Annotated in this window: 48 protein-coding genes (2 of these 48 cut by a window edge); 17 read left to right on the forward strand and 31 right to left on the reverse strand. The window is 45.6% G+C overall.

Annotated elements, in window-relative coordinates:
• Positions 1-666, reverse strand: the 5' portion of a protein-coding gene (locus AC0VYE_RS30300) for a helix-turn-helix transcriptional regulator (RefSeq protein ID WP_475444453.1). It extends 282 nt beyond the left edge of the window; 666 of the gene's 948 nt are visible here — the first part of the coding sequence; the start codon lies at positions 664-666; its stop codon lies beyond the left edge, outside the window.
• 120 nt (positions 667-786) lie between these two features.
• Here AC0VYE_RS30300 and AC0VYE_RS30305 point away from each other — a divergent pair, with 120 nt between their 5' ends.
• Positions 787-1,278, forward strand: coding sequence for a DinB family protein (locus AC0VYE_RS30305; RefSeq protein ID WP_475444454.1), 492 nt, complete (start codon positions 787-789; stop codon positions 1,276-1,278).
• Between the two features lie 113 nt (positions 1,279-1,391).
• On the opposite strand, the gene AC0VYE_RS30310 is transcribed toward AC0VYE_RS30305, so the two are convergent.
• The gene (locus AC0VYE_RS30310) at positions 1,392-4,310 is read right to left on the reverse strand and encodes a family 78 glycoside hydrolase catalytic domain (RefSeq protein ID WP_475444456.1); all 2,919 of its coding nucleotides are present in this window, start codon (positions 4,308-4,310) and stop codon (positions 1,392-1,394) included.
• Between the two features lie 144 nt (positions 4,311-4,454).
• Between AC0VYE_RS30310 and AC0VYE_RS30315 the strand changes: the two genes are divergently transcribed.
• Positions 4,455-5,339 carry a helix-turn-helix domain-containing protein gene (locus AC0VYE_RS30315; RefSeq protein WP_475444458.1) on the forward strand — a complete coding sequence of 295 codons (885 nt, stop codon included), beginning with the start codon at positions 4,455-4,457 and terminating at the stop codon, positions 5,337-5,339.
• A 14-nt stretch (positions 5,340-5,353) separates the two neighbouring features.
• Here the strand turns inward: AC0VYE_RS30315 and AC0VYE_RS30320 are convergent, their stop codons facing one another.
• From AC0VYE_RS30320 to AC0VYE_RS30335, 4 genes are read right to left on the reverse strand one after another with little or no spacing between them, the layout of a single operon-like run.
• On the reverse strand, positions 5,354-6,121 hold the full coding sequence (locus AC0VYE_RS30320) for a spermidine synthase (protein WP_475449776.1): 768 nt from the start codon (positions 6,119-6,121) through the stop codon (positions 5,354-5,356).
• A 17-nt stretch (positions 6,122-6,138) separates the two neighbouring features.
• Positions 6,139-6,594 (reverse strand): GNAT family N-acetyltransferase, encoded by a 456-nt coding sequence (locus AC0VYE_RS30325; protein ID WP_475444460.1) that lies wholly within the window; start codon positions 6,592-6,594, stop codon positions 6,139-6,141.
• Positions 6,595-6,631: 37 nt separating this feature from the next.
• Entirely contained in the window at positions 6,632-7,531 is a 900-nt protein-coding gene (locus AC0VYE_RS30330) for a copper amine oxidase N-terminal domain-containing protein (RefSeq protein ID WP_475444462.1), read from the reverse strand.
• 21 nt (positions 7,532-7,552) lie between these two features.
• A complete protein-coding gene (locus tag AC0VYE_RS30335) occupies positions 7,553-8,593 on the reverse strand; it encodes a YhfM domain-containing protein (RefSeq protein ID WP_475444464.1) in 1,041 nt (346 codons plus the stop codon).
• Positions 8,594-8,728: 135 nt separating this feature from the next.
• On the opposite strand from AC0VYE_RS30335, the gene AC0VYE_RS30340 reads away from it, so the two are divergent.
• Positions 8,729-9,397: an AlkZ-related protein gene (locus AC0VYE_RS30340; RefSeq protein WP_475444466.1), complete on the forward strand. Its 669-nt coding sequence runs from the start codon at positions 8,729-8,731 to the stop codon at positions 9,395-9,397.
• Positions 9,398-10,302: 905 nt separating this feature from the next.
• Here AC0VYE_RS30340 and AC0VYE_RS30345 read toward each other — a convergent pair.
• Entirely contained in the window at positions 10,303-10,503 is a 201-nt protein-coding gene (locus AC0VYE_RS30345; RefSeq protein WP_475444468.1) for a DUF2197 domain-containing protein, read from the reverse strand.
• Positions 10,504-10,757: 254 nt separating this feature from the next.
• On the opposite strand from AC0VYE_RS30345, the gene AC0VYE_RS30350 reads away from it, so the two are divergent.
• Positions 10,758-11,534: a class I SAM-dependent methyltransferase gene (locus tag AC0VYE_RS30350; RefSeq protein WP_076270411.1), complete on the forward strand. Its 777-nt coding sequence runs from the start codon at positions 10,758-10,760 to the stop codon at positions 11,532-11,534.
• Positions 11,535-11,598: 64 nt separating this feature from the next.
• Here AC0VYE_RS30350 and AC0VYE_RS30355 read toward each other — a convergent pair whose 3' ends face one another.
• The 3 genes from AC0VYE_RS30355 to AC0VYE_RS30365 all read right to left on the reverse strand — a co-directional run bounded on the left by AC0VYE_RS30355 (position 11,599) and on the right by AC0VYE_RS30365 (position 15,038).
• Positions 11,599-13,356 (reverse strand): methyl-accepting chemotaxis protein, encoded by a 1,758-nt coding sequence (locus AC0VYE_RS30355; protein ID WP_475444470.1) that lies wholly within the window; start codon positions 13,354-13,356, stop codon positions 11,599-11,601.
• 129 nt (positions 13,357-13,485) lie between these two features.
• Positions 13,486-14,292: an AAC(3) family N-acetyltransferase gene (locus AC0VYE_RS30360; RefSeq protein WP_475444472.1), complete on the reverse strand. Its 807-nt coding sequence runs from the start codon at positions 14,290-14,292 to the stop codon at positions 13,486-13,488.
• A 68-nt stretch (positions 14,293-14,360) separates the two neighbouring features.
• Positions 14,361-15,038, reverse strand: coding sequence for a hypothetical protein (locus tag AC0VYE_RS30365; RefSeq protein WP_475444474.1), 678 nt, complete (start codon positions 15,036-15,038; stop codon positions 14,361-14,363).
• Positions 15,039-15,222: 184 nt separating this feature from the next.
• On the opposite strand from AC0VYE_RS30365, the gene AC0VYE_RS30370 reads away from it, so the two are divergent.
• From AC0VYE_RS30370 to AC0VYE_RS30385, 4 genes are all read left to right on the forward strand, one after another.
• Positions 15,223-16,179: a carbohydrate ABC transporter permease gene (locus AC0VYE_RS30370; protein ID WP_475444476.1), complete on the forward strand. Its 957-nt coding sequence runs from the start codon at positions 15,223-15,225 to the stop codon at positions 16,177-16,179.
• Positions 16,176-17,006 carry a carbohydrate ABC transporter permease gene (locus AC0VYE_RS30375; protein WP_076270407.1) on the forward strand — a complete coding sequence of 277 codons (831 nt, stop codon included), beginning with the start codon at positions 16,176-16,178 and terminating at the stop codon, positions 17,004-17,006. Before AC0VYE_RS30370 ends, AC0VYE_RS30375 begins: the two co-directional genes overlap by 4 nt.
• Positions 17,007-17,088: 82 nt before the next feature.
• Positions 17,089-18,483 carry an ABC transporter substrate-binding protein gene (locus AC0VYE_RS30380; protein WP_475444479.1) on the forward strand — a complete coding sequence of 465 codons (1,395 nt, stop codon included), beginning with the start codon at positions 17,089-17,091 and terminating at the stop codon, positions 18,481-18,483.
• A 588-nt stretch (positions 18,484-19,071) separates the two neighbouring features.
• Positions 19,072-20,136 (forward strand): ParB/RepB/Spo0J family partition protein, encoded by a 1,065-nt coding sequence (locus AC0VYE_RS30385; protein WP_475444481.1) that lies wholly within the window; start codon positions 19,072-19,074, stop codon positions 20,134-20,136.
• Between the two features lie 95 nt (positions 20,137-20,231).
• Here AC0VYE_RS30385 and AC0VYE_RS30390 read toward each other — a convergent pair whose 3' ends face one another.
• From AC0VYE_RS30390 to AC0VYE_RS30430, 9 genes are all read right to left on the reverse strand, one after another.
• Entirely contained in the window at positions 20,232-20,852 is a 621-nt protein-coding gene (locus tag AC0VYE_RS30390; RefSeq protein ID WP_475444483.1) for an FMN-binding negative transcriptional regulator, read from the reverse strand.
• Between the two features lie 147 nt (positions 20,853-20,999).
• Positions 21,000-23,153, reverse strand: coding sequence for an MMPL family transporter (locus AC0VYE_RS30395; RefSeq protein ID WP_475444485.1), 2,154 nt, complete (start codon positions 23,151-23,153; stop codon positions 21,000-21,002).
• A 54-nt stretch (positions 23,154-23,207) separates the two neighbouring features.
• A complete protein-coding gene (locus tag AC0VYE_RS30400; RefSeq protein WP_475444487.1) occupies positions 23,208-24,353 on the reverse strand; it encodes an NAD(P)/FAD-dependent oxidoreductase in 1,146 nt (381 codons plus the stop codon).
• 1 nt (position 24,354) lies between these two features.
• Positions 24,355-25,089, reverse strand: coding sequence for a methyltransferase domain-containing protein (locus AC0VYE_RS30405; protein ID WP_475444489.1), 735 nt, complete (start codon positions 25,087-25,089; stop codon positions 24,355-24,357).
• The gene (locus AC0VYE_RS30410) at positions 25,082-26,236 is read right to left on the reverse strand and encodes a type III polyketide synthase (RefSeq protein WP_475444491.1); all 1,155 of its coding nucleotides are present in this window, start codon (positions 26,234-26,236) and stop codon (positions 25,082-25,084) included. Before AC0VYE_RS30410 ends, AC0VYE_RS30405 begins: the two co-directional genes overlap by 8 nt.
• A gap of 315 nt (positions 26,237-26,551) precedes the next feature.
• A complete protein-coding gene (locus tag AC0VYE_RS30415; RefSeq protein ID WP_475449778.1) occupies positions 26,552-28,750 on the reverse strand; it encodes a 5'-nucleotidase C-terminal domain-containing protein in 2,199 nt (732 codons plus the stop codon).
• Positions 28,751-29,021: 271 nt separating this feature from the next.
• Positions 29,022-29,882: a metallophosphoesterase gene (locus AC0VYE_RS30420; RefSeq protein ID WP_475444493.1), complete on the reverse strand. Its 861-nt coding sequence runs from the start codon at positions 29,880-29,882 to the stop codon at positions 29,022-29,024.
• 21 nt (positions 29,883-29,903) lie between these two features.
• Complete coding sequence (locus AC0VYE_RS30425) at positions 29,904-30,866, reverse strand: alpha/beta fold hydrolase (RefSeq protein WP_475444495.1); 963 nt, start codon at positions 30,864-30,866, stop codon at positions 29,904-29,906.
• Positions 30,867-30,890: 24 nt separating this feature from the next.
• Positions 30,891-32,396, reverse strand: coding sequence for a DUF4153 domain-containing protein (locus AC0VYE_RS30430; protein ID WP_475444497.1), 1,506 nt, complete (start codon positions 32,394-32,396; stop codon positions 30,891-30,893).
• 127 nt (positions 32,397-32,523) lie between these two features.
• Between AC0VYE_RS30430 and AC0VYE_RS30435 the strand changes: the two genes are divergently transcribed.
• The 3 genes from AC0VYE_RS30435 (at position 32,524) to AC0VYE_RS30445 (ending at position 35,622) form a co-directional block, all read left to right on the forward strand.
• A complete protein-coding gene (locus tag AC0VYE_RS30435) occupies positions 32,524-34,308 on the forward strand; it encodes an ABC transporter substrate-binding protein (RefSeq protein WP_076270398.1) in 1,785 nt (594 codons plus the stop codon).
• A 95-nt stretch (positions 34,309-34,403) separates the two neighbouring features.
• Positions 34,404-34,952 carry an RNA 2',3'-cyclic phosphodiesterase gene (thpR, locus tag AC0VYE_RS30440; RefSeq protein ID WP_475444499.1) on the forward strand — a complete coding sequence of 183 codons (549 nt, stop codon included), beginning with the start codon at positions 34,404-34,406 and terminating at the stop codon, positions 34,950-34,952.
• A 295-nt stretch (positions 34,953-35,247) separates the two neighbouring features.
• The gene (locus tag AC0VYE_RS30445) at positions 35,248-35,622 is read left to right on the forward strand and encodes a DUF2500 domain-containing protein (RefSeq protein WP_475444501.1); all 375 of its coding nucleotides are present in this window, start codon (positions 35,248-35,250) and stop codon (positions 35,620-35,622) included.
• 64 nt (positions 35,623-35,686) lie between these two features.
• Here AC0VYE_RS30445 and AC0VYE_RS30450 read toward each other — a convergent pair whose 3' ends face one another.
• Genes AC0VYE_RS30450 through AC0VYE_RS30465 form a run of 4 tightly spaced genes read right to left on the reverse strand, consistent with a single transcriptional unit; the run spans position 35,687 to position 40,338 of the window.
• A complete protein-coding gene (locus AC0VYE_RS30450; protein ID WP_475444503.1) occupies positions 35,687-36,349 on the reverse strand; it encodes a metallophosphoesterase in 663 nt (220 codons plus the stop codon).
• A gap of 9 nt (positions 36,350-36,358) precedes the next feature.
• A complete protein-coding gene (locus AC0VYE_RS30455) occupies positions 36,359-37,543 on the reverse strand; it encodes an ABC transporter ATP-binding protein (protein ID WP_475444505.1) in 1,185 nt (394 codons plus the stop codon).
• Entirely contained in the window at positions 37,540-39,210 is a 1,671-nt protein-coding gene (locus tag AC0VYE_RS30460; RefSeq protein ID WP_475444507.1) for an ABC transporter permease, read from the reverse strand. Before AC0VYE_RS30460 ends, AC0VYE_RS30455 begins: the two co-directional genes overlap by 4 nt.
• A 15-nt stretch (positions 39,211-39,225) precedes the next feature.
• Entirely contained in the window at positions 39,226-40,338 is a 1,113-nt protein-coding gene (locus AC0VYE_RS30465) for an extracellular solute-binding protein (RefSeq protein WP_475444509.1), read from the reverse strand.
• Positions 40,339-40,509: 171 nt separating this feature from the next.
• Between AC0VYE_RS30465 and AC0VYE_RS30470 the strand changes: the two genes are divergently transcribed.
• Both AC0VYE_RS30470 and AC0VYE_RS30475 read left to right on the forward strand, forming a co-directional pair.
• Complete coding sequence (locus AC0VYE_RS30470; protein ID WP_076270393.1) at positions 40,510-41,412, forward strand: LysR family transcriptional regulator; 903 nt, start codon at positions 40,510-40,512, stop codon at positions 41,410-41,412.
• Positions 41,413-41,447: 35 nt separating this feature from the next.
• On the forward strand, positions 41,448-42,290 hold the full coding sequence (locus AC0VYE_RS30475) for an SDR family oxidoreductase (RefSeq protein WP_475449780.1): 843 nt from the start codon (positions 41,448-41,450) through the stop codon (positions 42,288-42,290).
• 1,102 nt (positions 42,291-43,392) lie between these two features.
• On the opposite strand, the gene AC0VYE_RS30480 is transcribed toward AC0VYE_RS30475, so the two are convergent.
• Together AC0VYE_RS30480 and AC0VYE_RS30485 are read right to left on the reverse strand one after the other, a co-directional pair.
• A complete protein-coding gene (locus tag AC0VYE_RS30480; RefSeq protein ID WP_475444512.1) occupies positions 43,393-44,178 on the reverse strand; it encodes an IucA/IucC family C-terminal-domain containing protein in 786 nt (261 codons plus the stop codon).
• A 1-nt stretch (position 44,179) separates the two neighbouring features.
• Positions 44,180-46,138 carry an ABC transporter substrate-binding protein gene (locus AC0VYE_RS30485; protein ID WP_475444514.1) on the reverse strand — a complete coding sequence of 653 codons (1,959 nt, stop codon included), beginning with the start codon at positions 46,136-46,138 and terminating at the stop codon, positions 44,180-44,182.
• A gap of 157 nt (positions 46,139-46,295) precedes the next feature.
• On the opposite strand from AC0VYE_RS30485, the gene AC0VYE_RS30490 reads away from it, so the two are divergent.
• Entirely contained in the window at positions 46,296-46,640 is a 345-nt protein-coding gene (locus tag AC0VYE_RS30490) for a hypothetical protein (protein ID WP_475444516.1), read from the forward strand.
• Positions 46,641-46,751: 111 nt separating this feature from the next.
• Here AC0VYE_RS30490 and AC0VYE_RS30495 read toward each other — a convergent pair whose 3' ends face one another.
• Both AC0VYE_RS30495 and AC0VYE_RS30500 read right to left on the reverse strand, forming a co-directional pair.
• A complete protein-coding gene (locus AC0VYE_RS30495) occupies positions 46,752-47,102 on the reverse strand; it encodes a hypothetical protein (RefSeq protein WP_475444518.1) in 351 nt (116 codons plus the stop codon).
• A 182-nt stretch (positions 47,103-47,284) separates the two neighbouring features.
• Complete coding sequence (locus AC0VYE_RS30500; RefSeq protein ID WP_475444520.1) at positions 47,285-48,259, reverse strand: aldo/keto reductase; 975 nt, start codon at positions 48,257-48,259, stop codon at positions 47,285-47,287.
• A gap of 257 nt (positions 48,260-48,516) precedes the next feature.
• On the opposite strand from AC0VYE_RS30500, the gene AC0VYE_RS30505 reads away from it, so the two are divergent.
• The gene (locus tag AC0VYE_RS30505) at positions 48,517-51,852 is read left to right on the forward strand and encodes a DEAD/DEAH box helicase (RefSeq protein WP_475444522.1); all 3,336 of its coding nucleotides are present in this window, start codon (positions 48,517-48,519) and stop codon (positions 51,850-51,852) included.
• A 390-nt stretch (positions 51,853-52,242) separates the two neighbouring features.
• Positions 52,243-53,574, forward strand: a complete 1,332-nt coding sequence (locus tag AC0VYE_RS30510) for an ArsB/NhaD family transporter (protein WP_076270376.1) — start codon at positions 52,243-52,245, stop codon at positions 53,572-53,574.
• Positions 53,575-53,644: 70 nt separating this feature from the next.
• On the opposite strand, the gene AC0VYE_RS30515 is transcribed toward AC0VYE_RS30510, so the two are convergent.
• The gene (locus AC0VYE_RS30515; protein ID WP_441912896.1) at positions 53,645-54,202 is read right to left on the reverse strand and encodes an NUDIX domain-containing protein; all 558 of its coding nucleotides are present in this window, start codon (positions 54,200-54,202) and stop codon (positions 53,645-53,647) included.
• A 161-nt stretch (positions 54,203-54,363) separates the two neighbouring features.
• Here AC0VYE_RS30515 and AC0VYE_RS30520 point away from each other — a divergent pair, with 161 nt between their 5' ends.
• On the forward strand, positions 54,364-55,356 hold the full coding sequence (locus AC0VYE_RS30520) for a lipoate--protein ligase (RefSeq protein WP_076270374.1): 993 nt from the start codon (positions 54,364-54,366) through the stop codon (positions 55,354-55,356).
• Positions 55,357-55,447: 91 nt separating this feature from the next.
• Here the strand turns inward: AC0VYE_RS30520 and AC0VYE_RS30525 are convergent, their stop codons facing one another.
• From AC0VYE_RS30525 to AC0VYE_RS30535, 3 genes are all read right to left on the reverse strand, one after another.
• Complete coding sequence (locus AC0VYE_RS30525; RefSeq protein WP_076270373.1) at positions 55,448-55,636, reverse strand: hypothetical protein; 189 nt, start codon at positions 55,634-55,636, stop codon at positions 55,448-55,450.
• 74 nt (positions 55,637-55,710) lie between these two features.
• Positions 55,711-55,857, reverse strand: coding sequence for a hypothetical protein (locus AC0VYE_RS30530; protein WP_179089894.1), 147 nt, complete (start codon positions 55,855-55,857; stop codon positions 55,711-55,713).
• Positions 55,858-56,000: 143 nt separating this feature from the next.
• Positions 56,001-57,671 carry the 3' portion of a methyl-accepting chemotaxis protein gene (locus AC0VYE_RS30535; protein ID WP_475444526.1) on the reverse strand. It continues 36 nt past the right edge of the window, so the window shows 1,671 of its 1,707 coding nt (coding positions 37-1,707); its start codon lies beyond the right edge, outside the window — the gene reads right to left on this strand; its stop codon occupies positions 56,001-56,003.

Consider the following 57,671-nt stretch of genomic DNA (forward strand, 5'->3'; position numbering starts at 1 on the left):
ATTCCCAAGGTTTACATGTCGCAAATCCAGCGCTTCCAAATCAGATGTATCCTCTACAGCGGAGTGAATTCGATCACAACGGAACAACCGCAATTCAGCACGCAAAAAACAGTAAGCGGAACAGTACCATAATCCGTTGCTTGCATATATGCCAATCGGTTGTATTTGACGGCTTGACCGACCTTCTCGTGATTCATATTCGATAACCAACACTTTTTGATGAATAGCCCCTTCAAGCAAGATCGATAAATAAGGGGATTTCATTTGCCGAGCAGGCGTGAAAAAATCAACACGATTTTTCATTTGATCAATACGATCCCGCACATCACCCGGCATGTAATAATAGAATTTGCTGAGTGCCGAGGATGATTCAGGTTCAAAGGGAAGATATAAATAGTGCCTCAAAGCATGGCTGGCAAAAAATATCGCAACAGCCTCTTCTTCCGTAAAAGCGATTGGAGGCAATATCCTTTCTTTTAATACCTGATACCCGCCATGCGGTCCTACCTCCGAATACAACGGAACGCCCAGCTCACTCAGCTCCTGCAAATCCCTCAATATCGTTCTTGTCGACACTTCAAACTCACCCGCGAGTTCTTTGACGGTGAACTTACGTTTTCTATTAACAGTCATCATCAATTCAATGAGCCGTTTCGATTTTGACATATTGATTCTCCATCCATTTCTTAATTATGACAACTACTGTCACTATTATAAGCTACAATCAGTATTAAGCCCACTAAGGGTGACCACAATACTACAATTAAGAAGAATGGAGTGAAGGTAATGCAATCTCAACCTATTAATGAAGTAAAAGGATTACTGCTGGAGGAATTGGATCATATTGCGAAAACCTCTTCCAATTTGATTCGCAAAATCTCAATCGATCATTGGTCATACAGACCGCATGACAATATGAGGACGCTGCTGGAGCTTGTCCAACATATCGTATCTATTCCTTCGGTTGATCTGCTCATTCTTCAGGAGAACGATGAAACCGTCATCCGCAAGCTTGAAGCGGATATAGCTGCCGATCAAGACCACGAGAAACTAATTGCTTGGCTCACGACTGGTTTGCATGAAGTCAGAGCTTACATGGAAAGCCTTCCGGATGAGGATTTCCTGCACAAGAAAACAAAACCATTTTATCTAGAACACGGCTCAGTACAGGCAAAATGGCTAATTGAAATTACGACCCATATTCAGCATCATCGGGCTCAGATGTTTACATATTTGAAGATACAAGGCTATGAAGTCAACATGTTCGATCTATACTAAAATAATTCAAATGCAGTTCACCACTCCTATAAAAAAAGCTCTCAACTGTCTACTGGCAGCGAGAGCTTTTTTGCATCTTCATTCCACTGAGCGTAATTCAAGCGATATTTCTTCTAAAAGATTTTTTTCTCCCGAACGATACCTTCGTATCCTTCTGGTATTATAACATTCACTTTTACCGATGCAGGGGATTGAATGGAAACCTCAATAATTTTCTCATCGATCACTTTCCACGATACATCGATTTGCCCTGCATCGGAGAGAGGAACGCTCCCCTTCGCCCAAGTGAGACCGCAAGGATTAGGACTAATCTCGACCTCAGTCCAGCCCATTGCTGTACTGCGAATGCCAAGCACCTCGCGTCCAAGGAAATAAGCTGGCGCTGCCGACCAAGCATGACAATGACTTCTAGTCAGCATATTGGGATTCGCTCTATTTTCCGAAAAGTTCGGATACATCTCCCAGCAAGTTGTCGCGTCATGCTCGATCATTTGCCCATAATTGCGACGGATGTCTTCAACAATCGTAGAATACTGTCCCGATGCCGACAATGCTTCATAATAGAAGAAAGACATGAATGGACTGCCGATTTGAACAAAATGGGAAGGCGATTCCAGCAAATACTTCTCCATAATGCTTCTACGTTCTCCTTGCGCAACACCTGTCAAATAAGCGACCACCTGTGTTTGCACGGAGAAGATGTCTGATCTGCGTCCATCCACATGGATACAATCCAAGTAGGCAGACTGTTCCTCGGACCACAAGTGCTGATTAATTGCCGCTTGAAGATCATCGGCTGCTGCAGCAAAACGTACGCGCCCTTCCTCATCACCGGAAAAACCAGCCATCTCAGAGGCAACTCGCAGCGTCTTCACTAAGAAGCAGTTCTGATGAGTGACAATGCCATCATTAGGCTGATCAATCGGCGACCAGTCGAGTAGGTTCCAGCCCTTAATTGCTAGCAAGCCATCCTCATTGATTTCCTTCAAATAATGCTCTAGCGTAAAACGGATATGCGGATACATCTCTTGGGCAAAATGAAGATCCGCTGTTTGCTCTACATATTCACGGCATGCAATAGCCCAGAAAAAGGTCCAGTTCGGAATAACGCTGCTCCAGCCGCTCGGAACCTGATTTACGTATAAAGGCGTTTGATCCTTCGATCCCGGTACAAGACGCAAGCATCGTTTAACCATATCATTTACGCCGAATAAGTAGTTGCTAACCAGTGCTTCATTGCGGCTATCCCCCACCCAGAAAACTTGCTCATAAGCTGGGCAATCCACAAAAGTATCTTCCATGCATAGCTTCGTCGTATGGCGGCTAATCTCCCATATGTCGTTCAATAAAGGATCTGAGCTTTGGAATCTGCCAATCTCTGCTACTGGATAATGGCTTGCTATATAATGAACATTTTGTATTTTGACCGGCGTATTCGCATTTCGGACAGTCAGCATCAAGTATCGCAAGCCTCTGCGAATTGGAGAGACATGAGTCTGTCTCCCTTCTTTACATACATAGCGCACAGTATTGTCCAGTCCAAACGTATCTTGGCGATAATCCTCTGTCATATACTCAAATCCGTAAAAGTCTAAAATAGCACCCGCTTCTGCCTCAACCTCAAATGACAGATAACCCGTAAGCTCCTTGCCGAAATCAATAATAATTTCTGTATCTAGACCTGGATACATCGGAATAACTCCCGGCGATGCGTTCGGAATAACAAGATTTTGCAAAGCCACCGGAATAACATGCGGAGTGCTTTCCTTCTTCCACACAGAGAGACCGAATACATCTACTTCACTTACGAGACTCTCATTAATAGAACGAATATATGGAGAATAGGCATCCAAATCTTGAATGGAAGATACCTTATCTATTACTTGCTTATAATACGCATCCTCAAAATCAATCTGTCTCGATTCCTGATGATCCAAATATACGGTACTGTCAAAGGGACCAATACTAATAAAAGCAGATGCACCTACTGACTGTTGCTCAGAAGCTAACGGTGATCGAACCTCAATCGGAACTTCACTGTAGATGCCCAGGTGCAGCTGACCTGTATGCATGCTTCCACTCACATCAATTAAGAGTAAATGTTCGCCTTTTTGAATTGTCACTTCTGCATAGCGTTCAGGGAGCACTCCCGTGAACTGATCCGAATCCAGCTTCACCCCATTAATTGAGACAACTCTTACGCACTCACTCGCAAATGGGAACCCGAGTATAATATCCGCGTCTTCTTGGACAGAGAGAATGGTAGCCGCATAACCCGTGAAGCCGACAACATTTGCATGGTCCTCACTGCCTTCAACCATTTGATTGCGTATATCAATTGACGTAGAGAAGCTGAAGGACTTAACGCTGCTCAGAGATAATATGCGGGATGGATACACAGGGTACTCTGCTAACAGCGGAATGTCCCGCTCTATTAGCGTCTTCCACGGTCCAGTGCCAACAACGCCTAGTAACGCTGCTTTCTCCCAAGCATCACCACTACCCGTGGCTGTAGTCCAATCGCTGTCCCATGAACCAGCATCAACATACTCAGAATAGCCTTGCTGACAAGACATTCGAGGCGTACGTGTATGATAGCCTTCATGAATAGCTGTGCTCCAAGTATCATCTGATTCAAGCAGCGTTTGCGTTCCCTCTTCACTGCTCCTATCCAACTGCACAAGCAGCCCGCCGCGGCCTCTTAAATAGTAAAAGGTCGTTACGCCAAAATGATGCACGAGCACCGCAATCGTATTCGACTGCCCAGGTACCAGCAGATGGCCAATATCGTACACATCATAAAATTGCTCAACGGTCCATGAACGTACAGGGCCGCGTCCTACCTGCTTGCCATTAATATAAAGAACATAACGAGAATCCGCACTAATTCGCAGTGTTGTTTGAGTATTTTGGTCAAAATCATCCGATGATGGTGCAACATCAAAGCTCTTTTTGAAGCAGCGCCATTCATTGCGAGGGCTTTCAGCTTCTCCGCCCCAAATCCAATTCGCCTTCCAATCCCAATCCATCATGTTATTCCGCCCCTTCTAAGCGAGTAATCGTAGGTTTGCACGTGCATTCTACCTCTAATTATAGTAAAATCATGCTACTCAATTACCCCTGTTTCGGACATTTATTCCCTGAAAAACGACATCGGATGAAAGGAATGAAAGCTGATGACAAGCAAGCATACGCTGCTTTACGAGAGCGAGCAATATTTTCAAAAGAGTAAATTCATCTTCGTAAACCGCGCCGAGGAAGACTTTGATCTGCCGCTGCACAATCATGTTTTCATTGAGCTTGCTTATGTAGCTGAAGGCAAGGGCTTTCATCATATAGGGGATGACGTCGTCCCCGTTTATAAAGGGATGTTATTCATTTTGCCGCCTGGCATTCCGCATGTCTTTCGGCCTTCAACACCTTCACGCAACAGCTCGCCATTAATTGTATATAATTGCGTCTTCATGCCCTCGCTCCTTCAATCTCAGAAAGACTGGATTGGTGATCAGGAGATTGTTGATTTTCTGGACACCTGTTTTAATGATGCATCCACTTTCCACTCCTTGTTCGACTCGGATAGTGTTATCGAAGATTTATTTCGCAGCCTGCTTCGTGAATATGAGCTCCCGCGGAGTGGATCATCGGCTTATTTACTAACGCTGCTAGTGCAGCTGTTTCTATCCGTCTATCGATTAATGAAGGACGCTAAGGAGCTGTTATTAGAAGAGAATTCTTCCGCCCGCTTCCATCATGTGCTGAACTACCTTGAGCAGCACGCTCATGAGAATGTAACCATCAGCCAGCTTGCAAATCGCTGCGAGTGGAGCGAACGGCATTTCAGCCGCGTGTTCAAGCAGCATACCGGACAAACTTTCCTGCATTACTTGCAGCATCTGCGCATAAAAAAAAGCTGCGAGCTCCTTAGGAACTCCCAGCTAAAAATTAGCAGCATTGCGGAAGAGGTCGGCTGCAAAAATATCGATGCATTCCTCACCCATTTCAAACGAATTGTCGGCATGACGCCGCGCGAATATCGAAAAATCATACGTGACAACAAATGATCCGTATAGTCGGTTCATCCTTTTCGTTTGTCCGCCATACGATGCCCTTCTTCTAATTCTATTTCGAGGAAACCAGCCATTTCCCGTGATTGAAAGCTGAGCGTTTTGTTACTGCCGACGATGATCATATTACGAGTATCGGCTAGATCTTCTGCAGGCAGAGAGAAGGCTTTCGTATACGGATAGATCTCTTTCAATGTTGAATAAATTGAATTAATTAATTTATCGTTTTTGACTTTTCCGAAGAGATTCATAATAATCGAACCACTTGCGTTCAGCTTCTCTTTCGTTAACTCAAAAAATTCCAATGTCGTTAAATGATACGGTGTCCCCTCTTTCGTGAAGGCGTCCAAAATAATATAATCAAAACCGCCGGACGCCTGATTTTCAAGAATTTGCCGCCCATCTCCAATTACAACATTGTCCTCGCTATAGCTAAAATAAGTTCTGCTCAGCTCAACTACCTTCTCATTGATTTCCGCTATCACAAATCGTTTATCGGAATAGTGTCCGGCGATAGTTCCAATTCCATGACCAATCATAAAAACATTTTCAAACGATTGATCGTTATTTACCATCAGATGCATGATCGCACGCGGATATTCCATGACGACTCGATTCGGTTCCTTCAAATCTATCGCTCCTTGAATCGCATGATTAGAGAACTGCAAGAAGCGATATTTTCCGATCTCCCCAAATAATTGATTGGCTTCATAAACGGTAATCTCTTGAGAGCCGCTAAGCTCCTTGGTTAACTGATACAAATCATCAAACTCCTTCAGTACGTGCGAGAGCAGAGTTAATTTAATGTTTTTTGGAAGGAGGTGAGCGATAGCCGTTCTTCCACTTCAATAACCCCCGTTTCAACATATCCGCTTTGCTTGTAAAGGTTAACCGCAGGAGCGTTTTTAGATCCCGTTGATACGACGATCACATTTCCGCTGACTCCAACGCTTTCGATGTGTTGAAGCAGCTGCTTCGCGATTCCTTTTCTAAAATGGTCAGGGTGGATAATGAGCCGATGAATGTCTATGATGTTATTATCAATCATGATGGCGATGGCTCCGCACAGTTCATTATTAATATAATAACCATAGAAGGTCTCCCCGCAATTACGCAGCGTATCTACGGTGTCTTTTAATGGCGGTATCTCATAAAAATCAATGAGCTCTGCTTCCACCCTATAGGATGGAAGCTGTATACGCAATACTTCCTCTGCTATGGCAGCATCTGTGATGTCTATTTTTCTAATCAATGTTAATTCCTCTCTAATTCCCTATAGAATCTTTTACTTATTTAATATCTGTTCGTACTTCTCCTTCGATCGGCATAATGATAATTTTAGGAAGCTCTTTATTCTTATTGCGATCAATAAAGCCCAACTCCGTCTGCTTGCCCTTGCTGTCAACCGTCCCATACGCCAGCCAATCTGCCATAATTCGATCTGAAAAATAGACAGAATCACCAAACGGCTTTGGTTCCTTGCCCGCTTCTCCGTTTTTCCCGTATAAGTCCTTTTCCCATATTACTTCCTTAATGCCGTTTTCGTTGATTTCATAATAGGTGATTAACCCTCTATATTCCATGGTATAACGGAGTGCTTCCCCTTGAGGGAAAATATATTCAAAAGTCATGCCTTCACCATAAGGCGTAATATTAATACCATTATCTATTCCAAATGTATCTAGCGCAACCTTGCGAGCCTCTGTTAAGTCGCCATTTCTCAGCGTTTTGAACCGTTCTTCACCCGACGGTGTTCTTACAATAATCTGTTTCCCTGTACTGTCGGTTCCTACTGTTCCGCCAAGCGTTTCCGTAACAAAACGAACTGGAACATAAGTACGTCCTTTCTTTACGGTAACTGGGGCATCCAGAGGAACTTTTTTCCCATTTACATCAGCTGATTTTAGTCCGTCCTTTAATCGAACAGTCAATTTCCGAGCTGGATTTTGGATCACAATTGTCTTGGTAGCCGTTTCGTAGGAATATTTGAGTTTTTCAGGATCATTAAAGGCTGTGAGCTGCACCATCGTTCTGCCGTTCACGTTCAGCACATCTTCTTGAAGCCTGCCGTCGATGAACATTTTAATGGGTGCCTTGGGTGCAGACGCCGCCATCGTTGCAGAACCCGCACTAAGCACACCCGCTATTGTTAGTGCAGCTGTCGTTGCTTTTATCCATTTTTTCATCATTAAAACCTCCTGCGAATTTTATTATTGTTGCGATTCCACTTCGCCAACTTTAAAAGCGCCATCCTCCCATTTGTAAACAAAAGTGAGCAGCGGTAAACCGTGTTTCGAGACCACTTCTTCGATGGTATCTCCGTCTAGATCCACTTCTTCCGCATGACCAGTATCTACGAGCAGGAATGGAATGGGTTTATCATCTTTCATTTCAAAATAATTGTGTATCGGTGCATTTGCCCCAAAGACACCGTCGATTCGAATAAGCAACTTGCCATAAAGCTCTAGCTCTTTAATCGACAGCAGCTCATCATTGTTTTGTGGATGCATGCCTCCAACTGCCCCAAGCTCATAAAGACCAGCTTCATATTCGAAAGCACCATACACCAGCTCATCGTCACCCGACTTCGAATAAATGCTAATTTTTCCGCCATTAATGATCTGTTCTTTAATAAGCTGCTCCATTTGAATGTGATCTACCTTCACAACCTTCTGAGTATTTTCAACCTTCTCATAGGTAAGCGGCATAACGAACTCACTCTGCTCAGTGAGCTGTGAGTCCTCTTGAATGATTTCGAGTAATTCATTCGTCGCTTCCTTTGTTAATACATAACCCTTATGTGTATCTTTCACGTCCATAATAACGCCCTGTTTAGAACTCTCGTTTATCCAAAGGTTGAAGGTGTTTTTCACGATTGGCTGTTTCACCGTAATCGTAAAGATCGGTTTCGACATATTTAAAATTCCTTGCATTTGTACTGCCGTATTTATCGCGCTGACAAAAACCTCTAGCCTCCTTTGATCCGTATACACCGACTCTTTGGATTTGGCTCCTGTTACTCTGGAAATAGATATTTCTTTCGCATCTGTGATATTAAATGATGGACTAATCTTCTTATCCAATAACCCTGTTAGTTTAGCTTGAACCAGCTGCTGCTCCTGTACATTAGTTGCCTTTGGGTCAACACTTTCGGCTGCACAACCAGCAAGAAGCAGCACTGTAATGACAGCTGAAACGAATGTTCCTTTCACTTTTTCGCCAGTCCTTTCATGAGCAAAAAGCTGTTCCATTTTAACCTCATGTATAGTGACGCCAGTTACTGTAAAAAAGTTACTTTTTTTGATCTAATTTAATAAGTCGCTGTATGGAAGGATTAGACAGGTGAAAACTAGAATAAAGGAGTAAACGATATAAGGAGTGTATATATGAGCATTACCACTTATCCAGAGTTCGTAAAGCTGGTCGAGCAATATAAGATTTTTCCATTCTCTGACCTTATCCCTGAGCATCCGTCCCTCACTGCCGTGGTTCCTAGTGACAGCTGGCATACAGAAACTGAGTTTGATCCGTGGATATGGCGGGTTAAAATCGTAAAGGATGAGCATGCGGCATATGGCAAGTTTTTTGGCAGCAAACTAACCTTTATTCACGTTGATTTGTTTCCTCATATCCCGTTCTTGTTATCCCAAGGAAAAAGCGTTGAGGAACGTTATAACAGCGGTCTTATGTCCCAAGAAGCCAGAAATATTTATCATATTATCAAGGAAGCAGGCAATATCGACTCACGCAATTTACGTAAGGAAAGCCGGCTGACCGCTAAAGAGCAGAAGAAGGACTACGATCGGGCACTTGTAGATCTTCAAAACTTTGCTGACATTGTGATTACCGGGGCGCAGGAAGCTGACTTCGATGGCGGTTGGAGCAGTATGTGCTTTGAAAGCTCAGATCACTGGCTTCAAACCACACTTGGTAAAGAGGCTGTTGCTCACGATAATCTAGCAGAGACCCGAGCTATCGTCAAAGCAGAGCTGAGCGATGTTTGCACGGAGAAAGCTCTTAAATATTTGGACAAAAAGCTTCATCTCAATAAATAAAAACGATGTGGCTCGTTGATTACCTCGACTGTGCTTAGCTTCCGATCTTACGGACATAGAAGCCTTTATTTCTCAAAATAAAGGCTTATTTGCTTTCTAACGGACATAGGATCCTCTATTTGCTCAAAATGACCCCGAATTTCTTCGAATATTACGAAATAAGAGATCCTATGTCCGTTAGAGCGAGAAAAAGGACGATTTACGGCAAATAAGGTCTCTCATGTCCGTTACTGAGTGCCGTGTGTAGGTTTCATTTGTTGGTTGTGTGGTTAGGTTTTGTGATTTGGTTTTGTGATTGGTTTTTTAGGTTGGGTTCTGTGGTTGGCTTTTGTGGTTGGGGTTTGTGGTTGGGTTCTGTGGTTGGCTTTTGTGATTGGGGTTTATGGTTCGGGTTTGTGGTTCGGGTTTGTGGTTCGGGTTTGTGGTTCGGGTTTGTGGTTCGGGTTTGTGGTTCGGGTTTGTGGTTGGGTTTCGTCTTAGGTTGTGTGTTTAGGCAGTGCGTTTAGGATATGTGGTTAGATTTTAGTCTCGTCTTCGGTTTAAGTTTAGGTTTCACGTTTAGACTTAGGTTTAACTTCCGTCCTTACGGACATAAAAGCCGTTATTTCTCAAAGTAAAGGCTAGTTTTCTTTTTAACGGACATAGGATCCTCTATTTGCTCAAAATGACCCCAAATTCTCTCGAATATCATGAAATAAGAGATCCTATGTCCGTTAGAGCGAGAAAAAGGACGATTTACGGCAAATAAGGTCTCTCATGTCCGTTAAGTTGAAGGAAGAGATCAAAATTCGTCTTTGAAATGATGGCTAGCACTCCCCATCATAAAAACTGTACATCGGTCATCATAGATACATAGCACTAGTTATCAAAAAAACATAGCACTCGTCATCATAATGCATAGACAATTAAGTTATTAATTTGTCATACCCTTTGGGATCTAGGCTTTCTGGCTTAATCTCGCTCATAGCACTTGCTTCTTTTGTTGTTTTGGAATGACATGACTGACAAATATAATATTTCGTTTGTTTTTCAATGAGCTTTCGATATTGAGGATCGCTGTGATTAATATCATATGGTTTTCTGCACAACATACAGTTTACATGCATTCCATAATCACCCTCTCATAGACCAGCATTCATTAATAGTATAAATGAACCCGTTGTAAATGAGAATTCAGAAATCCCTTTTTCTTGGAAATATTGACCTATATTTACCTATTGCCTATACTTATAATAACTTTATAAGAAAGCGAGTGGTTATCATGCAAAAACTACATTCCGGTACGTTCATTATTAAGGTGCGTAAGGGATAAGCATTACAATCCCTTCCGTAAACATCTAATTATTGGAGGGAATTACGTATGTCGTTTAGTTATTACGGAGAACTTTGCACAGTGGTCTATGATTTATCCAAGAAAACAGGTCAATCTATCGGTGGCGATTTAGAATTTTACCAAGATCGACTGAAAGATTGCAAGGGTCGTATTCTCGAAGCAATGGCCGGTTCTGGTCGTGTTCTCGTTCCGCTTCTAGAAGCAGGCCTGCAAGTCGATGGTGTTGATTATTCAGCGGAAATGCTCGCATCCTGCCGTCAACGCTGTGAGGAACGCGGGCTCGTTACTGAGCTGTATGAGTCAAATTTACAACAGCTTGATTTGCCTCATCGCTATGAAGCCATCATTATCCCAGGCGGTTCATTCTTATTAATAGAGAACCGAGACGAATCACTTCTGGCTCTAAAAAATTTGTATACCCATCTTGAGCCAGGCGGACGTATCATACTTGACCTGTTCCTGCCTGACAACAATTTCAGTTGTGGGCAATATAGCGGTACGTCGACATTCAACCTGCCGGATGGAGACATCATTACCATGGAAGACAAACTTGTTGAAGCCGACTTATACAATCAATATAAGATTTCATATATTAAATATGAAAAATGGCACAACGGCGCTCTTATCCAAACTGAGCTGCAGCGCTTTGCCTTACGTTGGTACGGTGTCGAAGAGTTTAAACTTATTTTAGAAAACATTGGTTTTTCCGATGTGGTTGTGTCAGCTGATTACAACTATGGCCAAGCCCCATCAAACGGCAAACAAAATTACGTATATGAAGCGATTAAGCCCATAGAAGCTTAAGTAATAAGTAAATATGCAAATAAAAAATAGGCTGCCAGCATTGGCAGCCTATTTCTTGCTTAAATCAAACATTTACCTGAGCAATAGCTTGTCTCATATCATTCGTATTAGAGCTTAACACCACAGACACTTCATGTACTTGCTTCATCATATCCAGCTGCTGTACAGTCAGCATTTGAATTTGCTCCGTTTGATCCGATACATCTCTTGCGATATGCGCAATACTGCTCACTGTAGCGGCTACCTCCTCAGAACCAGCTGTTAGCTGCTCCGTCGTCACCGATACCTCCATAATTTGCTCGCTTACAAGTCGGAACGATTCAACAGCATGCAAGAACGATTCGGCTGCTTCACCCGATAAAGAAACTCCGTCTTCAATATCTCTTGAGGCTTTCTCCATCTCTTCGCTAATTTTCCCTGATTCTATTTCTATATTGCCAAGCAGCAATGAAATTTGCTGTACGGAGGAAGCAGAAGCTTCCGCTAGTTTACTTACTTCTTTTGCTACAACCATAAAGCCTGTTCCATGTTCCCCAGCCCTCGCTGCCTCAATCGATGCATTTAGTGCTAGGAGCTTGGTTTGGGAAGCAAAATCGCGAACGGAACCAATGACATGACCGATTTCACCTGTATAGCTCTGCAATTGCCTTGCAATATGCAGTGTCTGACCGGCAGAAGCCGAAATATTTTTGATTTGTGTGTTCAGTTGTATCATCGCTTGTTCGCCCGATTGTGCGATTTCTAGTGACTGTACCGCTGCGCTCGAAACGGTGGATGAAGATTCCGCAATCTTAACGATTCCCTGCGCAATTTCCTCCATCGCAAGTGCGCTGTCATCTGCACTTTTTTTCTGGGCATGTGCACCCTCGAAAATATGCTGAACTGAACCATTCATCGCCTCGCCCATTTGCAGCATATGATCAGCACTGCTTGCAAAGGATTGTGTTGATGAAACGAGCTGCTCAGACGTCTTTTCTACATTAACAACTACTCCGCGAACTCGCTCATTCAAATGCTCAGACATCGTAAGCATCGCTTTGTATACCGTACCTATTTCATCAACAGATTTGACTGGCTTTGCTCGCAAAATCGCATTCGCTTCCACCAGATCGCCTAAAGCCATTTTCTCAGCGCTGGCAGTTACGGTCTCCAAAGGCTGAAGCGATCGGCGGACAAACCAGATGATCGCCCCGATTAAAACAAGCGTAATGACTAGCATCATGATATAGAGTGGGATGCTTTCCTTTATGACACTCTTAGCCAGCTGTTGAAATACAGCTGCATCCGTATCAATGCCAATTGCTCCAACCACTGCGCCACTGTCATCTTTCAAAGGCACATAGGCAGACAAGTAAGAACCATATACCGGGTTTTCAATTAGTGGAGAGCTTGCGTTTCTTCCAGCAAAAATATGTTCAACCGCCGAAGCCGGCATATCGGTTACTTCATTAATAGGGGAAGCTGAGCTATCATCTTTAGGCAAACCGTCGATCATAATTCGTGGTTCACGATTTTCATCGAAACGAACAAAATAGACGTACCTTGCGCCTATTTGCGAGCGGAAATAACTAAGTTCCTCACGAATAGACCAGTATAGCTCTGTTTCCTCAGGCTGCTTGAGAAATTCCGTAAATTCCCCCGACTCAAGCGTGGCCGCATAGCTCTCTGCAATTCGAATATTGTAGCTGTTAATCGCCTCTTCAACTGCAGAATTGGTTTGCACTACTTGTGTTCCTATGTAGCCTCCCGCGATCAATATCATAACTACGGTCATAGCGCATAAAACACGGACAATCAGATGCTTTTTCAAGAGCGTTATCATTCGTTCGCTTCCCCTCTGTTCGCTCACTAGCAAGTTATTGCTCTTGAAAGCTTTGCCTGATGAATATGGTTATATTTCTCATCATACCACCGTATTTCGACATTGGGGAAAAATATTACAAAAGGGAAACTAGCGGCCTCTATTAGCTTCCATCCATTTTACTCCGTAATCAACTAAAGCTTTAACTGGCATGAGCAGCGAGTCCGCATTGCCGACCTTTCCTCTGCGAACATAATCCGTTTCTTTCTCAAAACACTCGCCTAAATGATTAAAATCATCCGTATCAAAATCAACGTCGCGCAGCGCAACCCATTTTTTCTCTCCGTCTACAAGCATCGGTGCTTTATTAATCGTTTCTGCTTTATTTGCATACTCAGCTCGATACTCCGCTAGATGAAGAGTAGTGTTTTTATGATGACCAACGCCCAGCAGCAGCACCCAGCCTTCCAAATCATAAAGCCTCGCTAACGGAGACTGTTCACTCAGACTGTATTCCAAGCTATGATTTGCAAGTATCCTATCCTTCTGGGAGCCCCACGCTGCAAAAGAAACCTGTGGATGATTGCTTCGAACGACGCCATTTTGTTTTCTAAAACATTCATTTATGACCCCCATGTCTAAGCAAGGAGTCAGGTCTATTTCAAAAGCAGGCATTGTATCTCTTATCGGCTGCCACCATGATTCCTTCACTGGCGGGTATCGCCAAATTTCAGGATCAGACAAATCTGGCGTATGCGTTGGCATGACAAGTGTACCTTCGCTTGTCAGACATGACTCTATCGCCAAAATCACCGCAGTCGGCCCGCCGGATACAAAACCGCCAAGCGCCTTCATCGAGGTATGCATCATAACCGTCATTCCAGGTTGTACGCCGAGCTTAATCAAATCCGATTTCAACGTTTCCGATGTTAATAAATCCCCTTGTATTTCTTCCATTTTGAGCCCCACCTTAATATGCTTTCTCTTTTATTTCATTAAATAAAATCTCTGGCTGCTTCGCAACTCTATTTAGCTTTCAAAAAAGTTACTGCATCCTCCAGACGATCTGTTTTTAGCGCTAGCTTCTCCGTATTGAATACTAAAATGACTGGAAATTGCTCGATATTAAACATCTTCTTTATATCTAGCACGTCGTTTGGATTGTACGCCATCATGCTGTAGCCGCCCTTAAGCATGATGCTTGCTTCTTTCTCGATGTCATTAATATCAAAAGGCTCTTCCTTACCATCCTCGTATATAACTGTCGTTCGGTAGCTGCCTTTTTTGCTTGCCAACAAGCCTGCTCTCTTAAAAAGCTGCTCGTCGGACATCGATAAAACTATGAGCTCATCCGGCGTATCCGTAATCTTCTCCGTACGCGATGGATTGATCTGAACCATCTGTCCTTGCTTCAAGTCCTCCCACTTCAGCTTATCGCCTGTTTCATTATTTATTTTGGTGCTTGGAAGCACGAGGGCTTCATATACTACGCCCCAATCTTCTATAGCTGGACCCGGCTCATCGCGCTTCGTCCACTCGGAAATATCGAATTCGATTTTTTTCTCCTGATCGTTCAAACCGTTAATAAAACCAATCATTTGGTCATCACGGTAATGGCCATACGGCTTACTGCTGCAGCCAGCCAGAAGCATCCCTACTGTCAAAAATAAGATGAGGCCTGCACTCGTCCATCGTTTCATCATAACCCCCCTTTCAATTAATAACGAGCATTACGATTTAAATGTTCCGGTATTTTACAATTCACTTACAGTGCATGCCTATCCTTTAATGCTAGCGATCTACAATTTATTATTAATTTCAAAACATTCCTCGAACATTCTAAATCTACACTATATGGAGAACATGGATGTGAAAGGATGGTAGGGAATGAACATGCAAGAAGGCAAGCTTACTCTAGCCGCTAAGCGTACACATAGCTCTCGCGCTGCTAGTCGACTACTGGCTAAAACGAATCGATTGAGGGAGAACGCACTTGGTTATTTGTTTTTGGCTCCTTCACTTTTGCTATTTACAGTATTTTTATTTTATCCATTGCTGAAATCAGTCTATTTAAGCTTCCAATTAACAGATCCCAGAGGAAGAGTCGCTGAGTATGTCGGGTTCGATAACTATACGCAGCTGTTTTCATCGGAAATGTTCTGGAATAGCCTGACGGTGACAGGCCTATTCACACTATACACCGTTCCTGTCGGCATTGTACTTGGCATCGTTACAGCCGCGCTCACGCATATCAAGCTGCCAGCTATGCGTATTTTTCAATTCATGTTCGCAATGCCGCTCGCATTGTCCGTGAGTACTGCAGCCGTCATTTGGATGATCCTCTTTCACCCCAGCCTCGGAATGCTGAATTATATCCTTTCATCACTAGGAATTGCCCCCATCCAATGGCTTACCAATCCCTCTACAGCTTTATTATCGATATCCATGATGACCATTTGGATGCAATCGGGCTTTAACTATATTATCGTGCTGAGCGGGCTCCAGAGTATTCCGGATGACATGATCGAAAGCGCAAAGATTGACGGCGCAGGCCCATTCCGTGCATTTTTGCAAATCGTACTCCCGCTGCTGTCGCCTACTCTATTTTTTCTAGCTGTTATCTCGATCATCGGTTCCTTTCAATCCTTTGGACAAATCCATCTTCTAACCAAAGGCGGACCTGCCGGATCAACAGAGGTATTCGTATATTCCATCTATAAAGAAGCATTCATTAACTATCAATTCGGAACAGGAAGCGCCTTGTCGTTAGTCCTATTCGCTATCATTCTTATTTTGACGATTATCCAGTTTGTGTTTGTAGAAAAGAAGGTGTATTACCAATGATCGGATTAAAGCCATTTTTACGCCGCTCTAGTGTGTACTTGCTGCTCTCATTGCTTTCCATCGCCATGCTGTTTCCATTGATTTACACATTTCTACAGGCATTGATGACACCTGAGCAGTCTCTTCAATTTCCGCCTGACTTGTTTCCCGATAGCGTGTATTTGGGTAGCATCTCTGCCGTATTTGAGCTTATTCCCGTTGGTGCATTCATAGCGAACAGCTTTCTTATCGCGACCATTATTATGGTTGGACAAGTTTTTATCGCGAGCATGGCTGCTTACGCCTTTGTATATATCCGTTTTCCAGGCAAAAAATATTGGTTTTCCTTATTCCTCTCCACCATGATGATTCCGTGGGAAGTCACGATTATCCCCAATTATTTGACGGTAAAATCATGGGGATGGCTGGATTCCTATCAAGGATTGACGATTCCTTTTCTCGCGTCTGCGTTTGGCGTGTTTCTTCTGCGGCAATATTTCTTACAGCTGCCTCGCGAGCTTTTTGAAGCAGCAAAAATCGATGGCAGCGGGCATATCCGCCACTTCTTAGTTATCGTACTGCCACTATCACGTCCAGCCATAGCTTCACTATCTGTCTATGTGTTTCTGAATTCGTGGAATATGTACCTTTGGCCCCTGCTCATAACGAACAGCGATAAGATGCGAACGGTACAGATCGGCATTAGCATGCTGCAGTTCGAAGAAATGACAAGCTGGAACATCGTGTTAGCCGGCGTAGCTATTGTGCTGCTGCCTTCCTTATTACTGCTCATTGTTGGATTAAAGCAGCTCGTACGAGGGATTACAGCTGGTGCTGTAAAAGGATAATGAATGAGGTGGCTCCGTCTTCATAGACGTTTCCATAAATGTACTGTAAACAAAAAAAGTAGTAGAGAGGGAGAGAAAAAGAATGAAAGCAAGGTTTAGGTCTGGTTTGATGATTATGATGGCGGTAATGTTGTTTGTAGTCACAGCCTGCGGAGGCAACAACTCTGGGAACAAAGGCAATGCAGAGGCGCCTTCTGCTACGAACTCAACTGAAGCTTCAGCAGCTCCTACCGAAACGGCAAAAGAACCTGTTAAAGTTGTTTGGTGGCACTCCATGGGCGGAGAACTTGGCAAAGCAGTAACCCAGCTCGTTACAGACTACAACGCTTCTCAAAAAGATGTAGTCGTTGAAGAAGTGTTTCAAGGAACCTATGACGAGAGTTTAAATAAAATGAAAGCATCGATGGATTCCAAATCTGGGCCATCACTCATTCAAGTATACGAAATCGGTTCAAGATTCATGATCGACTCCAAAGCAACTACACCTGTTCAAACTTTTGTAGATGCAGAAAATTATGATCTATCTCAGCTAGAAGAAAATATTACAAATTACTATACATTTGACGGCAAGCTTCACTCCATGCCTTTTAACACATCAAACCCAATTTTGTATTATAACAAAGATTTGTTCAAAGCTGCTGGACTTGATCCAGAAAAAGCACCAGCAACTTTTGAAGCGGTAAAGGAAGCTGCTGCTAAGCTTACGCAAAATGGTCAAACAGGTGCTTCATTCGCTATTTACGGCTGGTTCATGGAGCAATTTTTTGCAAACCAAGGCGTAGAATATTTGAATAATGGCAACGGACGTACAGCTTCCGCTACAGAATCGCAATTGAATAACGAGACTGGTGTTAAAACATTGTCATGGTGGAAGGATCTTGTTGACAGCAAATCAGCACTTAACTTGGGACGTAAAACAGACGATACGAAAAAAGCATTCGCAGCTGGCCAAATCGCTATGACGTTAGATTCTACCGCTTCGCTTCGCGGAATTGTAGATTCAGTGGCTGGCAAATTTGAAGTAGGTACTGGCTTCCTGCCTAAACCTGCCGATGCGAAAGATGGCGGTGTTGTCGTTGGCGGAGCAAGCTTGTGGATTCTGAATAACAAGCCCGAAGCTGAACAAAAGGCAGCATGGGATTTCATCAAGTTTTTAGCTAAGCCGGAAACACAAGCTTATTGGCACATTAACACTGGTTACTTCCCGATTACTAAAAAAGCTTATGACGAAAAAATCGTTGCCGATAATCTAGCAAAATATCCACAGTTCCAAACAGCAGTTGATCAGCTGCACGCTTCTATCCCTTCCCCTGCTTCGCAAGGCGCAGTGATGGGCGTATTCCCTGAAGCGCGTCAGCTTGTTGAAACGGCGATTGAAGAAGCATTAACTGGCGTAAAAGAACCGCAAAAAGCGCTTGATGATGCCGCTAAAGCGATCACTGAAAAGATTGCTAACTATAATAAAACAGTTAAATAATTTGTGAGCTTAAGCCAAGCCTCGTTCACGAGGTTTGGCTTTTTTTGTCTATTTCCCCTCCATACGTCGGTACCCTCTGCCCAGTTAGTGTCGCTATTTCGTGCCATCTGCTATAATTAATCAGAACACCTGTTTGTCCAACAATGAAATTATTAGGTAATGACCGGTGGCAGCACAGCAGAATACTAGAGCTCTGAATGAGCTTTTACAAGCGAGAATGCCGTTGAGCTAACGGACATTAGATACCTTATTTCTCTACATTCGCTGTTTTTGATGAGCTAACGGACATAGAGGCCCTTATTGAGCTTCAATTGCCTCAAATATGCTCAAATTTGTTCATTTAACGGATTATATGTCCGTTAGACTCAAGCTTGTACCCATCAACAACGACGCTATTTATGAGTCTTCTCTCGGAAGAACCAGCATCATTTCATTGAAAATGTCATCTTGCAACCATTCTTAACAAAAGATCCGATATAATAGAGGAAGCCACTATCATAATCGGATTCTCAATACTTTTACATAACAGACGAACGAATAACAAATGACGCCATGCATTCTAGTAAACCAAAAGTTAAGGAGAGACCTATGGATATCATTGAAATTGTTACTGATTTAATTGATGAGGATACCGATCAGCCGAGGTACCAGTTTGACGAAGAAGCGCTGCAAGAATTAATGAAAAGCATTGAAGAAATCGGTCTGCTCTCGCCAATTAAAGTGAGAACGACAGGCAACGGACGTTATAAAATCATTTATGGGAACCGCCGCTATAAAGCAAGCAAAATGCTCGGACGGCCAACGATTCCTTGTATCGTCTCAACCGTAACGGACGAGATGGAAATATACTTGGAGCAAATAGCGGAAAACTTGACGCGCGAAGGCTTCTCTCCGATCGAAGAGGCCGAGGCGTTTAATAAGCTGTTGAACGATTCGAAGTTTAAGAGCTCCACCAAATTTTTGTCCGGCAAGCTGGGCAAGCCTGAATCGTATATCAAAAACAAATGTGAGCTGCTGAAGTTTGGCAATGCCGTAAAGAAGCTGATCGTTGGCGGCACTGAGATTAGGAAGGATAAGCTGACCGAGGATCAATTGCTCCCTCTTAAGGATTTGCCGATCGAGCACCGCGATCCACTAGCGCTTATTGCTGCAAGAGATGAACTGCCAGTAAGCGACGTAAAAAAAATCGCCAAGCTGTTCAAAGATAAAACGATCTCTGACAGCACGAAGGACAAGCTGCTATTTAAGTCAGGTGCTGGACTCATCGAAACCTGGTCAACTCATGAGCAAAACAAAGCGGAGCGCGCCAAGCCTGTACCTGTTGCCGAGCCCAAAGCAGCTGCTTCGAAAGTAGAAAAGCAAATCAAACAAGAACAAGCTGATTCTGAGCCCGCTCCAAAGACTAGCCAACTACCAGCTTCAGCTGCGTCCATTGAGCTTGCTCTTCATGAGCTGACTGCAGCCCTTCCTTCTCACCTGACTTTGTCTTCGGATATCCTTCAATCCATTGAAGCGATTCGAGCGAGCGGGCAAGTTGATTTCATTCAAGGAGTCAGCGCACTGATCGACCAATTAGAAAAATATTTGGCAGAATGGAAAGCCGTCCGAGAGCTTGCAAGCGCCAAGCTGCAGGCTGTTGCCACAGCGGATTAAACAACCTAAGCGTCCTATGTACATTAAAGAACCAGACAAACACTACAAGTGTGCTCGTCTGGTTCTTTCATTATCTTTTTTATTTATTTCATGCGCTACAAAGATGATCTCTTCACATTGTCCTTCATCAGCTTTGCAATCTGCTTAGATTGAACATCCTTCTGCAATTCCAGCGCATCGATGACTCGTTCTTGTCTTTCTTTGGAATGATTTTGACTCAGCTTCCATTTGCCTTCTATTTTTGAAATATGAATTTTAAATCCAACAATGCCTTTGGATAAATTGTTAATGTACGTTGGGTCAGCTTGGCTCATGCTCCACGGGTTTGGCATGCTTGATTCATAATGGCTAACCGATTGGTCTACGATTTTGAGCAGCTCCGCATGATCTTCAATGAGCTCAACATGACCGTACACATGAACAGCGGTATAATTCCACGTCGGCACGGAATTTGGCGTTTCGTACCAAGAGGATGAAATATACGAATGAGCTCCAGTGAAAACAACGAGTACTTCCCCTTTTAAGCTTACCCAATGCGGATTTGCTTTTGCCATATGACCATACAAATAACCTTCGCTTTCATCTAAAAGCAAGGGGAGATGCGTTGCACAGGGCTTACCTTCATGTTGTGAAAATAAAACAGCAAAGCTATTCTGCTCCATCAGAGCGTATAGTGTCTCTTTATCCGTCACTTCAAACGATTGAGGTATATACATGAAATATCTCCTCTGCATTATGATTATTCAAACTATAGCACAAATCAATTTCCGCTATAAGAAATAAAAATAAGGCGCAATTATGCTTGTCCTCAAATAGGCAAATGAAAAACGACTGCCGAAGCAGCCGCAATACGCATGCGATTTCTATTGCTTCAACCAGCGCGGAGCCCACCAGTTCCATTTTCCAAGCATGAGCATTAAGGAAGGTGCCAGCACCATTCTCACGATTGTTGCATCAATAAATATGGCTGTCGCGATGCCGATGCCGAGCTGCTTTACGCCAACTACTTCGCCAAATGCAAAGGGTGCGGTGACGACGATCATGATAGCTGCAGCCGCGGTTATCACATGACTGACGGAGGAAAGGCCCTTTCGTACAGCCTGCTTATTGCTGCGCGTATTATGAAATTCCTCGCTTATGCGCGAGATGAGAAAAACGCCGTAATCCATACTAATTCCAAATACTAATCCAAAAATAAATACCGGGATCATAATGGCAATGCTGCTCGCCTCAATCCCCAATCGGCCATCCATGAAGACCCATGTCAGAATACCAAAGGATGCTCCTATGCTCAGAAGATTGAGGAGTATGGTTTTGAGAGCAATGAGGACGGAACGAAAGGCAACAAGAAGCACGATAAAATTCGTAACAAATAGAAAGAGCAGCACATAAGCTAAGCTTCCGAAAACATGATCGAATACTTCCTGCTCATACTTTGCCTCTCCTCCAAGCGAGAAGAATATTTTTGATGATTCCCCTCTTCGCTCCCACTCCCTAAGCCAATTCATCGTCTCGCGAGAGGATGGTTCGCCCGCTATCGTCACTTGCAGCAGCATTTGGTTATTTTGCAGAAATGGCTGGAGCGCCGGCTGGAATTTCTTATTTTGCAGTGGCCGCTGCATGATTGTCGTCAAATGCTCGGGTGGCAAATTAAGCCTAGAGAACACCGAGTCCACCCTCAAGACGCTCGGATCTTGCTCCAAGCGCTTCGTCAGCTCAAAGGCATTCATCCAATCCGCTTGCTCCAAAAACAGACTATCCCCGCGAGCAATCACCCAAACCTTTGATGTGGAGGGCAGCTCAAAAACAGCCTCTGAAGTCTCAGCGGCCAACCGAGATTCATAGTATTGAGGCAATGAAGCCTCATCTGGAACAGCAGTCTCCATTCTACTAAGGGGCAACAAACATAGGATAAGCACGCCCCCTGCCAGCATCCCCATCACCATTGGCCGTTTCATTACCAAACGAGCAAGCCCATCCCAGTCGGATGAACGACTGGTACCAATCGGGCGCGTTTTTTTCGTTTGCATGGAAGGCAAGCAAATCGCAAGCAGTGCAGGCAGCAGCGTAAACGCGAGCAGCAGCGACACGGCCACTACTGTCATCGCTCCAAGCGCAATGGACGAGAACATGGGCAGCGGAATCCAGATAAAGCTTAGCAAACCCAAGAAGACGCAAGCTGCCGATACAAAAACAGCTCTGCCAGCTGTTTTTATCGTTGCAGCAAGCGCCTGGACAGGCTGCTTGTACCCTCCGAGTTCCTCGCGGAATCGACTAACGAGCATAAGTGCAAAGTCGATGCTTAGGGCAAGTCCCACCATCGGAATCACATTCAGAACAAAATTGGACAGCGGCAATTTGGTGCCTATTCCATATACAATTCCCATTGCAATCGTCACTCCCGTTATACCAATAACGATGGGGAGCAGCGCAATAATGATTTTACGGAAAACGAGCCACAAAATGAGAAAAGCAAGCGGTATGCCGATCAGCTCTGCTTTTGCTAAATCTGCATGACTAGCCTCATTTACATCACCTTGAATAACTGATTTGCCTGTCACTTTTATCGAAATTCCGCTGTAGGCGGGCAAAAGTTGATTTAACTGCTTCAGCGTATCCTCCATCCGATAAGGTGGAGCTTCGAATGAAAGCAGCGCGTACGCGTAGTTCCCTTTCTGAAGTTCCTGCCGCTCAAGCGGAGAAATGATATTAGTCAGACCCTGAGTCCCGCTCACCTGCCGAAGCGTCTGTTCAATAAAAGCATGAAATCGCGACTTCGATAAGTTGTCCGTTTTCTCGAATAGCAGCATGATCGGTGCTTCTGACAGATTAAAATCGGAGGCGAGCACCTGCTGCACCTTTGCATAACTTCCCTTTTGTGGATACAAGCCATGGTCTTGTACGACGGAATCCAGCCTAAGCGCATGACTGCCAACTAAGATAAGTGCAATTGACCATAAGAAAATACACACTCGCGGAAAGCGAAAGGATAGGAGTGCTAGGCTGTTCATCCCCATGAATATGCACCTCCAAAGTCAGTCAAATCCGCAAGCTGCTCATTGGCTTAGCCTTTACATCCGGAATGGCTTTAATCTCGTCGCCCGGACGAGCCCCTGTGCAAGTGGAGGCGCTATTCGCGCGGCGTTTGGCAGCCAACTAGAAACGGTCGGCATATGAAATAACCATTGCAGGAAGCTTCCCCATCGCAGCGGCCCCTCAAATTCACGTTTAATTGCCTTAATATACGCAAGCTGCCAATCAGCCATAGTAAGACTTCCATTTAAATAGCGGTCAGCAAGCGGAGCACATAGAGCAGCGGAGCGAAGTGCCATGGACATTCCATCTCCACAAAGCGGGGGAATCATCGCACCTGCATCGCCGAGAAGCGGAAGCTGATCCCACGCGTGCGGCTTATGGTTCAAATGAACAGGCGCTACTGCCGCCTGCGATCCTTGAACAGGCTCCCCAAGCGCGAGCTTCTCATGCAGTCTCGAATTTCGCCTTGCGGCGGCGTTCATGATCCCCAGTATCGTCTTTCCTGCATCTGCAAAGCTATCGCGAGCGAGCAGCGCCGAAGCATTCACAAGCCCGTCTTCTACCGGGCATAATCCTAAGTAACCGCCGCGGAAGAAATATAGCTCAACAACCGGCTCCATAGCTATGCCGCGAAAGTGGGATTTCACGCCCATGTACGAGGGCTTCGCCGTCTGATGTTGCTTGTAGCCCGGTAATCCTGCATGCTTATTTGCTCCCCATGCAGCGATGACAGTACGAGCCTCAACTGAGCTGAATTTACCGTTTTGTTTTGTTTCAATGGAATAACCAAAATCAGTAGCCTTCACTGCCGTCACTGTCGTTCCCGTTTGCAGTTTTGCGCCCGCTTGCTGCGCCGCTTGATGGAGCGCGGCATCAAGCGAATATCGACTGAGACCCCATGCCGCACTTGAAAGCGGAATATTAATCTCAGCGCCATTTTCGAAAATTAAACGTATCCGCTCTATCAGGCTTGGTCCCAGCGCTTTAATAGACTCGCTTAAACCAAGCACCTGTAGTGTTCCTTGCGCTTCGGGAGATAGAAACTCTCCACAAACCTTATGGCGCGGAAATGATTGACGATCGAGCAGCAGCGTCTCCCGGCCCTTATCGGCAAGCGCTTTGGCTAAGCTGCTCCCAGCTATGCCCGCTCCGAGCACAGCTGCATCCAGTATACGCGTCATTTTACTCAGCTCCGTCAAATGGACTGTTATGTGATTTGCTAATAACGACTGCATATCGGAACAAAGGTCTCCAGCTGTAACTGATAGAACCGTTGCTCAGTTTTTGGCCAAGAAGCTTCCAATCTTTTGCGCGAAAGCCCTTGGCAACCGACAATGGACCGTCATGCAAAATGTATCGATTAGTGGAAATGATCCGAGTCGTAATCCATACCGCAGCCCATGCGATCCAGTGACGGTGGATATCATTGATAACCACGCCAAGCCGTGATGCCTTGAGCATACTTGCAGCTGCATGCGGCAGCTCCTCCTCAGAGAAATGATGCAAAAACTGCGTCCCTGTTACGATATCCGCACTTCCATCCGCCAAATCAAACAAATCGCCTTGCTTAATCTGGACTCTTGGCTCCTTCTGAAAAAACCGCCTAGCTTCCTCGCAAGCCTCTTCCGTTATATCAACTAGCTGAATAGAAAGGTCGATTCCTCGTCCATCCGCCCATTTCAGCAGCCCAAGGTTCACATCGCCTGAGCCCGCTCCAACATCAAGAATGGTCAGGCTTCTCGGCTTATTCGCTTGCTCCCAAAGTCGTTCGACGCCGTAAATCGTCGGTGCGGCTGCAGCAAAAATACGGTTCAGTTGACGAAGCTGGCGCAAAGCCTCGTGCAGCTCAGCCCCGCCAATTGAGAAATCATCCATAAGCTCGGCAGCCACAGCCCGATGGCGCAAGCTTCTAGGCATATGCCTCATCCGCCATTTGCTCTTGATCCCCCGTAAGTACAGCGGGAACATAAGCAATCTTAATCATCTCAGCGGTTAAGCCTGGACCAAATGCGAGTGCAATGCCGCCTACTCGCTCCGAGCCTGTTTCTTGAAGATGCGATCTCATGGCGTTCAGCACAAACAAAATCGTAGCGGAGGAGACATTGCCATAATCGCGCAGCACGCCTAAACTATGCATGGTTTGCTCATCCGTAAGCTCGAACTTATTTTGCAAAATATCGATAATGCCCTTGCCCCCCGGATGGATCGCCCATAGATCAAGCGTATCCTCGCCGCATAACCGCTTTACTTCCGCGGGTATAAACTCACCAATGAGCTTTGGAATATTCGGGGAGAGGTATAGGTCAAAACCGTGGTTGCCTACCTCCCACACCATTTCCTCTGCGCATTCAGGCAGCAGAACCGAACGTTCTTCGCCTAGCTCAAAAACAGGCAGGTGATGCGGCTTGCCCGCACCAACGACGCAGGCTGAAGCTCCGTCCCCGAAAAATGAAGCGGCAAATAACGATTCCTTATCGCCGGATGGCTGAATATGCAGCGTGCATAACTCGACGCATACAACAAGTACATTCGCGTTACTGTCATTCGATACAATTTGGCGTGACAGACCAATGGCTTTAAGCCCCGCAGCGCAGCCGAGAAAATTAAGCGGGATACGGGTGATCGTGGGGGCTAGTCCTAATTGATGTATGATCGCTGCATCCATTCCCGGCAAAAATTGTCCGGTACAGCTGACCGTAATGAGATGTGTAATCTCAGCCGCATCAACCTCTCCATCTGCCAAAGCTTGTCTCGCTGCATGAAGCCCAAGCGGAACGGATTCCCGCTTATATATGCCCATACGTTCCGCTGTCGAGGGAGCGGTCTCCGGTGAAGCGCTCGGCAGGTAACGGCATTCAGCTGCTTCCGCTAGCAGATTCGGTTCACAAGTATACCGGCTTTGCACGCCGCATTGCTTAAAAATCCTTCTTCCCCAACGGGCGGAATCCGGCTTATCGCTTAATGCATCGACTAACCTTCGCGCTGTATCCGCTTGATCAACAAGATGAGGCGGAACCGCCGTACCTATCCCTAATATCGCAATACTCGATTGTGAATGCTTCATATCGTAATTTCCCACCCTCTCCAGACAAGCATAATCGGACAAGTATTCTGCTTTTAACAAGTCTATTCATTGCTTCTCCTCGATATGCAAGCGAGTATTACATCGTTTTCCAATCATTTGTAATAAACTTGAAATATAATTTTCATCTCGTTTTAATGAAAGCCTACTATAATGAAAACAACCCCCTTTTGTAATATATATAATGAAGACCCACAGCACCGAATGCTGTGGGTCTCTTTTTGTCTATTTTGGAAAATAGTATTTACCCAAAAAGTGCCCAGTCTACAAAGACTGGGCACTAAGCAAAATATAATATTAAATCATATCTACATATTTACCATACACATATGCTATTTTCCCTTTATACGAAACCTTCACCCAGCCGTACTCCGTTCCTAACACTTCAAGAACAGTACCTTTTGGTACAGCCGTATAAATCTTTGCTTTCGAAGAAGCTTCAGCACGAACATTCAAGAAGTATGCTGTAACCTTTGCTTGCTTCTTAACGACCGGCTTTACTGTAGGTTTAGGATCAGGTTTAGGATTAGGCTTAACTGGTTCCTTTGGAATGATGACTTCCGGAGTAGTTACCTCTGGGGTAGTCACTGCTGCCTTAATCGCCGCATTCAGTTTATGATAGAACTCGCCTTTTGTCTTCACGCCGGCAAATAGGCTTTGCTCCACCTTTGCTTTGTTAGACAACTCCGCTATTTCATTTTCAGTGACCGCATCCAAAATGTTAATTGAGGCTACATTGGTATATTTGCCATCCTCCGTCTTCGGAATCTCCAATATACCGGTATTAATAAGCTCAACTACATCTGCACGTTCAGGAGATTTCGTATCTACACCTGTAATTTTCCAATTGCTTTGAATTTTAGGCTCGTATACACCTTTTTTCACGTCTTTTAAGTACGCAATGGCACGATTACGAATAGTTCCATCCATTTCGCCAAATGTGCTTGCATCCTTCGAAGACCAAAGCTGCTCAAAGCTGCGTCCTTCAAGCGCTCCACCTTTGGCTTTAAGAGCATCCATCCGATATGCGTTCATACCGAGTTTGACCACATCGTCCGGTTTGATGCTGCTGCCATCCATTTTACGCAAGTTCGTGATTCTACTGCCAGCAGGCTTCGTTAGATCAATTTCATATTTGACGCCGCCAAAAAAATCGTTTGTGCTATATTTGGAAGCGCGGCGTGTCTTATCAAAGCTAACCGTTACATCGCCAGGTCGTGTTGAGTTAAAATAACCTGCTGCCCATTCCATGTAATCTTTCAAATCTTTACCCGTTACTTGGTAAACGGTAATTTCTCCTAGTGCAAACTGATAGTTATAGGCAATATCTTTTTTCTTAATAGGACCTACATCCAGCCGCGCCTTATCGTTATCAATCTGATGAGCAACGACATCTGCCTTGCTGTAATACAACATGACCTCGTTAAAGAAGTCTGATAACGGTGTTTCCTGAATTTGTACAGTCGGAATATCACTAATCTCATTTTTAGCTACAAGATTCATTCCTTTAAGCTGTGCCACCTCGATATTCGCATCTGCCCTTGCAAAATCGTGATACGGCTGCAGTGTGGATTCCAATGCTGGATCCGATACTTCAGTCGTTCCATCGGCCGCTTTAACAGGCAATGCAGCAGCTTTCTTATCTTTAAGAACTACCTTATCACCTTGCTTCGTGAACGTAAGGTCGATACGAGAAACATGCGTTCCGTATTTATCCGGTTCAACAATTAAAACGCCATTCACCGTATCCTCTTTAATAAGCTTATGCATGTGGCCTGCAAAAATAGCAGCCAGCTCCGGGTTCGCATTGGCAATATCAGCTACGCCAGTACCTGGTACACCATTTTCATTCTCCAGCCCCATATGCATAAGACCAACCATTACATCTACTTTGCCTTCTAATTCCTTGATTGCTTTTTTCGTTTCATCAACAGGATTTTTGAATACAATGCCGTCTAGATGATCCGTTCCTTTTTCAAACTCAGTTGTCATTGGCGTATCCATTCCAATAACTCCAATTTTTATACCAGCTTTTTCGATAATGGTATACGCAGGCAAGAATCGATCGCCATTGTCCTTATAGATGTTCCCGCCCAGTCTTTGACCTTTATACTGAGTGGTAATCTTATTGAACACATCGAGCCCGAAGTTGAACTCATGATTGCCCATTACCCATGCATCATAGTTCATTTCATTCATGGCCACCATCATCGGAGACTTCGGTTGATCATTAAATAATTCAGCCGAATTGCCCTGAATCATATCCCCTGCATCCAGTAAAACCGTATTCGGGTTCTCTTCGCGAACTTTTTTGATCATTGTAAATAACTGCGTTAAACTCCCCGTGGGATTGGGACCGTCAAGAGCATAATCCCATGGCATAAACCGTCCGTGAATATCCGAAGTACCTAAGATGGAAATCTGGGTATCCGTGCTTGCCGATTCAGCTGCTTTTACCGAACTCGGAACAAAGTTGACAACGCTTCCAAATAACATGAGAGCAGCAATCACTAAACTTACTTTTTTCTTCATCTTCATTATGACTCTCCTTTGGTGGTTTGGATGACTAGTAGGAACGTTTTCATTCTATAGTATAGCTTGTATTTTGGACATAGCCGAAACGAACTTATTTATTGCAAAAGCGGCAACAGCGAAACAAGCTCGACAAGAAATCGAACTCATTTCGCTGTTGTTTTTCTGTACTGCCATTGGATTATTCTCACTTTTAGAAAGAGAGCTTTTCCCCATAGATTCGTGCTTGCTAGCATTACGGACGCGTAAGCTCAACCAATACAACCTCTGGACGATTAAATATTCTTTGCGGAAAAATGCTATTGCCGAGCCCGCGGCTGACGATCATCGTTGTGCCGCCTTCCACATATTTGCCTCCGTCATACTTTGGCAAGAAGCCTTGTCCCGGTGCCACGAGCCCACCCAAAAAGGGCAACCGCACCTGTCCGCCATGCGCATGGCCGGAGAAGGTCAAATCGATTTTGTGCTGCGTGTAGACCGAAAAAAGCTCAGGGCGATGCGATAAAAGAATAGTGAGCGTGTCGGAGTTGTTTTCCGATTCGGTTGCTTGCATAGCCGCCGCCATATTTTCATTCAGCTTCGCAACGTCTCCATCTGCCTTTAAATTAAAAACCGGATCATCTACGCCAGCAATTCGAAGCTCGCCATCACCCAGCTTTATCATTTCGCTTTTGTTGCGCATCACATGGACACCCAGCTCTTTCAACGCCTTCTGTAATGTGATTAACCTCGGGCCATATTCATGGTTCCCGGTCACATAGTAGACAGGAGCCAGTTCCGTCATTTTGCGCATCAAGGTAAGGCTAGTTTCTGCATTGTATCTTCTGCTATCAACCAAGTCGCCTGTCATCACAATGAGGTCTGGCTTCAGCCTTTTTACTTTGCTCGTAATTGTGCTTTGCTCCTTGCCGAAGGACTTGCTGTGAAGATCAGTTAAGTGAACGATACGATAAGAGCTGACTCCTTCAGGAAGCTTCGCCGAGCTGATTTCATATTTTGTTATTCCGATCGCATTATTCTCGTAATAAAGAAAAGCGGCTACTACAAGAATAGCTAGTGGTAATATCCACAACAAACGTTTTTTGGTCATGCGCATTACTGCAAAACTCCTTACATTTTAGCGATAACTAGACAAATCTATTTCATCTAATAAACGATTAATAGCGTGAATGACAGCATCTGGTCTATGAATATGAATAGAGTGCCAGCTATCCTCGACTATAATCTGATCCGTGCGCTTGGTCAAATTTGTAAGCTTCCGCTGCCCCTGCTGCCATTCCTCATTCTGTTTCCCTGCGCTTAATACGATGACAGGCAAATCTTGCTTAAGCGGCTCGGCAGCTTTTAATTGCAGGCTGCTTTCCGTCGTGCTAAGCAGCTCAGCATAGACAGCCCTATACGCACTTGCTTTGTAACCTAATGCGCGTACTGGCGCCAGCCATTCTTCCGGCAAACGCTTAGAGCCGATATGCTGCTTCAGCCATCTCGGTATGCCAAGCGGCGCCAGCATATAACCTAGTCTATATTGAGAACGGTGGCTAAACAGCTGTTTTTGCCGGCCAGCGGTTGTTTGCTCCGGCAGATAGCGGCTCTCGTGCGTCGCATCAACAAGAACAAGGCCGCATACTTCCTCAGGATAACGCGAAGCGAACAGCCTCATAATCATCCCTCCGTAGGAATGGCCAACTAGCAAATAGGGCGGAGCTGCGCCAAGCGTTCTCAGCAGTGAACGCAAATCATCAACATAAGCGCTGCAAGTAGGCAGATCAAGCACCGCCTCACTCCAGCCAAATCCTGCGCGATCATAAGTAATCACGTTCGCCTTCGTCGAAAGCGCCGGAGCAACGAGTACCCAATCCAGCGAGCAACCGCCCATCCCCGCTTCTAAAATAATCGTTGGCGAACCATGACCAGTGACGGTAACATGCAGCTTGCGTGAGCCGATGTCGGCATGCCACCCCGTAGGTTTATGTTTTTTTTGCTCATAGACCGTTATCAAATACTGTACGATTAACAGTGGAAATCCGACAAGTGAGAGGATAAGTCGAATACTACGATCAAAAAGGGATATTTTCATCATACAAACGACCTTGCCTTTCTCCAATTATTTAGCCCGTTGCTTCGATAGATTCCAAGATTGCCACTTGTTATGCTTATGGGCCTTATCCTGAAGCTTATTTATTACTCCGTTCAGCCCCTTTAACTCTGGATGCTTCGCTTGCAGCTTTAGCAGCGCCGGCGCCGCATCTGTGGACAACGTACCGAGATAAGCGATATCAATCTTACCTGTTCGTTCGTAGCGATCACCATTGTTCTCAGCAATCCGCGCATCGATATTGATATAGTTCATCACAACAAATGCAATAATAGAAATGCATATATAGACCTTGCCCATCGAGAAATGCTCTTTCCATATACGCAGTAATGCAATGACGAGCAAAATGCCCAGATAAATCATAAAACCATGAACGAGTAGTCTTGTCTGTGTGAAGCCGTAAGCCTCCTCATACAAAGAGAGCCTGCTGTAAGCGGAGATAAGCATAATGATCGTACAGCCTATCAGCACGGTAAGAGACAGCTTGCGAATCCACTCCGCTGCTGCGCTAGTGCGCCGAATGAGATGCAAACCGCACATAAGCAAGCAAACGTTAATGAGTGCAACCATAATTAATTCCGCAAAACCTCTGCGTGCATATTCGGCATACGCAGCTCCCTCAGGCAGCAGACCGTTTGCCGCTCCGAACAAATAGGAGAACTGAATAATAACAAACAGCACGTAAACAATATTAATACTGACAAGCAGCGTCCCGGCAGTGATGGGATCAAATTCGATACGTCCGTTTGGCTGTATTGCAGCACCCGGCGTATCTGTCGGTAAGTTTTTTGTTGTATCTGTTGCCTTATTAAAGAGCAATCCCCATATGTAGCAAAAAGCATAAAAGGCGAATACTGCTGCTACGATTATGCGCCAGATGCTCTCCCCCAAAGAGAAACGATCCATGACGCCCGGAATCTCAAGCAGCCAAGATAGGAAAATTTCATCCGCTGAAGCAAGCAGCGCAATAACGACAATAAGGATAGGTGCGGACAGGAGCAGTCCTAGCGATATTTTTCCAAGCTTGCTTTTCGCCGAGTTCTCACCTTTCTCTTTTCCTCTCAAACGATCATTAACTAGGTTAAACGGTACGCCTATAAAAGCAAACGGCTTAATTAAAGCCAGAAATAATAGCTCTGTATAAAATACGCCTCGGTACCACGGCTTCACACTGCTGCTCGTCATAAGCACCGTCTGAGAAATGATCAATGCAAACAATGCAAACATATTCAGCTGGCGGAACAGACCGTTATCATATAGCGCATACGTTAGCGTTAGTAAAAAGATTGGAATGAGCAGCAGCCAGCCAGATCGGGCTTGACCTTGCCATTTCTCAAAGCCCCCCATCCTCCCCTTTATGGAATAGAAAAACAACCCATAAAAGCTCGCAATGAACACGATAACCGAAATGCCTGCGGCTGCTCCTACGAACAAATATTGACTGACTAGACCAAACAGAAGGGCAAGAATAAGCATTTTCTCATACCTTTTTTGCCATGGTGCTGGATCTCTCATTTTTCACTCACTCCATCTTTAAACTGGATTTGTTAATTTACTCCTTTTATTGTAACCTAGAAAACAAGAACAAAAAGTGTAAGTTATAATTGGAAAATTTCATATTTTCGAGTTAGGAGTAATTTGCATGAAAATCCGCAGGCATTATCTCGCGCTTAGGCGCTCATATCCGAGTATTCAAGAGAATATTCCCTTCGAGGTTACAACACAGGAGCTCGCAAATTTGCTCGATTGCACACATCGGAATATGGTACTTTTATTGAAGCGTATGCAGCAGGAAGAGTGGTTAGTGTGGGAGCCAAAGCGGGGACGCGGCAATCGCTCTGCCCTCTCCTTCCTCGTCAGCAAGGAACAAGTCGCGCTGGAGGAAGCGCAAGAAATGATGCAAAAGCAGGATTTGCATTCGGCGCTTGAGCTTCTCCAGCAAATCGAAGAAGCGCCTTTGCTGCGCGACCAGTTTCAGGAATGGCTCTCTGGTCAATTCGGATTTCATTCGGAGGTGCAGGGCAAGCGGCGCACAGATATTTTGCGCTTCCCGCTGCCGCAGACGATCTATTCGCTAGATCCGGCAGCTATCCATTACACGGGCGAGTCCCACCTCGTTAATCAAATATTTGACGGGCTCGTTCGCATCGATCCGAGGGGAGAGCAGATTTTGCCGCAGCTTGCCCATGCGTGGGAGGTTGATGAATCGCGTACGCGCTGGACTTTCTATTTGCGCAAGGGCGTTCTGTTCCACCATGGCCGTGAGCTGGATTCTTCAGACGTCAAATATTCGCTAGAACGGCTTAAAAGGCTGGCACCGCAAGGGCTCTACAGCTGGGCTTACACCAACATCATTTCTATGGATACACCGGATGACACAACCATTCGCATTCAATTATCCGAGCGCAATGAAGCTTTTCTCTCTTTTTTGACGACTAATCGCGCCTCTATCGTACCTCAAGATGCTTGTTCGGCTGCTGGCGAGCAATTTGGCAGCAAACCGATTGGTACAGGCCCGTTTCGATTCACCGGAAATGATCAAGGCGTCTGGATATTGGAAGCTTTTGCTGCCTATTTCCGCGGGAGAGCTTTCCTCGATCGTGTAGAAGTGTGGACCGTTGCCGAGGAGGCAACGCGCGAAAACCACGCTGAGCTGCAATCGTTTCAAATTATGCACAACGCTAGACTAACTGATATGGCAGCTGAACGATGGCAGCAGGTTAGACAGTCCGGCATGACCTGTAAATTCATCACAGTTAATGAACAAAAGCACGGCTTGCTGGCAAACCCCGCCATACGAGCGGCAATTAACCTCGCTATCGAGCGGACAGAGCTTTTGCAGCTGCTATCCGGTGATGTCATTGAAGGAGTTAACAGCTTCTGGCTGAACCAGATTGATGAAACGTTGGATGCAGCCCCCATTGATTGGAGCGTAATCAAGCAAGCGCTTGCCAGCTCCGGCTATCAAGGCGAGCCGCTGGTACTAGCTACGATTCCGCAGTATGCAGCCGATGCAGAGATCATTCAGAAGGTATATGCGAAATCAGGCATTCCGCTGCAAATTAATCTCATTCCTGCCGAGCAATTTAAAGGCACAGCGCGCATGTCCGCCGATCTGCTGCTTTTCGCTGTCATGCTGGACGAGCATCGCGAGCTGAGACTGATTGATTTGTACAAAAGCATGCAGCAGCATGCGCTTCCCGAGGTTCATGATATGCTGGAGCACAGCATTCAGATGATATTGGGCGAGCCGGATCGAGCACGCCGAGAAGCGATATTCATAGACATAGAGGCTCAGCTCAAAGCCAGGCACAGCTTGTTTTTCCTCTACCGTAAACATTTGAAAACCGCGTTCCATCCTTCCGTGCGCGGCATTTCATTGGAATCGCTGGGCTGGGTACGCTTCCGTGATATTTGGTTTACTTAAAAACATTTGGAATGGAAAAAAAAGTCCAGATTTGACGTGCAGAATGAATGTTTCGAGTTCTATGGCTGCATACTGAGATTAGGAGGGAAAATATAATGCGCTTGTTCGTGGCTATACCTGTATCACCATCTGTGTCCAAGGAGCTGGAAAGCTGGGCAAAAGATCATAAACATACGCTGCCTTTCCGTAAATGGACGCATCCGAGCGATTACCATATTACGCTTCAGTTTCTAGGCGACACTTCGGCTGCTCAGCTTGAGGAGCTGGCAGCCGCTCTAAAAAAAGTAAGAGCAAATGCTTTTTCCTTAACTTGGAGTGGAATCGGAACATTTGGCCCGCCCTCTGCTCCACGCGTTCTATGGGGTGCTGTTAGCGGAAATTTAAAGGAATTGTCCACTCTTCACGAGGAGATTATTCGGGCAACGAGTTCAGTAGGCTTCATTCCAGACGATCGTACCTACGCGCCGCATATCACGCTTGCCAAAGGATTCGCTGACGCTAATCGAATGCCGATTGAAGCAGCGACGTCTATTGCCTCATCGTTCAGCTGGGAAATCGATCAATTTGTGCTCATGCTCACCCATATGAACGAGTCTCCTATGTACGAGATCATCGATCGTTTTCCGTTACATATGCAGGAATAAGGCTTAACTGCTGTCAAAATAAAAATGATCCCGCTGAGCGGCTATCCAGCTTTCCGACGTGCGCAACGTCCAGCCGCTCTTTTCTGCGTGAGCCTATCTCCTAACTCTATTAAGCCCCAACAATCCACTTCGTTACTCCCTTCCTTATTATTAATTAACCTCGGTTTTTGCAGCCTATACCGCATCAGACTAGTCGGAAGAACGTATTAATAGTAAAATTAATGACATGAAAAGAAAAGATTGGATGTGATGGTTTGTGAATGGATTTGGATTCGGCCCTCCAGGCGGAGGAATCATGTTTACGATGGTTCCCATATTTATAATGATCGTATTCGTGCTCGTTATTGGCGGCATTATTTTTAGCATTGTTAAATATTTCAAAAATTCGACCGCGCCAAAAGAAACAACTTACGCGCGCGTTGTAGCCAAGCGCATGGACGTTCGCCATCATACGAATCACCACAACCACGATGGAGTGGGGCATACCAGCAATTCATCCCGTACGTATTATTACATCACGCTTGAATTCGATAATGGTACTCGCAAGGAATATGTAGACGTCAAAAATTTGTACGGCTTGGTTGTTGAGGGTGACACAGGTTATGCGGCAGTCCAAGGGGATTGGATCGTTGCTTTTGAACGAAATAGTAATATAAACAGCTCTATTTAAAAAGAGAAAAAGCGCTTGACCCGTAAATGCATACGGGCAGCGCTTTTTTTGTGTGTTAGATGGATTAGAGCTTAAGCAATTTGAAATCGCCGCCGCGGCTCTCTGGCGCAGTCGAGCATGAATAGCTCAATAGGCTGCTGACATCAAGCAGTGTTAAGCGACAGCCATGCTTGGCCCCAGTATCAATGGCGAGCCGTCGATTTCCTTGCCATATGGCTCCAGAGGAAGAAGCATCCAGCTTGAACGTTGGCGTATGGCCAAAAATAATGGTGTACGACTGCGCCTCGTCCGAATCAGATAAAGGCGTATAAATAAACTCGTCGCGAATTTCCGTTAGGTCCTTCTTTTTTTGCTCATGTAGAGGGACACCTGGCCGAATGCCTGCATGAACGAATAAATACTGGCCCACTACCACATACAATGAAAGCTTGTGCAGCCATTCTTTCGTTTCCGGGTGAAGCGCACTGCCGGACTCAGCGGATGCAAGAAGTCGCAGCTCCTGATTTCCGAGCAATGCCTGTGCACCTTCGTTGATAAGCTGGTGAATCGTATCTAGCGTGCCCCATGTAGCGGGCCTATCGGCATCGATGTAGTCGCCCAGCAAAATAAGCCGATCATGGTGCGGGTTATAAGCTGCTTCTTGAAGCAAAAACAGCAATTCTTCTTCATAACCGTGTATATCTGCAATGGCTAAAAGACGCGAGTCTGTTTTTGTTGGATTATACAAATGAATCGACTACCTTTCTTCCTCATTCGGGTAAATGAAAGCAGAGCGAATGGCTAGCTTTATCGTTACATGCTCGCCGGCCTCTAACGGGACTGCGAGCACTAGATATACCTTCTGTCCGCAGCTCGTTTGTGCAACTGCGCGCCAGCGATTGCCTTCAAAGGTACAGTGAAGCACTTGAAGCTGAATCGTATTGTCTGTCCGCTCCTGCGGTGAAGCTAATGAAAGCACGGCTGCGGCGTCTCTTCGCTCGATAACCTCAGCTTCCTCAGGACGGAACATAATGATCGCTTGCGAATGGTCACTTAGGTTCTGCTGCTCTGGCGCGAGCAAGCCGTGAATGATCGATGAGCCGATGCGGACAGCGCTGCCGCTGTCTCCTTTTATGGCCTCGCCGCGCAAGCCGTTGATTGCTCCAAGCAAAGAAGCTGCCCAGCGGCTGGCCGGACGCGTGAAGCATTGCTGCGGCGTGCCCATCTGATCAATTTGCCCGTTGCGCAAAATAAGCAGCCGATCGGCCATAGCGAAGGCTTCCTCCGGGTCATGCGTAACATGAAAAACGCTCATGCCTAATTGGCGGAATAAATACGCCATCTCGGTACGCATTTCTACGCGAAGCCGCATATCAAGGTTGGAGAGCGGCTCATCGAGCAGCATCAGCTTCGGCCTAGTAGCAATAGCCCTCGCAATAGCGACCCGCTGCTGCTGGCCACCAGAGAGCTGCGGCGGCAGCCTGCGCTCAAGCCCTTCAAGATGTAGCATTGCCAGCAGCTCCTGAACGCGCTGCTGAATATCCGCCCGTGCCATCTTGCTTCTATGCAGCCCATAAGCGATGTTATCGAACACATTCATATGCGGCCACAGCGCATAGTCCTGAAACACCATGTTAACCCCGCGCTTCTCAGGGGGCATCATGACGGACGGGGAGGCGATAATCTCATCGCCCAGTTTAAGCTGGCCGCCGTCTGGCTTCGATAAGCCAGCGACGAGCTGGAGCAGCGTCGACTTGCCGCAGCCTGATGGTCCGAGCACGCTAATAATCTCGCCTTCGCGCATGTCGAAAGAAATTCCTTTAAGCGCTTGAAACGATCCGTATCTTTTCATTAAACCAGATGCTGCAAGCAGCGGCTTGGGAGCGGCTGACTTAGGCTCATTTGCCTCGCCATACCTTTGCTGAATCGCAGTCGATGTCATGTATTTGCCTCCTTGCGGCGGAGCATGAGCTCAACCGCCAAAATAATCATAATAACGATAAATGATCCAACGACGGTTGCCGCTGAAGCATAACCAAAATCCAAATCCTCAAATGCCTTGTTGATCGTAACGGGCAGCGTAAGGAAGTTTGGCGGGAACAGGATCGAATTCACCGCTAAGTCAAACACGCTGGAGCCAAATGCAGCAAGGCCCGCAGAGAGCAAAGCGCCGCGTATTAAAGGGACTAGTATGAAACGGACGCGGCTTGCGAGCGTACCGCCTTGCAGCTGCGCGGCAGTAAGCAGGCTAAGCGGCACTTTCGCCATTGCGCCGACCATCAATCTCGTAATGACGGGAATAGCGCCGGCGATTGCGGCAAGCACAAGAATCCAAGGCGTTCCGTACAGGAGCAAGCCGATCGAATCGAGCCATTTTTGATTCCAGACGAAAATATACCCAATGCCCAGCACGACGCCGGGAACAGCAAGCGTGACGACAGAGAACACCTCAATCGTCCGTTTGAATTTGAACTGTGAATAGGTTAAGACATAAGCGACGCAGAGCCCGAATAATAGGCCGAGCAGAGCAGCCACCCCAGCAATCATTAAGGAATGGGACAAACCCTTCAGCAGCGTGCTTGAGCTATGGAACAATTCCCTGTAATGCTCCAAGGTGAGATTCGTTAGCTTCATACCGCCTGACTGGGTTTTAAATATGGACATCAGTACGTTTGCGCCTATCGGAATGCCGATGACAACGGCAAGAAATAACAAGTTTAGTGTGGTAAGAAGCACAGCAAACTTTCCAGCCGGCTTCGGTACAGACCGCTGCGCCCGTGCCGATAAGAAATCAAAGCGTGAGCGGCGCATCGCATAAAATTGGACAAACATCGCAATGCCGATTAACAATACGAGATAAAAGGACAGGACGCCTGCCATATCGAATCGTATGGGCGATGTGTAGATTGCCGAGTAAATAGAGTAAGGCAGCGTCGGAAAACGATAAACAGCGGCAATCGATGCAGGAAGCCCGAAATCGCCGATTGTATCCATAAAGACAAGCGCTGCTCCAGCCCAAACGGCCGGCATAAGCAGAGGCGCTTGGATCGTACGCCATACCGTGAAAGCAGATGCTCCGGATAGGCGAGCTGCGTGTGACAGCTGATCAACCTTCCACTCCATCGCCGCATGAACACTCAAATAAGCGAACGGAAATTTGCTTAAAGTCATAATAAAAATAAGTCCGGCAGGCTGAAAAACAGCGTTCGTAACCCAGTGCCACCCGAGCAGGTTAACAGCGATGCCGCCTCCGGCAGCAAACAGCACCCAGCCCTGCGCTAGTATAAACGAAGGTGTAATAATGAGCAGCCAAACGGATGCATCCAGCAGCTTAGCTGTTGGAAATGACCAGTTGGCGCGTATCGTTGCCAGTACACCGCCGAGAATCGTAGCGAGCACCGTCGTTCCAAGTCCAAGCACAACGGAATTTTCGAGTGATTTTTGCCATAAGGGACGCTTGAATATTTCGAGCAGCAGCGCAAGATCCCCGAGTTGCCAATTGCCGAAGAAAACCCCAGGCAGCAGGACTTGAATAATGACTGCCGCCAAGGGATATAAAACGAGGATGAATAGGATGATACTGACAAACCACCCTAAGCGATCCTTCATAAAAGTTTGCATCGTTTACTTAACGGACTGGTCGGCGAACCATTGCTTGATTGCCGCTTCATTTTCAGATGCCCAGGAAGCGTCGGCTGCAACGAGCTTCGCATCGGCTGCGCGATCTTGCTTGGCATTTACGCCGTTTACGGAAGGCTGGAAATAGCTCTCGTCGCCTTGATCAATTAAAGCTTGCTGCGTTTTTGGATCGAGCAAAAATTCGATAAACGCTTTAGCCGCATTCGGGTTTTTGGTATCCTTTTGAATCGCTGCTACCCGTACGGATGCAGGAGCGCCTTCTGCCGGCCAAATAATTTCGATAGGCTCGTTATCGTTTTTCATCGCATAGGCATTGCTCTCTTGCAGCGCTGCGATCGAGATTTCACCAGCGGCAAGCGCTTTGACAACGTTTGGATTTTTGGGATATACACGAAGCCCATTGTCCATCAGCGAGCTAAAGAACGTTTGACCGCCATCGATTGTTTTTTCTTTAAAAAACCAAGAAACAAAAGGATAAGCCGGAGCTGCGATAGCTGGGTCAGCCATGCCGATCAAGTTCTTGTACTTCGCATTCGAGAAGTCCTCCCATGATTTAGGCGCATCCTCCGCCTTCACTTTGTCCTTGTTATATACAATAACTCCCGCAGCATGTGCTCCAGTAGGAACATACCATTGCTTCTCAGGCACAAAAGCTTTGGCAAAGTCAGTTAGATTAGCGACGTTATTCGGCGACCAGCCTTCAAGCAATTGACCGCTTGCTCCTAGTCCATAAATGGAAGGCATCGCATCCAGCCAAATGACATCCCAGTGCGGATTGCCTTTCTCAGCTTCAACGCGGGACATAATTTCTGCTCCGTTGCCCGCAACGACCTCCAGCTTGTAGCCGGTAGCTTCCTCAAATAATGGAGCGATAATGCTGTCAAAATCGTTCAAATATACAGTAAGCGTTCCTTTATCCTCCGTGGCAGCTGTTTCTGTCGCTTGCGCTTCTTCGGTAGGAGCCGTCGTTTGTGTATTTCCGGCATTTGCTGCCCCTTTATTCGTATTTCCGGCATTTCCGTTGCCGCATGCAGCAGTTAGTGCCATCAATCCAGCTAGCAAAACGGTTCCAAGCCAGCGTTTCCCATTCGTTTTCATCGTTTTGATTTCCCTCCACTATCTGTTTTGCTTACCTCCTAACTTTAGCAACGGTTTGTCAGACGATTGTTAACGTAATGTCGAGATATTATGAAATATAATCGATAGATATTGATATACATATAGATTTAATCTATATTAATAGGCAAAAAGCGAGGGAGTGAGCAAGGGATGAATGTACAGCAGCTGCATGTGTTTATGGAGGTATGCAGCGGTCGAACGCTCGCGGAAGCTGCAGATAAGCTGGGACTTAAGCAGCCAACAATCAGCTTTCATCTCAAAAGGCTTGAGGAGGAGCTTGGCGTGGAGCTGTTCCGCAAGCACTCGCGGAGCCTTCAGCCAAGTGAAGCTGCTGTGGATCTGCTCCCCTATGCGAGGCGAATCGTTTTCCTTATGGAAGAAGCTAGACTTGCCATGCTGGAGCGCCGTGAACAAGGGGAAGGCCGTTTGAGGCTGGGGGCGAGCTACACGCCAGCAACCTATGTAATGCCGCCGCACTTTGCCGCCTACCGCAAGCTGTATCCAAAAGTAAGCCTCATGCTGACCGTGAAGCAAGCAGCTTCTGTGCTTGCGATGCTGCGCAGCTATGAGATCGATATAGGCATCGTCTCTCTTGGCGAATCGCTGGAAGAAGGCCTTATTATACAGCCGTTAGTCGCTGATGAGCTGAAGCTGCTGCTTGCGCCTGAGCATCCGTTAGCTAACCAGGCGCAAGTAGAGGTCGAGGAGCTTCGACATGAAACATTTCTGCTGCATGAGGTTGGCTCAACCTCGCGTACCTTGTCCGATGAGTGGGCAGCCGGGGCTGGCTTACAGTGGGAAAGTGTTATGGAGCTGGGTGCGATCGAAACGATCAAGGAAGCTCTAAAATGCAATATGGGTGTTGGCATCCTGCCGCGCCGAAGCGTCATCCGAGAAATCGAAGCCGGCGAGCTCGTTATGCGCGATCTGCCTCAGTATGTAAACCAGCGGCATATTTGTTTGGCTTACCGCAACGAGGATCAGCTGTCTCCACATGTCAGATCGTTTATTGAATTTGTACGGCATACCTTCGCTGCACATGGTAAGCTGTAAATAACGAATAGACGGAGGTGGCTTGGATGAGCAATATGACAGGAAAGGTCGTAGCAGTAACTGGCGCCAATTCCGGCATGGGACTTGCGACAACGGTCGAGCTTGCGAAGCAAGGGGCGCATGTCGTGATGATATGCCGCAGCAAGGAGCGCGGCGAGCGTGCACTTGAACAAGCGCGCAGCCAAAGCAGCAGCAGCGATATTGTCCTCATGACCTGCGATTTGGGCTCGTTTGCCAGCATTCGCACCTTCACTGCTGCATTTAAGCAGAAATATAGCCAGCTTGATGTGTTGATCAACAATGCAGGGGTTGTCGCCTTGAAACGAAGCATAACCTCGGATGGATTTGAATCGCAAATCGGCATCAACCATTTGGGTCATTTTTTGCTGACTAACGAGCTGCTTGACCTTCTTCAACGTGCTCCGCAAGGGAGAATTATCAATGTATCTTCAGGTGCCCATAAGGCCGGAAGAATACATTTTGACGATCCGAACCTGACGAGGGGCTACAATGTCGCAAAAGGTTATGCGCAATCGAAGCTGGCGAATATTTTATTCACGAATGAGCTGGCAAAGCGTCTCGCAGGTACGAGGGTGACGGTTAACAGTCTTCATCCCGGGGCGGTAGCGACCAATATTGGCGTAGATCGCAAGAGCGGCTTCGGTAAGTCGGTGCATAAGCTGCTCAAGCCTTTTTTCAGAACGCCGCTTGAAGGGGCAAAGACGGCTATTTATTTAGCATCCAGCGATGAAGCGGCAAATCAGACCGGCCAATATTTTATCGACAGCAAAAGCGTTCAAACGGCAAGCAAAGCGAGCAATCCCGAGCTTGCGGCCAAACTTTGGGCATGGAGCGAGCAGCAGGTCAAACTTACATAATACGTGCCTAATTAGCAGTACTAATCGAACAGCGCACGGGAAAAACTGAACATCTATCTACACACTAAGTATTAAAACGAACTTATTATAATATGGAGTCTGCAGAATGCTCAGCATGGCACTTCCAGCTCATTGCGTGGGCTGAGCACACAGCTAAAATTTAACAGGAGCTTTTCCAGCTAAAACGAAAATAGCAGGAAAAGCTCCTGCTATTTGACGCGGAAGCAACCTAAAATAGCAATTAACAGGATTTACTCCTTCTAATTAAACACATAATCCCTAAAAGGCCGCTTTGCAGCAAAATTACATGGAGCTTTTCCTGCTAAATATAAAATAGCAGGAAAAGCTCCTTCTATTTGTAATGGAAGCAGCCCAATTTAGCAATTAACAGGATTTACTCCTGCTAATTCAACGTATAATCGCTAAAAAGCTGCTCTCCAGCAAAATTACATGGAGCTTTTCCTGCTAATTCACTCAAATGAGTGCGCAGCTTAAAACTAACTGGAGCTTTTCCATCTAAATATAAAATAGCAGGAAAAGCTCCTGCTATTTGACGCGGAAGCAACCTAAAATAGCAATTAACAGGATTTACTCCTGCTAATTCAACACATAATCGCTAAAAAGCCGCTTTGCAGCAAAATTACATGGAGCTTTTCCTGCTAATTAACACAAATAAGCGCGCATCTTAAAATTAACTGGAGCTTTTCCAGCTAAATTAAAAATAGCAGGAAAAGCTCCTGCTGTTTGCTATTCGCTATTTGTGGTGGAAGCATCCCCATGAGGACATATTCAGCATCCGAAAAAATTTATAAAAGATTCCCTAGCGGACGCCGCCGAAATGCCCCCTTTAACTGCCGTTACTTCGCTCAATGTTCATAGCTGTAACAGGAGAAACCATTCTTTCCTATTTAACATAAATCCGGATGAATAATGTTTGTAAGCTGCTAAAGAAATCTCGAGCTTCAACTTTATGACACCGGCCGTCAAGTCGCATTTGTGGAATTGAATTATATTCCAAAATCCCTTATATATTAAGAACCAATAAATAAAAAAAGCAACCGCCTTGCCCCAAAAGGTGACATGACGATTGCTCAATGTCCAGCTATTTATGGCATTCGAAAGGTTTCGGACAAGCTCTGCAATATTCCGCCGAAGACATTTCATAATAGAAGCAGCAGGTTTGGCGAATATCAGGCAGCTCGCTCATCGTGCCTATATTCGTTTTGCTCATAAACCTCGTAAACGGATTGCGGCGTTCTCCAAATGTGCTCCCAGGTGCAGTCTGCGTAATAAACGTGAAATCTTCATGAAGCCGTTGTAAGATTGCCGGATTCATTTCTTCCTCCAGTCCGTCCTCATAAAGCGGAGCAATTCGTACCATCGCATTCTCCCATAAGATCACTATAGGTATTCCGCCAACCATAGATATAGCACGAAATAATGGAGAAATATGCTCTGCAAAAAGTTCTCTTATTACCTGATCCCGCCACTCTTTCCGCTCCCCAGCTACCGGTTCCGTAACGCTTGGTTCTTCAAAGCTCAAATTAGGAAACTTGGATTTAGTCACATCGAACTCGCTGTCGCTAGGTGAAACCAAGCGGCAATTGTCCAACGTCATGGTCAGATTCTTGTTGTATACCGTCATCGCATACAGAACAGGAGCAACGACTAGATAAGCATATCGCTTCGCGAGCATCGACGCAGTTACTCTTCTTGATGGCGAAGCTATTTCGCTCCCAAGCCGATCCAGATAGGTTTCGCAAAGCTCCTTATTCAATAAATTTCTCGAATAAATGGAGCGATCAGCGGAGTCAGTATTATTCTCATAAGAGAAGTTATATCTGCTTTTTAAATTGCCCCACTCCGACTTTGAAAGCGTTGCCGACATGTTAAGCCTTACCAAGGAAAATTTCTGCTACCCGGTCAACAATCATATTAATGGCAATCGGGCCATAATAGGCAATCCATATGTTTGAATCCACATCATAGACTTGATTGTTTTTCACAGCTTCAACATTTTTCCACGTTTCCGTCTTCTGGATTTCGTCCACTGCCGCCTTGAACATATCATCTTTTACGAGGAAATAATGATTAGCACCAACCTCCGGGAAAGCCTCTAATGCAATTTCATAAGCGGTATCCTTTTCCTTCAAAACCGATTCTGGGGCATTCAAACCTAAATCATTGTATAAAATAGCTCCTGTACGGTGGATTGGTGTATGTATCCGTATCCCCTCATCACGTGGACGCGCTAATGCAACAGTCTGATCTCCTAGCTTAGCCTTTAGCTCTACCTTCAGCTTCTCTGTTTTCTCGTTGTAGGCCTCCAAGACAGCCTTCGCTTCTTCAGACTTCCCTACAATTTTTCCAAAAGTATCTAATGTGACGCGCCAATCCTCATTAAATTCGAGCATGATCGTTGGAGCAATTTTGGACAAGCTCTCATACACTTCTTCTTGGAATTCCGTACAAATAATTAAATCGGGTTCCATGGCCGTAATGGCCTCAAGGTTGGGCTCATCCCTTGTACCGAGCAATTTAACATCCTTCAGCTTATCCATTAAATAAGCCGGGAAGTCTGTTTTATCTGCCGCAGCTTTTACACTGCCCGCTGGCTGCTCTTCTAAAGTTACCAATTGATCCACAAATTTTGTATCAAGCACCGCAATTTTAAGTGGGCGCTGCTCCAGCGTTGTTTCGCCCTTCATATGTTTAATAACAACAGGATACGCCTGTTGCGCTGTCTGCGATACATTTGTATTTGTAGAAGCTGCACTAGATTCAGCTCCAGCTGGACTAGCCCCTCCCGTATTGTTTCCCGTGCTATTTCCCATCGAACATGCACTCAACAATAAAATTAAACTGAGCATCAAGCTAACCGCTAAAATCGACCCCTTACTCCTATTCATCCGTATAACCCCTCCGTCTAATTGTTGATAATGATTATCACAATCATACGAGAGAGAATTATCCGCGACAATGGAATTTTGCGACATAGAGGATGAACTTATCCGACGGTGCTTTCTGAAGTAAAGAGGAGAAACGCCAATATGCTTCTTAAAGGCTCGGCTAAAATAGTAACTATCACCATAACCTACTGATTCTGCAATGGCTTTAAGCGGCATATTCGTATTCAATAACATCGTTTGCGCATGATCCATTCGAACCTGAATGAGATACTCCAGTGGCCCAATCCGAAGCTGCGCTTTAAATAATCGCTGCAGCTTTCTCTCATTGCAATGAAGAGTACTCGCCAATTCTTGAAGACTGATTGTCTCAGCATAACGTTCCTCCATGAAGCGAATCGTTTGGCTGACGTAATCCGGCTGAGTCTTGGCTGTACCTTCAGCTGCATGGAGCTGCTTCATAAGATCATATACCAATTGGTGAAACAACGCTCTCACATGAAATCTTTCCAATTGCATATCGAGCATCCAGTGCGAATACATTTGCTCGACTCTCGTCAGAAGACCTAGGGAATAAGCAGGGGCAAAACCATATTGCATTTGAAAAGGATTATTGTCTCTATATACATTTAACAGTTCTTTACGAGCCGGTAAAACGAGGACTGCTTTGTAAAAAATAAAATAATAATCGAGTTTTTCATTCACTTGCACAATATCAATCGTAGCGCCTTTTCCGGCATGGCATACATAAAAACGATTCACCATATGCTCCATTCCGTCGATGAGAATTTTTGCATCACCAGCAGCAGCGAATAAGAAGGCACTGGCTGGCAATCGGAAGCCTTGCAAACTCTCACCCGATCGCAAAATAGACCGACGAACATCAAGCACCCTTATAGCAGCATGATTCCATAATGGTATATGTTCCTGTAATGTCATCATGTTCACCTTCCATGTCTATTTACAATTTTCACCTCTCTTATTATATTAATAATCATTCTCATTATCAAAACATTCTTGCTCCGCATCTCGAAATCACCCTTGCAATAATTGTAATTATGTTATAATAGGTTTTCAAAACAGGAAGGGGAGATTCATAATGGAAACGATCGAAATTGTTGCTGTGAGTGCATTAGTTCTATCGGTCCTGCTTGGGCTAAAAGTATTCAGCTTGCAGAGACAGGTTGACGAAATAAAATTGGAGCTTCAACGGGGTAACAATCACTCGGATTTTTCGGGATCACCCAAGCCAAACCTGAATTCCCCTCCTTCCTCACCCGGAATGCCTCGCAACAACGCCCCTATAAATATCGATGATAGATTACGCATGCTGGTTGCCTCAGGAAAAAGAGTTCAAGCAATTAAAGAGTTTAGAAAAAAAAGTGGCGTCAGCCTCAAAGAGGCCAAGGACTACGTAGATGACTTAGAGCGGCATCAATATTGATCTGAATAAACCATTGTTCTTCATCCTTTATCCGATTCCAAGCAAAGAGGCTGTCTCATTAAGGCATTTTTCCCTAGTGACAGCCTCTTATCTGTTTACCGGCTTACCTTTTTAACGCTCATATCCGGGATAGTCGTAATCAGAGTCTTGCAGCTTGTTTAAAATATTCATTTGGCGAATATGATCTTTAGTTTCTTTCGTGCCTAACGCGTACACAGCTTCGTACACCTTGATGATATCCTCATTAAATTTGTCGGTTGCTTCGTCCTTGTCAGCTGATTTATAAGGGATTGGCGCGCGAAATTGTGTTTTTTCATCATCCCGCTGAATTTGGTCGAGCAGCTGTTGAAGCTCGCTGATCTCCGCCTGCGTTGCGGTTACCGTTAACTGATCATTGATGGAAGGTTCAGGCTCGACCCGCTTTCCAGAAATCGATACATAATAGGTTTGCATCTCCGTCATGCCTCTCACTCTCCTCTTATTCGATAACAACTTATAAAACAAATTAGATAGAGATGAAACAAGGCCGCATCTACAATTTTCCCACGAATGCAACAATAACAAGGCTTCTATACAAAAAAGCACCCACAAGCTATGCACCTTTTTCAAAGTGTTTTGCGTGTGGGTACCCGTTTTGTAAATCTCTACGTCAAGCGATACCATGCAAAAGGTTCACCCGTACGGAATGGGCGGCTAATCTTCTGCAATTCCTCTTCTGTATCTGCGGTCAGCTGCAAGGATACACTCTTCAAGTTTTCTTTGAGCTGCTCCACCTTTGTCGCTCCCACAATGACTGTAGATACGACAGGCTGATGCATGAGCCAAGCGAGTGATAATACGCTTGGCGTACAGTCCAATTGTCCCGCAAGCTTCGCTACATTTTCACCTAGCGCAATGGTTTTAGTATCGATAAATCGCTGGAAACTCGGGTCGGTCTGAGCGCGAGAGCCTTCTGGCGCCTGCTGCGCTGCGCTGTATTTTCCTGACAGAATGCCGCCAGCCAGCGGAAAATACGGAATGATACCCACGCCTTGGTCTAGACACATCGGAACCAGCTCGTTTTCCGGCGTTCGATCCGCTAAGGAGTAGCTTACTTGTGTCGATACGAAGCGGTTTATCCCAAGCCGATCACTGATTCCGAGCGCCTTCATCAGCTCCCACGCAAAGTAATTGGAAGCTCCGATGTAGCGCACCTTGCCAGAGCGTACCATATCCTCTAGCGCTCGAAGTGTTTCCTCAAGCGGTGTTTCAGGATCAAACGTATGAATTTGATATAGATCGATATAGTCGGTTTTTAGACGTTTTAAGCTCTGTTCCAATTCCGTCTGCAAATGAAATCTGGATGAGCCGCGCTCATTTACGCCTGCTCCCCGAACTAGCCCTGCTTTTGTAGCTAAAACAACATGTTGACGCTGTCCCTCAAGCACCTGCCCAATAATTTTTTCGGATTCGGTGGCTGCATAGATGTTGGCTGTATCGATAAAGTTGATTCCATTGTCTATCGCGCTATGAATGATTTGTTTTGAAGCCTCATAATCTGCGCGTTTGCCAAAAGCGTTGGTACCTAAACCGAGCGCGGATACTTTGAGGCCGCTATTTCCAAGTCGTCGGTAATGCATGGTTGTCCAGCTCCTTTTCCCATAATCAAGCTTAGCTTCTTTTCCTACATTATACCGTTGATTGCATTCGATTTCAGTAAGAGCTGCCTAGACCACATCAAAAATAGAGCTAGCAATAACCTTGTTTCATGTTAGGCTTTTATTTCAAAAGCACAATGCCCACATTTTGAATTGTGACCTGCTGTACATATTCTGATATGATAAGAATTAACTTACACATCGGAACAAGCGTTCCGCTAGCGGAAAGGAACCATACCATGAGCGTACAGTTGTCCGAGCGAGTCATTAAGCTGCTATGCGGCGATACCTTCTACGAACGCGGCGAAGCCTACTATAAAGATGGAAAAGTTACGCTTGCGGACCGAGGTCCTGAGGCAAGCAGCTTTAAAGCTATCGTAATCGGCAACCATCGCTATGAGGTTACGATTGATATTGACCTGGATGGAGACGTCGAAGCGGAGTGCTCCTGTCTCGCTTTCAGCACCTACGATAAGTATTGCCAGCATGTTGCTGCGGCGCTGCTGCAAATTCATCATTTTCAAAATGAGTATGATACTCCTGCCCGTATCTATCCCTCACTCCTTCATCCAGAGGATAGGCCTTACTATGATGATGACGAAGCAGATACAACCCATCTCCGTAATCGATATGCGGCGCATGCGGGGTTAGAAGCAGCCGATACTCGGCTGGCTAACGGCATGTTAGGCTTGTTCAGCCACCGTCCGATTCGCACAAGCGGAAGCCGGTCGCTTTTGGACATGCGCACCACTCTGGAAGTAGAGATTTCTGTTAAGCTTTTCCCCTACGGCTTCCGAAAGCATATGTTCGGCATTGAGCTTAAGGTTGGCCCAAAACGGTTATATATCGTACAACAAATACGAGAATTTCTGGAAAAGGTCGATCGGCGGGAGCCTTACGTCTTCTCGAAACATTTCACCTATGATCCAGCCGTTCACAGCTTTCAGCAGGAGAATGATGCGGTGCTTGCGAGGCTTATTCAAATCTACCGAAATGAAAAGATATTCAGGGAATCGCTGTCCCGCTCATTTCTAAGAGAGGCTCCGGCCGGCGGAGACCGTATGCTGCTTGTACCTCCCTCCTCATGGGAGAACACGCTTCCTCTGCTAACTGCTGCACCGACCGTACAGCTGCTTTATAACAATCAAACGTTTCATGGCATTGAACGGAGCGACGAAGCGCTCCCGCTCCATTTTGCGTTTGATCAAGCGACGAGCGACGGCTATCAATTGGATATTCAGGGACTTGATCAGATCATCATTATGGAAGATTATGAGCTGGTTATCACAAACGGCAAGCTGATCGAGCTGAAACCGGAATCTTGCACACGGCTTATGGAGATGAAGCAGCTGCTCGACACTTCGCGCAAGCCAAAGATTCATATTGCCCCTGCGCAAATGGAGCCATTTATGGAAAGGGTCATCCCGGGACTAATGAAGCTGGGCAGTGTCGGAATTGCGGAATCAATATCTGACCGCGTGCTGCAAACGCAGCTTAAAGCGAAGCTTTACTTGGACCGAGTAAGGGATCGGCTGGTCGCAGGGCTTGAGTTCCAATATGGCGACATTATTATTAATCCTTTAGAAGGAAGCGAGAAATCGCGCGGTACTGATCGCATTCTCATGCGGGACGGAGAACAAGAGCGGCTCATTCTCGAACTGATGGAGCTGGTTCCCTTTGCCAAAACAGAGGGCGGCTATTTCATGGAGGACGAGGATTCGGAATTCGAATTTCTGCACCATATCATCCCGCGGCTTGAGAAGCTGCTGACCGTGTACGCTACCTCTGCTGTTAAAGTGCGAATTGTGACTAAGCATGCAGCGCCAAAAGTAACGATTAATGTAAATGAGCGTACAGACTGGCTGGAATTCAAGTTCGATATGGACGGCATTCCTGAATCGGAAATTCGGAACCTGCTGAAGTCGCTTGAAGTGCAGCGCAAATACCACCGCTTGCCAAACGGCTCGTTATTGCCGCTTGATGGCGCCGAGTTTCAAGAAATTATCCATTTCTTAAATGAGGTCGGCCTGCGCCAGAGCGATATTCAAGGATCTGAATTTCGGATACCTACAGCACGCGGCCTGCATCTCATTGGTTCACATGAGAACGGAAATGCGGTAAGACTTGGCAAATCGTTCCGCCGGCTGCTGGAAAACATGCGTAACCCCGACAATTTGGATTTCCCAGTGCCGGACAATCTCGCGAACGTGCTGCGGGATTATCAACAGTATGGCTATCAATGGATGAAGACGCTTGCCCATTACCATTTCGGCGGCATTCTTGCCGATGATATGGGGCTCGGGAAAACAGTGCAGGCGATCGCATTTGTCGTCTCCGTACTGCCGGAGATTCGGAAGCGAGAGCAGCCTGCATTAATTGTTGCTCCTGCTTCGCTCGCCTACAACTGGCTGAATGAGCTGAAAAAATTCGCACCAGAGGTTCGCGCCGTTATTGCCGATGGCACCAAGTCAGAGCGCAGCGGCCTGCTGACAGGCGATTCTTCGGCGGATGTGATCATAACTTCATATCCCTTGCTGCGCAAAGATATTAAAGATTATATGAAGCAAAGCTTCCACACGCTGATTTTGGATGAGGCGCAATATTTCAAAAACCATACGACTCAAACCGCGCAAGCCGTTAAGGCAATTGATGCCGGGTATCGCTTCGCATTGACCGGCACGCCCGTGGAAAATACGCTGGAGGAGCTATGGTCTATTTTCGGAGCCGTTTTCCCTGCGTTATTTCCCAGCAAGCAAGCTTTCAATGAGCTATCGCGAGAAGCTGTCGCCAAGCGGGTTCGTCCGTTCTTGCTGCGCAGGCTGAAAAGTGATGTACTGAAGGAGCTGCCTGACAAAATCGAGTCGATTCAAGCATCGGAGCTGCTGCCTGAACAGAAACAGCTGTATGTTGGCTTCCTAGCTAAGCTGCAGCAGGAGACAGTGAAGCATTTGAACGATGAAAGTTTCCAGCAAAATCGAATTCGAATTTTGGCTGGAATAACAAGGCTTCGCCAGCTCTGCTGCCATCCTGCCTTATTCGTAGAAGATTACCGAGGAAGCTCCGCCAAATTTGAGCAGCTCCTCGAAATTATCGAGGAATGCCAGAGTGCTGGCAAGCGGCTGCTCATCTTCTCACAATTTACAGAGATGCTCGGCCTAATCGCACGGGAGCTGGGTTACCGAGGCATTACTCATTTTTATTTGGACGGGCAAACAAAAGCCTCCGAGCGCGTCGAGCTTTGTAATCGATTCAACGACGGTGAGCGTGACCTCTTCCTGCTCTCGTTAAAAGCCGGGGGCACTGGACTAAACCTAACGGGTGCCGACACTGTTATTCTCTACGACCTTTGGTGGAACCCCGCCGTCGAGCAGCAAGCAGCGGATCGTGCACATCGCATTGGACAGAAAAACGTCGTACAGGTCATCCGGCTCGTAACGCAAGGCACGGTCGAGGACAAAATGTATGAGCTTCAGCAAAAGAAAATGAACCTGATTGACGAGGTTATCCAGCCTGGTCAGGAGGCTCTATCCTCTCTATCGGAAAAGGATATTCGTGAAATTCTGATGATTGAGTGATGAACATGAAATAAGTCTAGGCGAGTAGTCTCTCGATTATGTTGAGGGGCAAGGCGGCAGTCAATGACTCTTAGTAATATAAGAAACCCTCCAAACGACCATCGTTAGGAGGGTTTTTTGGGCTTTAATCCATAGAAGCTATCTATCATTATGGGGCAAATATCTTCAATTGATACTAGCAGATTTTGATAGAGATAGGGATATTGACCAGTACGAACACTCTATCATGTACGTATACTTACACTACATAGATACAAAATAAATAAGAGAAAGGAGGATCTCTAGCTTTGCTAGAATGCTAGTTTTCCAAGTAGCCTAAGGTTCAATCAAGAAAAGGAGTGCTGCACAATAAAGCAAAAAAAGGGTTCAAAACTGAAAAGAGGTTAAAGCATGCATGACTTAATGATCATTATGACCATTTCCGCGTTCCTTCTAACAATCAGCTTCATCTTCTGGCGACCGCAGGTCAATGAAGCGATACCCGCAACAATCGGAGCTGCAGTCGTTCTTCTTAGCGGAAGCGTCTCGCTTTCCGATCTCGGTCAAATAACCGAAACGATAAGCGGGGCTGCGGTCACCATTATTGCTACTATCGTTATGGCCATTGTTTTAGAAAGCTTCGGTTTTTTCTACTGGGCAGCCGAGCTGCTCACCAAAAAAGCCCGCGGCTCCGGCATTCGTTTGTTTTGGCTAACAAACCTATTTTGTTTTCTCATGACACTTTTTGTAAACAATGATGGAAGCATCTTAATTACAACGCCCATATTGCTGCTCTTGCTGCAAAATATGGGACTAAAAAAACATCAAAAAATACCTTATCTATTATCTGGCGCCTTAATCGCAACGGCATCTAGTGCCCCTATCGGCGTAAGCAATATCGTCAATTTAATTGCGTTAAAAATCGTTCATATGGATCTCTACATGCATACCGCCATGATGTTCGTACCTGCTTCGCTTGGACTTGTCCTCTTGTCGCTCCTGCTGTTTGCCGTCTTCTATCGCACACTTCCAAAAACACTCCCTCCCGCTTCCAGGTGGAATCTTATGCCCGGCAGCCATCCGTTAAAGGAAACCTTGCCTAAAGAGAACCGCAACCGCTTCATGCGCAATATTCTTATTTTTGTATTTTGTGTTCGTATCAGCCTCTTTGTCGCATCCTACATCCACTTCCCCGTCGCTGCAATGGCTGTTATCGGGTCTGCTCTTCTGCTAGGCTGGCGTTGGTACCACTTGAAAATTTCACCGGCGGACATGCTCAAAAAAACTCCTTGGTATATACTCATATTCGCTTTCAGCATGTATGTAATCATTTATGGCCTTAACAACATTGGTTTAACGGATTGGCTTATTCATCTTATGCAGCCTCTCATCTCAGGAAGCCTGCTTCACGCCAGCGTTCTCATGGGCGGACTTTTAAGCGTACTCTCCAATTTATTCAACAACCATCCCGCACTTATGGTCGGTACGATTACACTAATGAATATGGGCCTCGATCCTCTGACGTTAAAAATTGCTTATCTCGCTAGTGTCATCGGCAGTGACATCGGTTCGCTTCTATTGCCAATTGGTACACTGGCAACGCTTATGTGGATGCATATCGTACGTAAAGGCGGGGTTCCAATTAGCTGGGTTCAGTATTTGAAGGTAACTTCAATCGTCATTCCGATTACCGTTGTATTCACGTTGATTCTATTATCGTATTGGGTATACTGGGTGTTCTAATTTGCAAAAAAAAGAGACCTTCCGCTAGGAAGGTCTCTACTATATATAATAGGATAAACATAACTGTATTTTATACTCGAAATAATCCATAACCGTCCAAAGGCACGACAGGCGACCTATCTATCTTGAGTCCCTGTGATTGTCCATGGAAAGCAACATCAACCAGCCACTGTGTAAAGCCGGCAACATCCATTGATTCCAGCTCCTGCAAGGTGAAGAAACCGGCAGCGTCAACCTCCACAAAATCCGGGGCAGGCTCTCCGCTCACATATTCCATCTCAAATGCGACGTACAGATTATGTATATTTCTCGGCTGATCACGCAGTGCTACGACGTTTTTAACGATTGCTTGCACGCCGCACTCCTCCATAACCTCTCGCTCAATCGTGTCTTGAATGGCTTCCAACTGCTCGATATAGCCGCCAGGATTCGTCCATTTTCCTTTTCCAGGCTCTTGCGCTCGGCGAACGAGCAAAATTTTCTCATCCTTAACGACCAGTGCTCCGACACCAATGCTATAATTTCCCCAATGAACGAAGCTGCAGCTCGTACAAGCCCGCCTCATCGTACCGTCAACGTCACGGGTTTCGAGCTCATGACCGCATGACATACAAAATTTCGCTTCCATTTGCTTCACCTCTGCATCAAGCTTTTTATCTCATTTGATTATACGAATTATTTCAGCTTATGCATAGGTTGTACCCATTAAGTACGAACCTTTCATTTGATAAGGAACAGGACGTACAGGTATAATGCCAATATGAGCTACAGCATAGGAGGACAAAGATCATGCGTTTTGTAAGCAATAATGGCATCACCGACCCAACGCTTAATTTGGCATTAGAGGAATATATATTGCGTTCATTGCCTGACAACGATGACTACTTGCTTTTCTACATAAATGAGCCATCCATCATCATTGGCAAAAACCAAAATACCGTCGAGGAAGTTAATGCAGATTACGTCGAGAGCAGCGGGCTTCACGTCGTCCGCAGACTCTCTGGAGGGGGAGCCGTCTACCACGATCTCGGTAACTTGAATTTCAGCTTTATTATGAAGGATGACGGTAAGTCCTTCCACAATTTCAAGAAGTTCACCGAGCCCGTTGTACGCGCGCTTCAAGAACTGGGTGTAGACGCCGAAATGACTGGCCGAAATGATCTACAGGTTGGCGAGCGAAAAATATCCGGCAATGCGCAATTTTCGACGAAGGGCAAAATGTTCAGCCATGGAACGCTGCTGTTTAATTCTGAAATCGAAAATGTTGTATCTGCGCTGAAGGCAAATGCTGAGAAATATGTATCAAAATCAACGAAGTCGATCCGCAGCCGCGTGGCGAATATTACAGAGTTTTTGAAGGAGCCTATGACGATAGAGCAGTTTAGGCAAAGACTGCTTCAGTCCATCTTTGAGCAATCTGCTGAAATCCCGTTCTACGAGTTATCTGAACAGGACTGGCAAAATGTGCACAAGCTGGCGGAAGAGCGCTACCGCAGCTGGGAATGGAACTATGGCCGTTCTCCATCCTTTAATGTACAGCAGAAGAAACGAATCGAAGGAGTCGGCACCTTTGATGTTCGTCTACAGGTTGAAGAAGGATTGATTGTAAACGCCGCTATTTACGGGGACTTTTTTGGCCGTGGCGACAGCAATGAAGTTGCTCAGAAACTGATCGGCATTCGTTATGAAGCTTCCGCTCTAAAGCAGCTTACAGCTGATATTGATCTGCCCTTCTATTTCGGTCCGGTAACGAAGGAACAATGGCTTGAGTTAATTTTGTAAGCAGCATGCAAACAGCCCCTTGCCATATGCGAGGGGCTGTTTACGTAATCATTGAAGGAGAGATTATGTTCACCCTTCATCCCCGCTCTCTTTATCCATTGAAACGTCGATATAACCGATTTACTGCTGCTGACATCTTCTCATTTTCCTTCCCCTTGCGCTCCAGGTTTTCCTGATCTGCCCTCTCAAGCGAAAGCAGGATTAATCCATAACCAACGGCTGAAAGCGATGCTGAAAGCTTGGCCAGTTCTTCAGACTTAATCTCTTTTTTATCTGCCATCCACTTTTCTCCTTTTATATTGAAATTTTTGGGGAAACTTTTATGTGATAAGCTGAATCATCATGGTCAAAGGTTTAAAGCAGCTCTTCCTTTTCCTCTTTTGCTTTTATGACGGCAAACAATCCAAATAAATCGCCAATGACTAATATAACTGCAGCCCATATAGCAAGGTCATCAGACGATAATTCAGTTATCTCCGGTTTTGTTGTCGTTTTTGGCATTCGGATTAAGCTCCTTGATTTCATGTGATGATAACAGCCTATGCCAAGGAGCTGATTTGGGTTTGGGCGTATGCCGCTGTGTCCAGAAATAAAAAGGACGACAGCAAGAAACCCCAAGCGGTTCGCTCGGGGCTTTCAACCAGTTATACCATTCTGAACTTAGAGACATGGCTTTGCAAATCACCTGCTGCAGCATGAAGCGTTGTTGCAGATGCTGTTATTTCCTCCATGTATGCTAGCTGTTCTTCGGTTGCTGCAGATACGCTTTGCGTCAATGCTGATGATTCATTAGCCTGCTTCGCGCTGGCTGAAGTGGAAGCAGCAACGTTTTGCGAGCCTGTAGATATTTGTATGGATGACGCAGCAATCTCTTGAATTTGGCTCGCTACCTCACTCACTGAACTGCGGATAAGCTGGAATTGGCTGCTTGTCTCAATCAATGAACGCTTTCCCTTTTTCACTTCATTTTTCCCTTTATCCATCATAGAAACAGCCTGCATTGTATTGTTGCGTACAGTGCCGAGCAGCTTAGACGCTTTTTTTGACGCTTCTTCCGATTGTTTCGCTAAGTTTCTAACCTCTTCCGCTACTACAGCAAACCCTAAGCCATGTTCCCCTGCCCTTGCTGCTTCAATGGTTGCATTTAATGCAAGCAGCCGAGTCTGACCCGAAATGGATGCAATTAATGCTACGATGTTCTCGATGTGCTGCACGCTTTCCTTCACATTTTCCATCGAATTCGCAGTTTCATCGACGATTTGATCAATGCTGCTCATGTCTTGGGTGGCAAGCTCCATGTAGGAATGTCCGCCATCTACGATAAGAATGGCTTGCTCTGACGTTTCCGAAATCACCGTTACCGCGGATGTTATGCTTCTAATTGCTTCGACAATGTCCTCCATCGCTGTTGAAATTGCTTCTGAGCCTTGCAGCTGCTCCTCTGCTGATGCAGCAACCAGCTGCGTCGATTCAACGATGTAATACGTAGCTGCTGAGGTTTGTTTGGCTCCTTCACGCATCTCCTCCGAGCTTGCTGCCAGCTGCTTCGCAGCCTGATTGACCTGCTCTATCATCTCCTGCAAACCGCTTCTCATACTATCAAACGAGTCTGCTAATGAACCGATTTCATCTTTATTTCGAATGTGAAGAGGCGTGCTGCGCAAATCACCGCTGGCTACGGCCACAGCTAATCCAGACAAACGTCTAATGGGAATGGAAATATTTCTAGAAAGCAGCGTACCCAGCAGCAGCGTCACCGCAATAAGGAGAATACTTCCGATAAGCATAGAAATATTTGACTGATTAACTTCCCTATCGTTTGCCAGTACCTTTTCCGCCATAACGTTCTCTTGTTTTTGAGCGAGTTTAATCGCATTGGTGCGAATTAGCTTCGCCAAAGGGAAAACGCGTGTATTGGCATAAGAAGTGGCCTTTAACTGCTCCACATCGTTAAACGCTGCTATCCGTTCCATGTATTGATTGTTCCAGCCCAGAAGGGCGTCAAGCGCTTTAATATCTTCCTCATTTTGTATCAAAGCTTGTGCTGCCTTTGCTTGACCAACAATATCCGCACTTACCGCATCCATTTCTTTTAAAATGTCTTTATTTTTATTCAATAAGTAATCGCTAAAGCTGCTATTGAGCTGAACGGCATTTCTTTGAATAGACTCCATATTCATAAGGACGGCTACATTATTGTTAATGAGCTCATTATAGGATCTATTAAGGGTATTGAGATTATAAAAAATAAAGCATAATAGAAGCATAATAAAAACAATTGCAGCAAAAAAACTACCGTAAATCTTATTGGCTAT

The organism is Pristimantibacillus sp. Z349TD_6 (assembly GCF_056173205.1).

Coding starts and splice junctions, on each gene's coding strand:
- AC0VYE_RS30305 (WP_475444454.1), top strand. CDS start 787: ATGCAATCTCAACCTATTAATGAAGTAAAAGGATTACTGCTGGAGGAA.
- AC0VYE_RS30310 (WP_475444456.1), bottom strand. CDS start 4,310: ATGATGGATTGGGATTGGAAGGCGAATTGGATTTGGGGCGGAGAAGCT.
- AC0VYE_RS30315 (WP_475444458.1), top strand. CDS start 4,455: ATGACAAGCAAGCATACGCTGCTTTACGAGAGCGAGCAATATTTTCAA.
- AC0VYE_RS30330 (WP_475444462.1), bottom strand. CDS start 7,531: ATGATGAAAAAATGGATAAAAGCAACGACAGCTGCACTAACAATAGCG.
- AC0VYE_RS30335 (WP_475444464.1), bottom strand. CDS start 8,593: ATGGAACAGCTTTTTGCTCATGAAAGGACTGGCGAAAAAGTGAAAGGA.
- AC0VYE_RS30340 (WP_475444466.1), top strand. CDS start 8,729: ATGAGCATTACCACTTATCCAGAGTTCGTAAAGCTGGTCGAGCAATAT.
- AC0VYE_RS30345 (WP_475444468.1), bottom strand. CDS start 10,503: ATGCATGTAAACTGTATGTTGTGCAGAAAACCATATGATATTAATCAC.
- AC0VYE_RS30350 (WP_076270411.1), top strand. CDS start 10,758: ATGTCGTTTAGTTATTACGGAGAACTTTGCACAGTGGTCTATGATTTA.
- AC0VYE_RS30355 (WP_475444470.1), bottom strand. CDS start 13,356: ATGATAACGCTCTTGAAAAAGCATCTGATTGTCCGTGTTTTATGCGCT.
- AC0VYE_RS30360 (WP_475444472.1), bottom strand. CDS start 14,292: ATGGAAGAAATACAAGGGGATTTATTAACATCGGAAACGTTGAAATCG.
- AC0VYE_RS30365 (WP_475444474.1), bottom strand. CDS start 15,038: ATGATGAAACGATGGACGAGTGCAGGCCTCATCTTATTTTTGACAGTA.
- AC0VYE_RS30370 (WP_475444476.1), top strand. CDS start 15,223: ATGAACATGCAAGAAGGCAAGCTTACTCTAGCCGCTAAGCGTACACAT.
- AC0VYE_RS30375 (WP_076270407.1), top strand. CDS start 16,176: ATGATCGGATTAAAGCCATTTTTACGCCGCTCTAGTGTGTACTTGCTG.
- AC0VYE_RS30380 (WP_475444479.1), top strand. CDS start 17,089: ATGAAAGCAAGGTTTAGGTCTGGTTTGATGATTATGATGGCGGTAATG.
- AC0VYE_RS30385 (WP_475444481.1), top strand. CDS start 19,072: ATGGATATCATTGAAATTGTTACTGATTTAATTGATGAGGATACCGAT.
- AC0VYE_RS30390 (WP_475444483.1), bottom strand. CDS start 20,852: ATGTATATACCTCAATCGTTTGAAGTGACGGATAAAGAGACACTATAC.
- AC0VYE_RS30395 (WP_475444485.1), bottom strand. CDS start 23,153: ATGGGGATGAACAGCCTAGCACTCCTATCCTTTCGCTTTCCGCGAGTG.
- AC0VYE_RS30400 (WP_475444487.1), bottom strand. CDS start 24,353: ATGACGCGTATACTGGATGCAGCTGTGCTCGGAGCGGGCATAGCTGGG.
- AC0VYE_RS30405 (WP_475444489.1), bottom strand. CDS start 25,089: ATGCCTAGAAGCTTGCGCCATCGGGCTGTGGCTGCCGAGCTTATGGAT.
- AC0VYE_RS30410 (WP_475444491.1), bottom strand. CDS start 26,236: ATGAAGCATTCACAATCGAGTATTGCGATATTAGGGATAGGTACGGCG.
- AC0VYE_RS30415 (WP_475449778.1), bottom strand. CDS start 28,750: ATGTTATTTGGAAGCGTTGTCAACTTTGTTCCGAGTTCGGTAAAAGCA.
- AC0VYE_RS30420 (WP_475444493.1), bottom strand. CDS start 29,882: ATGCGCATGACCAAAAAACGTTTGTTGTGGATATTACCACTAGCTATT.
- AC0VYE_RS30425 (WP_475444495.1), bottom strand. CDS start 30,866: ATGATGAAAATATCCCTTTTTGATCGTAGTATTCGACTTATCCTCTCA.
- AC0VYE_RS30430 (WP_475444497.1), bottom strand. CDS start 32,396: ATGAGAGATCCAGCACCATGGCAAAAAAGGTATGAGAAAATGCTTATT.
- AC0VYE_RS30435 (WP_076270398.1), top strand. CDS start 32,524: ATGAAAATCCGCAGGCATTATCTCGCGCTTAGGCGCTCATATCCGAGT.
- thpR (WP_475444499.1), top strand. CDS start 34,404: ATGCGCTTGTTCGTGGCTATACCTGTATCACCATCTGTGTCCAAGGAG.
- AC0VYE_RS30445 (WP_475444501.1), top strand. CDS start 35,248: ATGTTTACGATGGTTCCCATATTTATAATGATCGTATTCGTGCTCGTT.
- AC0VYE_RS30455 (WP_475444505.1), bottom strand. CDS start 37,543: ATGACATCGACTGCGATTCAGCAAAGGTATGGCGAGGCAAATGAGCCT.
- AC0VYE_RS30460 (WP_475444507.1), bottom strand. CDS start 39,210: ATGAAGGATCGCTTAGGGTGGTTTGTCAGTATCATCCTATTCATCCTC.
- AC0VYE_RS30465 (WP_475444509.1), bottom strand. CDS start 40,338: ATGAAAACGAATGGGAAACGCTGGCTTGGAACCGTTTTGCTAGCTGGA.
- AC0VYE_RS30470 (WP_076270393.1), top strand. CDS start 40,510: ATGAATGTACAGCAGCTGCATGTGTTTATGGAGGTATGCAGCGGTCGA.
- AC0VYE_RS30475 (WP_475449780.1), top strand. CDS start 41,448: ATGACAGGAAAGGTCGTAGCAGTAACTGGCGCCAATTCCGGCATGGGA.
- AC0VYE_RS30480 (WP_475444512.1), bottom strand. CDS start 44,178: ATGTCGGCAACGCTTTCAAAGTCGGAGTGGGGCAATTTAAAAAGCAGA.
- AC0VYE_RS30485 (WP_475444514.1), bottom strand. CDS start 46,138: ATGATGACATTACAGGAACATATACCATTATGGAATCATGCTGCTATA.
- AC0VYE_RS30490 (WP_475444516.1), top strand. CDS start 46,296: ATGGAAACGATCGAAATTGTTGCTGTGAGTGCATTAGTTCTATCGGTC.
- AC0VYE_RS30495 (WP_475444518.1), bottom strand. CDS start 47,102: ATGACGGAGATGCAAACCTATTATGTATCGATTTCTGGAAAGCGGGTC.
- AC0VYE_RS30500 (WP_475444520.1), bottom strand. CDS start 48,259: ATGCATTACCGACGACTTGGAAATAGCGGCCTCAAAGTATCCGCGCTC.
- AC0VYE_RS30505 (WP_475444522.1), top strand. CDS start 48,517: ATGAGCGTACAGTTGTCCGAGCGAGTCATTAAGCTGCTATGCGGCGAT.
- AC0VYE_RS30510 (WP_076270376.1), top strand. CDS start 52,243: ATGCATGACTTAATGATCATTATGACCATTTCCGCGTTCCTTCTAACA.
- AC0VYE_RS30515 (WP_441912896.1), bottom strand. CDS start 54,202: ATGGAAGCGAAATTTTGTATGTCATGCGGTCATGAGCTCGAAACCCGT.
- AC0VYE_RS30520 (WP_076270374.1), top strand. CDS start 54,364: ATGCGTTTTGTAAGCAATAATGGCATCACCGACCCAACGCTTAATTTG.
- AC0VYE_RS30525 (WP_076270373.1), bottom strand. CDS start 55,636: ATGGCAGATAAAAAAGAGATTAAGTCTGAAGAACTGGCCAAGCTTTCA.
- AC0VYE_RS30530 (WP_179089894.1), bottom strand. CDS start 55,857: ATGCCAAAAACGACAACAAAACCGGAGATAACTGAATTATCGTCTGAT.